Source organism: Micromonospora trifolii, assembly GCF_050516465.1.
GTDB classification, from domain to species: domain Bacteria; phylum Actinomycetota; class Actinomycetes; order Mycobacteriales; family Micromonosporaceae; genus Micromonospora; species Micromonospora trifolii.
The window spans coordinates 4,202,768-4,259,718 of record NZ_CP191526.1 but is presented as its reverse complement, the minus strand read 5'-3'; the positions used below and the strand labels follow the sequence as shown (position 1 = coordinate 4,259,718).

The 56,951-nt window shown below is 72.6% G+C and carries 51 protein-coding genes (2 of these 51 running past the window's edge); 20 read left to right on the top strand and 31 right to left on the bottom strand.

The features are described 5' to 3' along the window. A protein-coding gene (gene lpdA / locus ACQRWP_RS19655) for a dihydrolipoyl dehydrogenase (protein WP_410815730.1) crosses the window boundary here: on the bottom strand, positions 1–838 show its 5' portion. The gene continues 554 nt to the left of window position 1, outside the view; only the first 838 of its 1,392 coding nucleotides appear in the window; it begins with the start codon at positions 836–838; the stop codon falls past the left edge of the window. Positions 839–1,016: 178 nt separating this feature from the next. Here lpdA and ACQRWP_RS19650 point away from each other — a divergent pair, with 178 nt between their 5' ends. Beyond that, a complete protein-coding gene (locus tag ACQRWP_RS19650; protein ID WP_354942500.1) occupies positions 1,017–1,346 on the top strand; it encodes a hypothetical protein in 330 nt (109 codons plus the stop codon). Between the two features lie 48 nt (positions 1,347–1,394). Here ACQRWP_RS19650 and ACQRWP_RS19645 read toward each other — a convergent pair whose 3' ends face one another. Beyond that, positions 1,395–2,969, bottom strand: a complete 1,575-nt coding sequence (locus ACQRWP_RS19645; RefSeq protein WP_430496721.1) for a leucyl aminopeptidase — start codon at positions 2,967–2,969, stop codon at positions 1,395–1,397. Between the two features lie 162 nt (positions 2,970–3,131). Between ACQRWP_RS19645 and gcvT the strand changes: the two genes are divergently transcribed. Continuing rightward, a complete protein-coding gene (gene gcvT, locus ACQRWP_RS19640) occupies positions 3,132–4,262 on the top strand; it encodes a glycine cleavage system aminomethyltransferase GcvT (protein WP_430496719.1) in 1,131 nt (376 codons plus the stop codon). Between the two features lie 134 nt (positions 4,263–4,396). Here the strand turns inward: gcvT and ACQRWP_RS19635 are convergent, their stop codons facing one another. The 4 genes from ACQRWP_RS19635 to ACQRWP_RS19620 form a co-directional block, all read right to left on the bottom strand. After that, on the bottom strand, positions 4,397–5,692 hold the full coding sequence (locus ACQRWP_RS19635) for a DUF2314 domain-containing protein (RefSeq protein WP_430496717.1): 1,296 nt from the start codon (positions 5,690–5,692) through the stop codon (positions 4,397–4,399). Between the two features lie 67 nt (positions 5,693–5,759). Then, complete coding sequence (locus ACQRWP_RS19630; protein ID WP_430496715.1) at positions 5,760–6,533, bottom strand: adenosylcobinamide-GDP ribazoletransferase; 774 nt, start codon at positions 6,531–6,533, stop codon at positions 5,760–5,762. Then, on the bottom strand, positions 6,523–8,466 hold the full coding sequence (gene cobU, locus ACQRWP_RS19625) for a bifunctional adenosylcobinamide kinase/adenosylcobinamide-phosphate guanylyltransferase (protein WP_430496713.1): 1,944 nt from the start codon (positions 8,464–8,466) through the stop codon (positions 6,523–6,525). Before cobU ends, ACQRWP_RS19630 begins: the two co-directional genes overlap by 11 nt. Positions 8,467–8,525: 59 nt before the next feature. Beyond that, entirely contained in the window at positions 8,526–10,307 is a 1,782-nt protein-coding gene (locus ACQRWP_RS19620; RefSeq protein ID WP_430496712.1) for a protein kinase domain-containing protein, read from the bottom strand. 144 nt (positions 10,308–10,451) lie between these two features. On the opposite strand from ACQRWP_RS19620, the gene ACQRWP_RS19615 reads away from it, so the two are divergent. Beyond that, on the top strand, positions 10,452–10,652 hold the full coding sequence (locus ACQRWP_RS19615; protein WP_088949470.1) for a hypothetical protein: 201 nt from the start codon (positions 10,452–10,454) through the stop codon (positions 10,650–10,652). Beyond that, a complete protein-coding gene (locus ACQRWP_RS19610) occupies positions 10,652–11,449 on the top strand; it encodes a site-2 protease family protein (RefSeq protein WP_430496710.1) in 798 nt (265 codons plus the stop codon). The genes ACQRWP_RS19615 and ACQRWP_RS19610 overlap by 1 nt, the downstream gene beginning before the upstream one ends. 63 nt (positions 11,450–11,512) lie before the next feature. Here the strand turns inward: ACQRWP_RS19610 and ACQRWP_RS19605 are convergent, their stop codons facing one another. From ACQRWP_RS19605 to nadA, 6 genes are all read right to left on the bottom strand, one after another. Then, on the bottom strand, positions 11,513–12,511 hold the full coding sequence (locus ACQRWP_RS19605; protein ID WP_238667452.1) for an aldo/keto reductase family protein: 999 nt from the start codon (positions 12,509–12,511) through the stop codon (positions 11,513–11,515). Between the two features lie 44 nt (positions 12,512–12,555). Continuing rightward, entirely contained in the window at positions 12,556–17,499 is a 4,944-nt protein-coding gene (locus tag ACQRWP_RS19600; protein WP_430496708.1) for a WG repeat-containing protein, read from the bottom strand. A 383-nt stretch (positions 17,500–17,882) separates the two neighbouring features. Continuing rightward, positions 17,883–18,443 carry a helix-turn-helix domain-containing protein gene (locus ACQRWP_RS19595; protein WP_430496706.1) on the bottom strand — a complete coding sequence of 187 codons (561 nt, stop codon included), beginning with the start codon at positions 18,441–18,443 and terminating at the stop codon, positions 17,883–17,885. Positions 18,444–18,615: 172 nt separating this feature from the next. Then, positions 18,616–19,209, bottom strand: coding sequence for a DUF3043 domain-containing protein (locus ACQRWP_RS19590; RefSeq protein ID WP_430496704.1), 594 nt, complete (start codon positions 19,207–19,209; stop codon positions 18,616–18,618). Between the two features lie 114 nt (positions 19,210–19,323). Beyond that, positions 19,324–20,691, bottom strand: a complete 1,368-nt coding sequence (murA, locus tag ACQRWP_RS19585; RefSeq protein ID WP_231392814.1) for a UDP-N-acetylglucosamine 1-carboxyvinyltransferase — start codon at positions 20,689–20,691, stop codon at positions 19,324–19,326. Positions 20,692–20,891: 200 nt separating this feature from the next. Beyond that, entirely contained in the window at positions 20,892–22,091 is a 1,200-nt protein-coding gene (nadA, locus tag ACQRWP_RS19580; protein ID WP_430496702.1) for a quinolinate synthase NadA, read from the bottom strand. A 68-nt stretch (positions 22,092–22,159) separates the two neighbouring features. On the opposite strand from nadA, the gene ACQRWP_RS19575 reads away from it, so the two are divergent. From ACQRWP_RS19575 to ACQRWP_RS19565, 3 genes are all read left to right on the top strand, one after another. Then, positions 22,160–23,299: a glycerate kinase family protein gene (locus tag ACQRWP_RS19575; RefSeq protein ID WP_430503230.1), complete on the top strand. Its 1,140-nt coding sequence runs from the start codon at positions 22,160–22,162 to the stop codon at positions 23,297–23,299. A 181-nt stretch (positions 23,300–23,480) separates the two neighbouring features. Then, a complete protein-coding gene (gene erpA / locus ACQRWP_RS19570) occupies positions 23,481–23,849 on the top strand; it encodes an iron-sulfur cluster insertion protein ErpA (protein ID WP_091407494.1) in 369 nt (122 codons plus the stop codon). Between the two features lie 198 nt (positions 23,850–24,047). Continuing rightward, positions 24,048–25,028 (top strand): carbohydrate kinase family protein, encoded by a 981-nt coding sequence (locus ACQRWP_RS19565; protein ID WP_430496700.1) that lies wholly within the window; start codon positions 24,048–24,050, stop codon positions 25,026–25,028. 125 nt (positions 25,029–25,153) lie between these two features. Here ACQRWP_RS19565 and ACQRWP_RS19560 read toward each other — a convergent pair whose 3' ends face one another. Continuing rightward, positions 25,154–25,387 carry a sulfurtransferase TusA family protein gene (locus ACQRWP_RS19560; protein WP_091407500.1) on the bottom strand — a complete coding sequence of 78 codons (234 nt, stop codon included), beginning with the start codon at positions 25,385–25,387 and terminating at the stop codon, positions 25,154–25,156. Next, positions 25,384–26,535, bottom strand: coding sequence for a cysteine desulfurase family protein (locus ACQRWP_RS19555; RefSeq protein WP_430496698.1), 1,152 nt, complete (start codon positions 26,533–26,535; stop codon positions 25,384–25,386). The genes ACQRWP_RS19560 and ACQRWP_RS19555 overlap by 4 nt, the downstream gene beginning before the upstream one ends. Before the next feature lie 230 nt (positions 26,536–26,765). Between ACQRWP_RS19555 and ctaC the strand changes: the two genes are divergently transcribed. Continuing rightward, entirely contained in the window at positions 26,766–27,737 is a 972-nt protein-coding gene (ctaC, locus tag ACQRWP_RS19550) for an aa3-type cytochrome oxidase subunit II (protein ID WP_266304854.1), read from the top strand. A gap of 9 nt (positions 27,738–27,746) precedes the next feature. Continuing rightward, on the top strand, positions 27,747–28,172 hold the full coding sequence (locus ACQRWP_RS19545; protein ID WP_196918976.1) for a cytochrome c oxidase subunit 4: 426 nt from the start codon (positions 27,747–27,749) through the stop codon (positions 28,170–28,172). 131 nt (positions 28,173–28,303) lie between these two features. Here ACQRWP_RS19545 and ACQRWP_RS19540 read toward each other — a convergent pair whose 3' ends face one another. The 4 genes from ACQRWP_RS19540 to ACQRWP_RS19525 all read right to left on the bottom strand — a co-directional run bounded on the left by ACQRWP_RS19540 (position 28,304) and on the right by ACQRWP_RS19525 (position 31,321). Then, positions 28,304–28,504 (bottom strand): hypothetical protein, encoded by a 201-nt coding sequence (locus ACQRWP_RS19540; RefSeq protein WP_430496695.1) that lies wholly within the window; start codon positions 28,502–28,504, stop codon positions 28,304–28,306. A 262-nt stretch (positions 28,505–28,766) separates the two neighbouring features. Further along, the gene (gene trpD / locus ACQRWP_RS19535; RefSeq protein WP_430496693.1) at positions 28,767–29,810 is read right to left on the bottom strand and encodes an anthranilate phosphoribosyltransferase; all 1,044 of its coding nucleotides are present in this window, start codon (positions 29,808–29,810) and stop codon (positions 28,767–28,769) included. A 91-nt stretch (positions 29,811–29,901) separates the two neighbouring features. Next, entirely contained in the window at positions 29,902–30,297 is a 396-nt protein-coding gene (locus tag ACQRWP_RS19530) for a hypothetical protein (RefSeq protein WP_091407513.1), read from the bottom strand. A gap of 103 nt (positions 30,298–30,400) precedes the next feature. Beyond that, positions 30,401–31,321, bottom strand: coding sequence for a cytochrome c oxidase assembly protein (locus ACQRWP_RS19525; RefSeq protein ID WP_372494870.1), 921 nt, complete (start codon positions 31,319–31,321; stop codon positions 30,401–30,403). Between the two features lie 108 nt (positions 31,322–31,429). On the opposite strand from ACQRWP_RS19525, the gene ctaE reads away from it, so the two are divergent. The 5 genes from ctaE to ACQRWP_RS19500 all read left to right on the top strand — a co-directional run bounded on the left by ctaE (position 31,430) and on the right by ACQRWP_RS19500 (position 36,603). Then, positions 31,430–32,029 (top strand): aa3-type cytochrome oxidase subunit III, encoded by a 600-nt coding sequence (ctaE, locus tag ACQRWP_RS19520; protein WP_112582810.1) that lies wholly within the window; start codon positions 31,430–31,432, stop codon positions 32,027–32,029. Positions 32,030–32,099: 70 nt separating this feature from the next. Further along, complete coding sequence (gene qcrC / locus ACQRWP_RS19515; protein WP_430496692.1) at positions 32,100–32,936, top strand: cytochrome bc1 complex diheme cytochrome c subunit; 837 nt, start codon at positions 32,100–32,102, stop codon at positions 32,934–32,936. Between the two features lie 64 nt (positions 32,937–33,000). Next, a complete protein-coding gene (qcrA, locus tag ACQRWP_RS19510) occupies positions 33,001–34,089 on the top strand; it encodes a cytochrome bc1 complex Rieske iron-sulfur subunit (protein ID WP_430496690.1) in 1,089 nt (362 codons plus the stop codon). Beyond that, positions 34,086–35,717 carry a cytochrome bc1 complex cytochrome b subunit gene (gene qcrB / locus ACQRWP_RS19505; protein WP_430496688.1) on the top strand — a complete coding sequence of 544 codons (1,632 nt, stop codon included), beginning with the start codon at positions 34,086–34,088 and terminating at the stop codon, positions 35,715–35,717. Before qcrA ends, qcrB begins: the two co-directional genes overlap by 4 nt. A 193-nt stretch (positions 35,718–35,910) precedes the next feature. Then, positions 35,911–36,603 (top strand): DUF4142 domain-containing protein, encoded by a 693-nt coding sequence (locus tag ACQRWP_RS19500; protein WP_425698702.1) that lies wholly within the window; start codon positions 35,911–35,913, stop codon positions 36,601–36,603. A gap of 105 nt (positions 36,604–36,708) precedes the next feature. Here ACQRWP_RS19500 and ACQRWP_RS19495 read toward each other — a convergent pair whose 3' ends face one another. From ACQRWP_RS19495 to ACQRWP_RS19475, 5 genes are all read right to left on the bottom strand, one after another. Then, a complete protein-coding gene (locus tag ACQRWP_RS19495; RefSeq protein ID WP_074313163.1) occupies positions 36,709–36,996 on the bottom strand; it encodes an Lrp/AsnC family transcriptional regulator in 288 nt (95 codons plus the stop codon). A gap of 79 nt (positions 36,997–37,075) precedes the next feature. After that, a complete protein-coding gene (locus tag ACQRWP_RS19490) occupies positions 37,076–37,945 on the bottom strand; it encodes a nucleotidyltransferase family protein (protein ID WP_430496685.1) in 870 nt (289 codons plus the stop codon). Continuing rightward, positions 37,942–38,484: an NUDIX hydrolase gene (locus ACQRWP_RS19485; RefSeq protein WP_430496683.1), complete on the bottom strand. Its 543-nt coding sequence runs from the start codon at positions 38,482–38,484 to the stop codon at positions 37,942–37,944. Before ACQRWP_RS19485 ends, ACQRWP_RS19490 begins: the two co-directional genes overlap by 4 nt. 53 nt (positions 38,485–38,537) lie before the next feature. After that, entirely contained in the window at positions 38,538–40,331 is a 1,794-nt protein-coding gene (locus tag ACQRWP_RS19480; protein WP_430503229.1) for a RelA/SpoT family protein, read from the bottom strand. A 126-nt stretch (positions 40,332–40,457) separates the two neighbouring features. Further along, entirely contained in the window at positions 40,458–42,212 is a 1,755-nt protein-coding gene (locus ACQRWP_RS19475; protein WP_430496681.1) for a DEDD exonuclease domain-containing protein, read from the bottom strand. 127 nt (positions 42,213–42,339) lie between these two features. On the opposite strand from ACQRWP_RS19475, the gene ACQRWP_RS19470 reads away from it, so the two are divergent. Continuing rightward, entirely contained in the window at positions 42,340–43,791 is a 1,452-nt protein-coding gene (locus ACQRWP_RS19470) for an NYN domain-containing protein (RefSeq protein WP_430496679.1), read from the top strand. Between the two features lie 94 nt (positions 43,792–43,885). Continuing rightward, positions 43,886–44,605 carry a DinB family protein gene (locus ACQRWP_RS19465; protein ID WP_430496677.1) on the top strand — a complete coding sequence of 240 codons (720 nt, stop codon included), beginning with the start codon at positions 43,886–43,888 and terminating at the stop codon, positions 44,603–44,605. A 51-nt stretch (positions 44,606–44,656) separates the two neighbouring features. Here ACQRWP_RS19465 and ACQRWP_RS19460 read toward each other — a convergent pair whose 3' ends face one another. Then, positions 44,657–45,190: a hypothetical protein gene (locus tag ACQRWP_RS19460; protein WP_430496675.1), complete on the bottom strand. Its 534-nt coding sequence runs from the start codon at positions 45,188–45,190 to the stop codon at positions 44,657–44,659. Between the two features lie 221 nt (positions 45,191–45,411). Between ACQRWP_RS19460 and ACQRWP_RS19455 the strand changes: the two genes are divergently transcribed. The 3 genes from ACQRWP_RS19455 to ACQRWP_RS19445 all read left to right on the top strand — a co-directional run bounded on the left by ACQRWP_RS19455 (position 45,412) and on the right by ACQRWP_RS19445 (position 48,113). Then, positions 45,412–45,630, top strand: a complete 219-nt coding sequence (locus tag ACQRWP_RS19455; RefSeq protein WP_196918964.1) for a hypothetical protein — start codon at positions 45,412–45,414, stop codon at positions 45,628–45,630. Positions 45,631–45,732: 102 nt separating this feature from the next. Then, positions 45,733–46,992, top strand: coding sequence for a M48 family metalloprotease (locus ACQRWP_RS19450; protein ID WP_430496672.1), 1,260 nt, complete (start codon positions 45,733–45,735; stop codon positions 46,990–46,992). Further along, positions 46,989–48,113 carry a glycosyltransferase family 4 protein gene (locus ACQRWP_RS19445; RefSeq protein WP_430496671.1) on the top strand — a complete coding sequence of 375 codons (1,125 nt, stop codon included), beginning with the start codon at positions 46,989–46,991 and terminating at the stop codon, positions 48,111–48,113. The genes ACQRWP_RS19450 and ACQRWP_RS19445 overlap by 4 nt, the downstream gene beginning before the upstream one ends. 13 nt (positions 48,114–48,126) lie before the next feature. Here ACQRWP_RS19445 and ACQRWP_RS19440 read toward each other — a convergent pair whose 3' ends face one another. The 7 genes from ACQRWP_RS19440 to ACQRWP_RS19410 form a co-directional block, all read right to left on the bottom strand. Then, a complete protein-coding gene (locus tag ACQRWP_RS19440) occupies positions 48,127–48,789 on the bottom strand; it encodes a lysophospholipid acyltransferase family protein (protein ID WP_430496669.1) in 663 nt (220 codons plus the stop codon). A 20-nt stretch (positions 48,790–48,809) separates the two neighbouring features. Beyond that, positions 48,810–49,394 (bottom strand): TetR/AcrR family transcriptional regulator, encoded by a 585-nt coding sequence (locus tag ACQRWP_RS19435; RefSeq protein WP_430496668.1) that lies wholly within the window; start codon positions 49,392–49,394, stop codon positions 48,810–48,812. 291 nt (positions 49,395–49,685) lie between these two features. After that, positions 49,686–51,344: a putative bifunctional diguanylate cyclase/phosphodiesterase gene (locus ACQRWP_RS19430; protein WP_430503228.1), complete on the bottom strand. Its 1,659-nt coding sequence runs from the start codon at positions 51,342–51,344 to the stop codon at positions 49,686–49,688. A gap of 79 nt (positions 51,345–51,423) precedes the next feature. Beyond that, on the bottom strand, positions 51,424–52,233 hold the full coding sequence (locus ACQRWP_RS19425) for an SAM-dependent methyltransferase (RefSeq protein ID WP_430496666.1): 810 nt from the start codon (positions 52,231–52,233) through the stop codon (positions 51,424–51,426). 189 nt (positions 52,234–52,422) lie between these two features. Next, a complete protein-coding gene (locus ACQRWP_RS19420; RefSeq protein ID WP_030337723.1) occupies positions 52,423–53,091 on the bottom strand; it encodes a response regulator transcription factor in 669 nt (222 codons plus the stop codon). Positions 53,092–53,098: 7 nt separating this feature from the next. Beyond that, positions 53,099–54,790 carry a sensor histidine kinase gene (locus ACQRWP_RS19415; protein ID WP_430496663.1) on the bottom strand — a complete coding sequence of 564 codons (1,692 nt, stop codon included), beginning with the start codon at positions 54,788–54,790 and terminating at the stop codon, positions 53,099–53,101. Between the two features lie 14 nt (positions 54,791–54,804). Next, positions 54,805–56,619 carry an AMP-dependent synthetase/ligase gene (locus ACQRWP_RS19410; protein ID WP_430496661.1) on the bottom strand — a complete coding sequence of 605 codons (1,815 nt, stop codon included), beginning with the start codon at positions 56,617–56,619 and terminating at the stop codon, positions 54,805–54,807. A 118-nt stretch (positions 56,620–56,737) separates the two neighbouring features. Between ACQRWP_RS19410 and ACQRWP_RS19405 the strand changes: the two genes are divergently transcribed. Then, a protein-coding gene (locus ACQRWP_RS19405) for an SRPBCC family protein (RefSeq protein WP_210785075.1) crosses the window boundary here: on the top strand, positions 56,738–56,951 show its 5' portion. It continues 242 nt past the right edge of the window; the window shows 214 of its 456 coding nt (coding positions 1–214); its start codon is at positions 56,738–56,740; the stop codon falls past the right edge of the window.

The following is a 56,951-nucleotide window of genomic DNA, read 5'->3' as shown; positions in this document are numbered from 1 at the left end:
GCTCCTCGTACCCGAGGTTGGCGGTGTTCGGGCCGCGACCGACGGCGACCAGCAGCAGCTCCGCCTCGACGGTCTCGCCGCCCTGGATGGTCAGCTTGACGCCGCTCTCGGTCTTCTCGACCTTCTCGAACGGCTTGCCGACCTTGAAGTTGATCTTCCGCTTGCGGAACGCCCGCTCCAGCGCCTTCGACGACTCCTCGTCCTCGGCGGCGACCAGCCGGGGCAGCGCCTCGACGATCGTCACGTCCACGCCGAAGGACTTCCACACGCTGGCGAACTCGACGCCGATCACGCCGCCACCGAGCACGATCACCGACGACGGCACCCGGTCCATCGTGAGGGCATGGTCGCTGGTGATGATCCGCTCGCCGTCGACCTCAAGGCCGGGCAGGCTCTTCGCGTACGAGCCGGAGGCCAGGACGATGTTGCGGCCGGTGTAGCGCTTGCCCGCCACCTCGACCACGTTCTTGCCGACCAGCTTGCCGGCGCCCTCGACGACGGTGATGTTCTTCGAGCCGCCCACCAGGCCCTGCAGGCCCTTGTACAGGCGGGAGATCACGCCGTCCTTGTACGAGTTGACCCCGGCCATGTCGATGCCGATCAGCTCGGCCTTCACACCGAACTGCTCCGACTCGCGGGCCTGGTCGGCGATCTCGGCCGCGTGCAGCAGCGCCTTCGTCGGGATGCAGCCGTTGTGCAGGCAGGTGCCCCCGAGCTTGCCCTTCTCGACCAGCGCGACCTTCAGGCCCAGCTGGGCGGCGCGCAGCGCAGTCGCGTAGCCGCCGCTGCCACCTCCGAGAATGACAATGTCGAAGGTCGCTTCGTTCGGCTCGCTCACGTCCAACTCCCAGGTCGCGTCGCTGCATCGGGGGTCACGGGGGTGTAACACGGACACACCCCACCTCGGTCATCTTGTCACCACTGAGCACAGGGTGCGTACTGAGGTGCCCAACGACACGTCATCGACACGTACCCTTGGCACCGTTGTCGATGACGCACGGTGGGGGAGAGATCCGGTGGGCTTGTTCCGGCGCCGCAAACAGGCGGCTGTGCCGAGCCATGACCGTGCCGCCGATCGTGGCGATCTGGAGCATCTGGAGAACTTCATCCGGAGTCGGCGCGGCGTCGAGGCGTACATCGAACCCCGGACGACCGTGACGGAGACCACTGTCATCCTGATCGCCGACGACGGGGAGTGGACCCGCCGGCGCATCGACGGCCCGGACGGGGCCCGGCGCTTCGCGTACCGGATGGGCATCCCGGTGTACGACGTCCGGCTGATGGGCTACCCGCAGCGGATGCGCGACTTCAACGAGCGCCGCAAACGACGCCCCGAGCGGTACTGACCTGCGCGAAGGGGCCCCCTTGAGCAGGGGGCCCCTTCGCGTGTCCCGTCAGCCGTTGGTGGCGACGTCCTCGACGAGCTGCACCAGCGTGCGGACCGGTACACCGGTGCCGCCCTTGGTCCAGTAGCCGACCGGCTCGCCCGAGTGGTAGCCCGGCCCGGCGATGTCGATGTGCGCCCAGGCCACGTCGTCGGTCACGAACTCGCGCAGGAACACGCCGCCCTGCAGCATGTGGCCGGCCCGGTCCATCCCGGCGTTGACCTGCGAGATGTCCGCCACATCCGACTCCATGCCCTTACGGACGTCGTCGGGCAGCGGCATCGGCCAGGCCGGCTCGCCGACGGCGTCGCCGACCACCTTCACCCGGTCGCACAGCTCCGGGGTGCCCATCACGCCGGCCATCCGCTTGCCCAGCGCGATCACCTGGCCGCCGGTCAGGGTGGAGGTCTCGAACAGGTAGTCGGTGCCGTCCGCGCAGGCGCGGGCGATGGCGTCGCCCAGGATCATCCGGCCCTCGGCGTCGGTGTTGAGCACCTCGACCCGCTTGCCGTTGAACATGGTGATCACGTCACCCGGCCGGTAGCTGGTGCCCGACGGCATGTTCTCCGCCATCGGCAGGTACGCGCTGACCGCCACCGTCGGCTTCAGCGCGGCGATCGCCAGCATGGCCGCGCCCACCGCGGCGGCGCCCGCCATGTCGGACTTCATCTCCCACATGCCCTGCGCCGGCTTGATCGAGATGCCGCCGGTGTCGAAGGTGATGCCCTTGCCGACCAGCGCGACCCGCTTGCCGTTGCCGCCGCCCTGCGGGGTGTAGGTCAGCTTCACCAGCCGCGGCGGGGCCTCCGAGCCCTGCCCGACCGCGACGATGCCGCCGTACCCGCCGGCGGCCAGCGCCGCCTCGTCGAGCACCTCGACGCCGAGGCCCGCCTCGCGCGCCGCGCTGGCGACCGCCTCGGCGAACGACGGCGGACGCAGCTCGTTCGGCGCGGTGTTCACCCAGTCCCGGCTGAGCCGGACCGCGCCCGCCACCGCCTGCGCCCGGGCGATTTCCGCCTGGGCGCCCGCGTCGCCGGCGTCCGGCACCGCGATGAGCACCTCGGCCACCGGCTCCCGCCGGGTCGGCTGGGGCCGGGTCTTGTACCCGGCGAACCGGTAGCCACCCAGCAGCGCGCCCTCGGCGACCGCGCGCAGCTCCGCCGAGGCGTCCGCGTCGTCCGGCAGCGGCAGCGCCAGCGCGACCTTGGGTGCGCCCGCCAGGGCCCGGATCGCCGCACCGGCGGCCCGGCGCAGCGTCTCCGGGGCCGGGGCGGCACCCGACGGCTCCGGGCCGAGCCCGACCGCGGTGACCAGCGGGGCGGTCACGGTGCCCAGCGTGGCCAGCTTGATGACCTCACCCGGCCCGCCGGTCGCGCCGAGCAGCGCGAGGGTCTCGGTCAGCTTGCCGTCGAATGCGGCCGCGATGCTCTCCGCGCCGCTGGCGAGCAGCAGGGTGCCGGCGAGGCCGCTGGTGGCGCCCTGCTCTCCGGTCTGGCTGTGCACGCCGATCACGATCGCGTCGACGGCGAGCTCGGCCGGGTCGGTGTCGACCAGGCTCAGGTTGGTGGTGCGGGGTGAAGTCACTGAAGCTACTCCGGGCGGGCCGGGCTGGTCGCGGCGTCGCGTACCAGCGGTGAAGGTCTCCGGCGGAACCTACCTGCCGGACGTCATGGCTGTCCCGCCGACAGCGCCAGCGGGCTCCCGCCGATGCTAACCAGCGACGTTGCCCCCGGTAAGTTGCCACCCATGACCGACGTGACCTCCGACGCCGCCGCGACCCGGCTGCGCCGTTCCCCGCTGCACGAGCGGCACACCGCCGCCGGAGCCAAGTTCGCCCCCTTCGGGGGCTGGGAGATGCCACTGGAGTACGCCGGCGGCGGAGTGCTCAAGGAGCACACCGCGGTGCGTACGGCGGTCGGGGTATTCGACGTGTCACACCTGGGCAAGGCCCGGGTGAGCGGCCCCGGCGCGGCCGACTTCGTCAACTCCTGCCTCAGCAACGACCTCGGTCGGATCGGCCCGGGCCGGGCGCAGTACACGCTCTGCTGCGACGACGCCACAGGCGGTGTGGTGGACGACATCATCGCCTACCTCTACGCCGACGACCACGTCTTCCTCATCCCGAACGCGGCGAACACCGCCGAGGTGGTGCGCCGGTTGCGCGCCGCCGCGCCCGCGCAGGTGACCGTCACCGACGAGCACGAGGCGTACGCGGTGCTGGCCGTGCAGGGCCCCCGCTCGGCCGAGTTGCTGGCCGCCCTGGACCTGCCCACCGAACACGGCTACATGAGCTTCTCCGCCGCGAGCCTGGCCGGGGTGGAGCTGACCGTCTGCCGTACCGGCTACACCGGCGAGCTGGGCTACGAGCTGGTGGTGCCGGCGGAGCACGCGGTCGCCGTCTGGGACGAGCTCTTCGCCGTCGGCGCGACGTTCGGGCTGCGAGCCTGCGGGCTGGCCGCCCGGGACACCCTGCGGACCGAGATGGGTTACCCGCTGCACGGGCAGGACCTCTCCCTGGACATCAGCCCGGTGCAGGCCCGCTCCGGCTGGGCGGTCGGCTGGGACAAGCCGGCCTTCTGGGGCCGCGACGCGCTGCTCGCCGAGAAGGCCGCCGGCCCCCGGCGTACGCTGCGCGGCCTGGTGGCCGTCGACCGGGCCATCCCCCGCCCCGGCATGACCCTGCACGTGGGCGACACCCAGGTCGGCACCGTGACCAGCGGCACCTTCTCGCCCACCCGCAAACAGGGCATCGCGCTCGCCCTGCTGAACACCGACGCCAACCTGACCGACGGCGACGAGGTCGAAATCGACATCCGAGGCCGCCGAGCCCCTCTGAAGCTGACGAAGCCCCCCTTCGTAACCCCCTCAGTGAAGTAACCCCACCGCCTGCCCCCACCCCTGCCCCTGCCCCCGCCCCCGGCTCCCCAGCGTTGATCATGAGGTTGACGGGACGCTGGGAGATCAAATCCCCCGCTAACCCCATGATCAACCGGGGCGGGGCGGGGCGGGGGTCAGCGTGAGGGGGTTGGGGGTTCGCCTGAGTCCAGGACTGCTTGGGTCCAGCCGCCTTCTATGACGCCTGTCGCGTCGAGGACGGCCCAGTCGACTACGTCGGACGCCTCCACGACCACGGGGGCGCCGATGCGGACGCTCTGGTCGGTGTTGGCGTCGCTGGCGCTCACGCCGACGATGCGTTCCGGGGTCTCCCACGAGGTGACGCCCGCCCAGACGTACTCCGGGCCGTCGTCTCCGGGTAGGCCGTACTTCACCACCAGCTGCGACTCGGTGGGGAGTTGGCCAGCGACGAACCGGCCCCGCGCGTCGTCCAGCGCGGCCCGGGCGGTGGCGACCGCACGGCTCATCGCGTCACCGGAGCGGGCGTAGCGCACGTCCGGCTGGATCCCGGAGAACAGGGTCGCGCAGGCGGCGGCGTAGTAGCGCCCGTCCGGGCCGGGGTGCCCGGCCGGCGGGCGCAGGCTGAGGAACGAGTCGGCCTCCGGGTCGGTCGCCGGGTCAAGTTCGAGGCGGAGCAGCACCGGGGCGGTGGCGCCGTGCTGCTCCGGGTTGCCGTACGCCACCGCGATGTCGTGGCCGGTGACCGTGGCGAGCACCGGCAGCTGCACGAACGCCGGCACCTCCTCGCCGGTGAGCCCGTCGGTCCAGTCCCGCAGCAGTCGGCGGGCCGCACCGGTCATCACCGCACCCCAGGCGCGGGTGAGGTGGTCGGGCACCCCCTGGGTCTGCAACTCCAGCAGACCGAAGCGGCGCAGCCCCTTGGTGGTGAACCAGAGACCCTCGGTGTCCGAGGAGTACGGCACCAGCACCCAGTCGACAAGTCGGATGCGGCCCTGCTCGTCGGGGAGGGAGCGCAGCGCGGTCGCCGGGTCGAGGAACTGGAGGCCGAAGACGTCCACCACGTCGCTGTCGACGGATTCCGCCACGGCGGCCGCGACCGCCCGGGCGGCCCACTCGTGCGCGGGTGGCCAGCCGGGCCGGTACTCGGCCTGTACGACCACCAGGTGCGTCGCCGCCGCCAGCCGGTCCAGCTGCTCCTTGGTGGCGCCGAACGCGGTGAGCAGGTCCGGTGGCAGCTCGGGGAACTCGGCGATCGGCCGGGTGTCGACGCTCATCAGCGGGCTGTCGAGCATCTGCCGGGCCAGCCCGTGCACCGGCTCGGCCAGCCGGCCGGTCAGGGCCGCCACCGCGGTCTTCGCACTGACCTTCGGTAGCCCCGCCATCGGCACCAGGTAGGTCGCGCTGAGCGACTCCGGCACCGGAACGGGCAGGAAGTCGTCCGTGATGAGCATTGTGGGATCCCCCGGTGGCCGCGCCGGTGTTGTCGAGCCGAACGCTACCCGGCCCGCCGGGCCCGGTTCAGCCGGACAGCACCAGACCCAGGTAGACCAGCGTGGTGACCACCTCGACGGTCGCGCCCAGGACGTCGCCGGTGATCCCGCCGAGCCGGCGTACCACGTGGTTGAGCAGCGGTAGCGCGACGGCGATCGCGGCGACGACGGCCAGCGGCCCCTGCCACGGACGGCCCGGCACCGCGGGCACCGCCAGCAGCACGACGGCGACCGCGCCGGCGGCCACTGCCACCGGGCCGACCGTGCCGGCGACCAGCGCGCCCAGCCCGTCGGGCCGGGCCGCCGGCACTCCTCGCCGACAGGCCACCGTGACACCGAACCGCCCGGCCGCTGTCGCCGCGACCACCGCCGCGAGGCACGCCGGCCAGGACCGACCGGCGAGGTCGGCGAGCGCCGCCGCCTGCACCAGGAGTACGACCACCAGGGCGACCACCCCGAACGGGCCGACGTCCGGCTTCTTCATGATCTCCAGGGCGGCCGCGCCCCGCCGGTACGAGCCGAGCGCGTCCACGGTGTCGGCCAGCCCGTCCAGGTGCAGCCCTCGGGTGAGCAGCGCGGCGGCGCCGACGGTCACGCCGGCCGCCACCAGCGGCGGGGCGAGCGCGCCGGTCAGTAGCAGCACACCGGCCAGCAGGGCGCCGAGCATCGCGCCGACCACCGGGGCGAGGGCCATCGCCGTGCCGGCGACCGGGCGGTCGATGCGCCCGGCCCGCACCGGCAGCGTGGTGAACGTGGTGACCGCCAGCCGGGCTCCCGCGAGCAGCCGTGGCTCAGCCGGCACGCCAGCCCGACGCCGGCTGCTCGTCCGCCCCGGTGCTGGCCGGACCTGGCCCGGCCGGCTCCGGCTCGGCGAAGTCGGGCTCGGTCGAGTCGGGCTCGGTGAGATCCGGGTCGGCGTAGCTCGGGTCGACGTAGCTCGGGTCGGTGGACGCCGGCTCGTCGGCGGCCGGGTCGGTGTCGTCCGTGCCGCCCAGCGACGGGTGCACCGGCAGCGCGGCGGACAGCGCCAGCACCGAGCGCAGCAGCGGCAGCGCGACCAGCGCGTTCGCGCCCTCGCCGAGATCCAGCCGCAGGTCGAGCAGCGGGGTGAGGCCCAGCACGTCGGCGGCGAGCCGCACGGCCGGGTGCCCGCCGTGGTCGGCCAGCAGACACCAGTGCCGGGCCTGCCCGGCCAGGTCACGGCTCACCATGCCGGCGGCCAAGCCGACCGGCCCGTCGAGCAGCACCGGCACCCGGCGGGCGGTGGCGCCGAGCAGCACGCCGGTGGCCACCGCCACGTCGCCGCCGCCCAGCTCGGCCAGGATGTCCTTGGCGCCGCGGGCGGAGCGCCGGGTGCGGTGCAGCGCGTCGCGTACCGCCGCGCAGCGGATCATCCACGCCGCGTCGTCGATCTCACCGGAGTCGGTGATCACCCGGCCCAGCACGGCGGGCGGCTCCGCGCCCGCGGTCGCCGCGAGCACCGCCGCGGCCGCCGCCTCGGTGCCGGCGCCGCACGCGCCGAGCACCAGCAGTTGTACGCCGGCGTCGGCGGCCTGTTCGGCCAACCGCCAGCCGTAGCGCAGCGCGGACTCCACCTGCTCCGGCGCCAGGGCCGGCTGGTCCTCGATCGGCGCGGAGGCCGGAGTGTCCACCACCTGGAGGCTGGCGCCGCTCTCGGCGGCCAGCCGTGCCAACGCGCCCTGGCCGGCGCGGGCCTGTGCGGCGCGGCGCGCCGACTCGCCGGCGACGGTGCCGGCCGCCGCCCCACCGGCGTGGTCGCCGTGCAGCAGCAGCACCCGCACCGAGCCCCAGGCGGCGGGGGTCGAGGTGCCCTGGGTGGCGGCGGCGAAGCCCACCACCCGGTCCAGCACGCCCAGGCCGGCGCCCGGTACGTCCAGCGTGGCCAGCCGGTCCACCGCCTGCGGGCCGGCGTACTCGTCGGGCATCGGCAGCTCCATGCCGGGCTGGATGACCAGCCCGGTGGCCACCATCGGCAGCGCCATGGTCGGTGCGGCCCACGTGTTGCCCGGCTCCGCGGTCGGGGTGGCCGGCGGCGTGTGGGTCAGCACGTCGGGCAGCTGCACCTCGGGGGTCGGCTCGCTGTCGGCCAGGCTCGCCACCACCGCTGCGCTGGCAGCGGTCGTCGGCGCGGTCACGGTGGCGGGAGCGGGCGATTCGGTCGCGCCGGCGACCGACTTGAGCCAGACCGGCTGACCGGCGACGACCAGCACTACCGCGTCGCAGGCGTCGGCGACCGCGCGGTTGGCCGCGCCCAACGCGTCGGTGAACGCCCGGCCCAGCGGGGTGGTCGGCACCAGCGACAGCCCCACCTCGGGGCTCACCAGCACCACCCGGGCGGCACACGTGCGGATCGCCTCGGCCAACTCGGCGATGGTCGCCACGTCGTCGGCGGGCTGGTGGTCCGGGTCGAGCAGCACCGTCACCCAGCCGCCCAGGTCGTCGACGAGCAACATCTCGTTGGGCTCGGCGGACTCGAGCACGTCGGCCAGCCGGCGCGGGTCCTCGGTGGTCTCCTCGGTGGTCCAGCTGCCCGGCCGTCGGGCGCGGTGCGCTGCCAGCCGGGTCGCCCACTCGGTGTCCTCCGGGTCGCCCTCGGGCGCGGTGGCGATGTAGCGGACCACCGGCGCGTCGGTGACCAGGGACTCGGCGAACTCGGACTTGCCGGACCGGATACCGCCGAGCACCAGGACCGTGTTCCACCCGTCTACGGACATGCCCGTACCTTAAGGCCGCCCAGGGTTGCGGTGCCTGCCGGCCCGGTGCTCCCCGTCGTTCAGTCGCAGTGTTCGAACCCGCTGCCGTAACTGACCCCGCCGGTGGAGCCGCCCCACTTGACGCAGGTCCCGGCGGCGCTGGCCCGGACCGGCCCGGCGTAGTAGTCGAAGGACCCGCTGTCGGTGCTGCGCGCCCGCCCCTGCACCTCCAGGTACGCCGAAACCGCCGACTTCGCGCCGACCGAGGTGTCCTTGAGGGTGACCACGCAGTTGGTGCCGGTGCCCGCGTGGAACAGCAGGAACACCCGGCCCTTGCGCTGACCGTCACCACCGGTCAGCGTCGCCGAGTCGATCACCTGGTAGCCGCTGCCGCACGCCTGTGCCGCCGTGTACGGGTTGGGCCGGCTCGACGGGGTGCGGCTGGGCGTCGGTCGGCTGCTGGCCGTGCCGGTCGGCGTGCCGCCCGGTGCCCCGGTGCGGGCGGGGTCGCTGCTGGTCGTCGCGTCGGTGGGGGACCCGGTCGGGTCGGCCGTCGCGGTGCGGCTGGCGCCCGGCGTCGCGCTGGGCCGGGGCCCGGTGGTGGTCGCGTCTCCGGGTGGCAGCGGAGCTTCGGCGACCGACGCCGACTCGCCGGCCAGCGCGGGTGGCCGGTCCGCCGCATCCGGGTCGACTCCGGGTCGCAGCGCGACCACGGCCACCACGGCCACCGCGACGAGGACGACCGCGCCGGCCCCGACCAGCAGTGCACGGCGTCGGCTCGACGGCCCGCTTCCGAGCGCGTCCTCCCGGGTCGGCTTCGGCTCGGTCGTCGGTTCGGTAGCGACGCTCGCCGGTGGGCGCGGCGCGGCGGGCCCTGCATGCGACACCGGCGCGGCGGGCGACGTCGCCGCGACCCTCGGCGCGGAAGCCGGGCCGGCTGGCGGCGCGGGGGCAGCGGCGGGAGCCGCGAGGCCCGGGGTGGGAGCGGCCAGCGCCCACGGTGGGCGGGCCGAGACCGGAATGCTCGCCAGGGTCGCGTCGCGCGCATCGGCGGCGGCAGCGGCCAACTCAGCGGCGCTGCCGAACCGGTCCTCCGGACGCTTGGCCAGCGCGCGGGCCACCACGGCGGCAACCGCCGGTGGGGTGTCCGCCGGCAGCGCCGCCGGGTCCTCCTGGGCATGCCGCAGCGCCACCGCGAGGGGGTTGTCACCGTGGAAGGGCGGCTGCCCGGCAAGGCAGAAGTACGCCACCGCGCCGAGCGCGTAGATGTCGGTGGCAGCCGAGACCCGCTGCCCGGTGGCCTGCTCGGGAGACATGTACGAGGCGGTGCCGAGCACCATGTTCGCGGCGGTGAGCCCGGCCATGTTGCGGGACCGGGCGATGCCGAAGTCGACGAGCACCACAGTGCCGTCGGCCTTGACCAGCAGGTTGCCCGGCTTCACGTCCCGGTGCACGATGCCGGCGAGGTGGGCGGTGTGCAGCGCGTCGGCGGCCTGGGCCAGCACCGACATGGTGGTGGCCGGATCCAGCCGCCCCACCGCGCGCACCCGGGCGGACAACGGCTCGCCCTCGACGTACTCCATCACCAGGTAGTCGACCTGGCTGCCATCGTCGAGCGCGGCCTGCCCCACGTCGTGCACCGGGACCACGCCGGGGTGCCGCAGCGCTGCCAGCATCCGCGCCTCGGCCCGGAACCGGGCGGTGAACTCCGGATCGGCCACCAGCGACGGCAGCAGCACCTTCACGGCGACCTCGCGTTCCAGCAGCACGTCCGTGCCGCGCCAGACCGCGCCCATCCCACCCGTCGCCACCCGCTCGCCCAGCCGGTACCGGTCGCCGAGCAGCACTCCCCGTGTCAGCACCGAGCCACCGTACCGGCCGGCGTCGATCGGATTGATCCACCCCGTGGGTCCCGCCGGGGCGAGCGAGCGGCCGTTGCGCGCCGGGCCGACTACGCTGGCGAGGGTTCGTCCCACGGGGACTTCAGCGGCGAGGGGAGACGCGGCATGGCGTGGAGCTGGCGGTACGAGGGCACGGACGGCCAGACGGTCGAGGGACCGGCGGAGTCGTTCGGCAGCCAGGCCGACGCCGAATCCTGGATCGGTCAGACCTGGCGGGAGCTCGCGGCGTCCGGCGTCACCTCGGTCGCGCTCATGGAGGACGACCGGGTGGACTACCGGATGAGCCTGCTGCCCACGGCCGAGTGATGGCCTACGACCGCCCGGGCGGCGACGGGCTGGTCCTCGGCGTACCCAAGGCGGCGTTCCGGCCCAGCCCGGTCTTCCTCGGCCTGGTCGCGCTCTTCGCGGTCAGCGGGGTGCTGACCTGGAACGGGTACGGCAGCGTCCGGTTCAACGTGTTCCTCTTCGTGGTGTCCGGCTGGCTGGTGTCGCTCTGCCTGCACGAGTACGCCCACGCGGTGGTGGCCTACCGGGCCGGCGACCGGGACATCGCCCATCGCGGCTACCTGACGCTCAACCCGTTGAAGTACACCCACCCGTTGCTGTCGATCGTGCTGCCGGTGGTGGTGGTGCTGCTCGGCGGCATCGGCCTGCCGGGTGGCGCGGTCTGGGTGGACCGGCACTCCATCCCGGGTCGACTGCGGCACACCCTGGTCAGCCTCGCCGGCCCGGCGACCAACGTGCTGTTCACGCTGGTGTTGGTGGCGGCGGTGCGGCTCGGCACCCAGTCGGATGGGCCGGTGGAGTTCTGGGCCGGGGTGGCGCTGCTCGCCTTCCTCCAGCTCACCGCCAGTGTGCTGAACCTGCTGCCGGTGCCCGGCCTGGACGGCGGCAACATGATCCAGCCGTGGCTCAGCCCGCAGTGGCGCAAGATGTACGACCTGTTCGCGCCGTACGGCTTCATCCTGCTCTTCGCGTTGCTGTGGAACCCGCGCATCGGCGGCTGGTTCTTCGACGCGGTCTTCGCGGTCGGGGATCTGCTCGGTCTGCCGTCGTGGCTCTACGCCACCGGCCTGGAGCTGATCCGCTTCTGGCAGAGCTGACCTGAGCTAGGCTGACCGGCCCGGTCGGCGTGCAACATCCGCGCCGGCCGGGCCGGAACGGCGTCAGGGACGCTGCGCGGGGGACTCGGTCTTCGCCGGGTCCCGCTCGACGATCGGCCCGACGATGTCGTCGATCGCCTTGAGCAGGTCGGCGTCGAGCTTCACCCCGGCCGCCTTCACGTTGTCGTGCACCTGCTCGGGGCGGGACGCGCCGATGATCGCCGACGAGACGTTCGGGTTCTGCAGCACCCACGCCACGGCGAGCTGGGCCATGCTGAGCCCGGCCTGCTCGGCGAGGGGCTTGAGCTGCTGAACCCGGGTCAGCACGTCGTCGTTCATGAACCGGGAGATGAAGCCCGCACCCGACTTTTCGTCGGTGGCGCGGGAACCGGCCGGCGGCGGCTGGCCCGGCAGGTACTTGCCGGAGAGCACGCCCTGCGCCATCGGCGACCAGACGATCTGCCCGATGCCCAGCTCCTCGCTCGCCGGCACGACCTCGGTCTCGATGACCCGCCACAGCAGCGAGTACTGCGGCTGGTTGGAGACCAGCGGGATGTGCAGCTCCCGGGCGAGCGGGTGGGCGGCGCGCAGCTGGGCGGCGGTCCACTCGGAGACGCCGATGTAGTGCGCCTTGCCGGAGTGGACGACGTCGGCGAACGCCTCCATCGTCTCTTCCAGCGGGGTGCTGCTGTCGTAGCGGTGAGCCTGGTAGAGGTCCACGTAGTCGGTGCGCAGTCGGCGCAGCGAGCCGTTGATCGACTCCATGATGTGCTTGCGGGACAGGCCACGGTCGTTGCGGCCGGGCCCGGTCGGCCAGTAGACCTTGGTGAAGATCTCCAGGCCCTCACGGCGCTCGTTCTGCAACGCCCGGCCGAGCACGTCCTCGGCCCGGGTGCCGGCGTACACGTCGGCGGTGTCGAAGGTGGTGATCCCCGCGTCGAGAGCGGCCCGGACGCAGGCGAACGCGGCGTCCTCCTCGACCTGCGAACCGTGGGTGATCCAGTTGCCGTACGAGATCTCGCTGACCATCAGGCCGGAACGGCCCAGGTGTCGGAATTCCATGTACCGACCCTAGCTCTAGTGGATCAACGGTGACGACCGGTGACTCAGAGCACCGGGTTGGCGTCGGTGAGTAGCCGGTCGATCTCCTCCAGCACCTCGGCGCGATCGCGGTGCACCGGGTCGATGAGCGGCACGCCGCGCCGGTCCAGCGCGCCCCACCGCCCGTTGTCGCTCTCGACCAGGAACGCCACCGGGTGGATGACCAGCATCGGGTGCGCCGGCGGCACCAGCACCGTGCCGGTGCGGTCCACCACGCCCCGCCGACCCGCCACGTCGACCACGGCGAGCCCTTCGTCGGTGAAACCGTCGATCTGCTGGCCGTCGGCCAACTCGGTGACGAAGCCGTGGTAGCGGGTGGGCACGATGACCCGACCGGTCCGGTCGACCGCCCCCCACCCCTCCCGCCGCACCGCAGCCAGCCCACGCCGGAACGGTCGTACCTCGGCGAAGTTGGGCGCGACCTGCACCGCGCCGGTCGCGTCGATCGCCGTCCAACCGCCCTCGCCGACCACCCAGGCCAGGCCGTCGCTGAACGGATGCGCGGCCCGGAAGGACGGCGGGATCACCGTCGTACCGAGCAGGTTGATCAGCGACCAGCGGTCGTTGTCCGGCCGGCGGACCCACGCCAACCCGTCGTGGAAGGGCTGCGCCTCGGCGTACCGGGCGGGGATGACCACGTCGCCGTCCTGGCTGGTGTAACCCCACAGCGGCCCGTCCCGGTCCGGCAACGGGGGTCGGTCCCGGTCGAGCACCTCGTCCCGACCCCGGGGGTACGGCCCGAAGCCATCCGCCTCGGCCCGGACGGTGACCGCGTCCAGGGCCACCCGGACCCGGTCGAGCAGTTCGGCGTCGCCCGCGCCGCGCAGGTCCAGCGCCTTCTCGAAGTGCTCGCAGGCCTCCATGAGCCGCCCCTGGTCGTAACACGACCGCCCGGCGTGCTCGTGCAGCGCGGCCCGCAACCGGTCGGGCAACTCGACCGAGTTGGCCTGGGCGAAGAGTTGGTCGGCCTCGGCGAAGTCGCCGCGCCAGCGCAGCACGTGGGCCAGCCGGGCCTGGGCCAGCGCGGTCCGACGCAGCTCGCCGGTGGCCTCGGCGTAGGTGAGGGCGAGCCGACCGTCGGCCAGCGCGTCGTCCAGGTCGCCGAGAATCCGCGAGGCCACCGCCCGCAGGCTGAGCAGCCGGGCCCGGGCACGGTTGTCGACCGCCGAGCCCAACTTCTCGGTCAGCCGCCGCCGGATGGCCCGCAGGTCGTCCGGCTCCGTCAGCTCCTCGCGCAGGGTGACCGGGTCCAACCGCCACCGGTACGCGGCCAGCACCTGCTCCGGGTCGCCCGGATCGGCCAGTGAGGCGCGGGTCACCACCGGCCGTGCGTCGTCGGGTGGCGCGGACACCGGCTCGTTGTCCCCGTCCGAGCCGCTCCTCGGGCCGGGTACGGCCGAGGCGGGTGGCCCGGACGTCGGCACCACCGACGCCGGCGGCCCGGAGACGGGCGCCGCGGCGGGCGGTGGTGTCGAGGCCGGTGGCGCGGAGACGGGCGCTGCTGCGGGCGCTGGCGGTGCGGAGACTGACGCTTCGGAGTACGGCTGCGCCGAGGCGGGTGGTGCGGAGACGGGCGCTCCGGAGTACGGCTGCTCTGAGGCGGGTGGTGCGGACACCGGAGCTGCGGTCGGCGCTGGCGGCGCGGAGACGGGCGCTGCTGCGGACGCCGGCGGTGCGGAGACGGGCGCTGTCGCGGACGCTGGTGGCGCGGAGACGGGTGCTGCGGGCAGGGCCGATACCGGCGGCGCCGGGGGAGCGGAGACCGGCGTGACCGAGGCGGGCGGTGCCGAGAACGGCGGTGCAGAGACCGGCGGTGCCGAGACGGGCGGGCTCGCGTCGTCCGCAGACGTTGCGGACAGCGCAGCCTCGCCCGGCCACTCGTCGGCTCGCGAGTCATCCGCCGGGCTGGTGCTCGGATCGTCGATCTGGTCCGCCGGCTCGTCGGGTGGCGCGAGTTCGTCCCTCGGGTCGTGCTCGACCGGATCGGTGTCGTCGTGGCGAGAGGCGGTGAAGGGCTGCCGGTCGCCCTCGACTTCGAGGTCGGCTTCGGCCGGCTGGTGGGGGATAGCGACGACAGGTGCGCCGGATACGGGCTGGTCGCCGTCGAGCGTTCCCGTGTCGAGAGCGGGCTGCGGGTCGTCGTCCAGGTCGTCCGCCCAGAGCCGGGGAGCACCGGAGACGGGATGGGCGGGCGGCGCGGAGACCGGGCCGAAGGCGTCGTCTGGTGTCGGCCCGCTGGCGTGCTCGTCGGCCACGTCGACGTGGGTGTCGGCCACCGGCGTCGACGTCTGTGCGTCCGGTGCGACCGGTTTCGCGAAGAGGTCGGGGTCGCCGGCCGTCGACTCGTCGTCGACCGGGTCGGACGATCGCTCGTCCGTCGTCGGCTCGCCCTGGTCGGATTCGGCGGGTTGAGCGGGGCTGAACCACGCTTCCGGCCCGCGGGTGCCCGGAACGTCGTCCGGCTCGTGAACGGCCGCCTCCGGCTCTTCCGAGGGCGGCGGGGGTACGTAGCGGCGCGGCGTACCGGGGGCCGGCGGGAGCGTCGGCGCGACCTCTGCCGCTGGCGGCCGCGAGGCCGCCGGAGCTGGAACCGCGCGGGTCGGGTCGGCCGGCGTCGGGTCGGGTCGGGTCGCCGGTGGCGGCGGTGCCTGCCAGGTGGGTGGCGGGGCCACCGACGGGCGGGCGTCCGCCGTCGGGGCCGGTCGCTCCGGCGAGTACGGGCGCTGCGGCGCGGCCGGTCGATCCGGCGCGGCCGGTCGGTCGGCGGGGTGCGGCCGCTCCGCGGGGGACGAGCGGTCCGGGGAGACCGGGCGGCGGTCGGTCGCTGGGGTGCTGGACAGCGGGTCGCCGACCCGACGGCGGTCCGGGCCCGGCTCCTCGCCGCGCCGCTGGTCCGCCGGACGGTCCCTGGTGTCCGGGCCGGGGTAACGCGGCGGCGGGGCCGGATGCGCCCCGGATGTCGGTGGCGGTTCGGCCAGCGGCCGGCGTCCCGATGCTGGCGCTGTATCCGAGCGTTCGTCGGCGGCGGGCGGGTCCACCGGCGCGGGCAGGTACTCCAGCCGCAGGCGCGCGGCGGGTGGCCCCGAGACGGGCCGGTCGGAGGCGGGGGAGACCGGGGCGGCCGACACCGGTCGGTCCCAACCGGGCGCGGCGGGGGAGACGGGTGCGGCCGACACCGGTCGGTCCCAGCCTCGGGCGGCGGAGGAGTCGGGTGCCGGCGACGCCGGCCGTTCCGGGGAGGCCGGGGCGCCTGATACCGGTCGGTCCCAGCCGCGGCTGGCGGGCGAGTCGGGTGCCGCTGACACCGGCCGTTCCGGGGAGGCCGGGGAGACCGGGGCGGCTGACACCGGTCGGTCCCAACCGGGGGAGACGGGTGCCGGCGACACCGGTCGCTCCGGGGAGACCGGCATGGCACGGCCGGACGCGGGTGGCGCCGTCGCGGCCGGGCGTGCCGGTCGCTCGTCGTACCGTGCCGGAGTGGCCGCCGGGCGCTCGTCGGGCCGCGACGGCGTGGCCGCCGGCCGGTCGGGCCGGGCGGCCGGCCGCGGCGCGATGCCCGGCTCGGCGCTGCGGTACGGGTCCGCGGTGCGGTGCGGGTCTGGGCTGCGGTGCGGGTCGGTGCTGCGGTGCGGGTCCGCAGTGCGGTGTGGGTCGGTGCGGTGGCCGGGCTCCCGGGTGCGGTCCGGGGTGCGGTCCTGGCGCACCGGACCCGGTACTGGCCAGGGCAGGCTGCCGTCCGGCCGTTGGCCCGGCTGCGGCCGGGGCTCGCGGTACGCGTCCTCGCGGTACGCGTCCTCGCGGTACGCGTCCTCGCGGTACGCGTCCTCACGGGGCGCGTCCTCGCGGTACCCGTTGTCGCGGTACGTGTCCGGGCGGGCCTGCTCGCGGGGTCGCCGGTCCGGGTACGCCTCGGCGCGGGCCGCCGCCTCACGGGGCTGCTGCCGGTGCGGGTCGGTGTCGGGCCGTCGCCGGTCGTCGTCGAGGCGGGGCTGATCGGGCAGGTCCGGCTCGGGGCGACGTCGTCGTCCACCGTTGGGTGAGGGCGCAGTACCGATCCCCTCGTCCGCGCGGTAGCGCGGTTCCGGGCGGCGCGGGTCGTCGGCGGCCCGGTCCGGGTACCCGTCGGCGCGGTATCGCGTGCGGCCGTCCACGGGTGCCCACGGGTCGACCCCGTCGGCGATGCGGCCGTCGTGGTCGCGGGTGGGTCGGACGCCGTACCCGTCGCCGGGGTGCCGTTCGTAACCAGCTGCCGGTCGTTCCGGTGTGCCGCGCCGACGTGGTGTGTCGTCCGGCTCGGGCACCCAGCCGGGGTCGGGCCGGGGCGCGGGGGAGACCGGCGGAGAGCCGCGGTAACCCCGATCCCGCTCGGTGGGCTCCTGCCGGGGGCGGCGGCTGTCGTACCGCTCGGGGGTGGGCTGGTCCCGGTGCCAGGCGGCTTCCCGCGCGGGCTCCCGCTCGTCGGCGGGGCGTCGGTCGGACCAGGCGGTACGTCGGTCCGACTCAGGCGAGCGGCGTTCGTCGCGGCGGGGCGGCTCGGGCAGCGGACGACGGTACGGCTCGTGGTCGTACTGGCGGGAGTCGGCGTTGTCGGGCCGGCCGTAGGCGGAGGTGTCCGCCGAGCGCTCGTCGCCGCGGAGTCGGCCGTAGGCCGCCGATGCCTCGCCCGGCTCGTCGTCCACCCAGGAGCGGCCGTGAGGCGCCTGTTCCGCCGGTGGTTCGTCGGACCAGGACCGGCCGAGGTAGGTGCCGTCCGGGCGGGTGGGCGCGAGTGGCGGCACCTCGGCGCGGCCGGACACCGTCGCGCGGCCGCGCGGTGGCGGCTGGTGCGGCATGCCGATGTCGCCGGGGTAGCGCTGGCCGGGGAACTGGGGGTGCCACTCGGAGGTCGGCTCGCCCACCCAGGACGGTTCGTTCGGGTCTGGCCACCGGTCGGTGTAGCGGCCGTTCATCCGTCGAGCCCGTCGCCACACCCGGCCGCTGGGCCGATTCTCGCCGGGGGTGAGGTGTCCGCAGCCGTCGTCGGGTGACCGCTGGGCGTCCGGTCGCCGCCTGCCACGCCCCGGTGGCCGGCTCGCGTCCGCTCGCTCACGCGTTGTCACCTCGTTGCAAATTGTCGCGCTGGGGCCGCACGTGCCGGTCAGATCGCCGCTCCGGCAGGCCGTGGCTGCGGATGGAGGGTAACGGCGTGGGCTCGCTCACCGCCACTGTGGTGCCGCCCACCGGCGCAAACGTTATCCCATTGGTTTCGGACATTTGGTCCTATAAGCGAATCTGAACTCCGACCCTACCGCACGCGAGGACCCCCCGGCTGCGGCGGGATCGCCGTCCTCGTTCAGGGATGCTCCATGATGAGGACGGCGAACGTACCGGGAGCGAGCGCCTCGTAACGGTGCGGGGCGTCGCCGGGGAATGTGGCGTAGTCGCCGGGGTCGAGTTCGACGGGCGCCGCTGCGGGCCCCACCCGCAGCCGGCCGGCAGCGACCACCACGTGCTCGATGCTGCGCGGGGTGTGTCCGTGCCCGGCTCGGACCGCGCCGGGTTCCAGCCTGATCAGGTAGACGTCCCGTCGCAGGTGCGCGGCACCGGCGCTGAGCAGCGTTCCGCTGAAGTCGGCCTGCTCGGAGCGAACCTGCGGCCCGTCCCCGGCCCGGATGACCCGTACGCCCTCGTCGACGGGCTCCACCAGCCGGCTGAACGGCACACCGAGCGCGACTCCCAGCGCCCAGAGCGTCTCCACACTCGGGTTGCCGGTGCCCGACTCGAGTTGGGAGAGGGTGGACTTGGCCACCCCCGCCCGGCGGGCCAGCTCGGTCAGCGAGATGCCGACCCGTTCCCGCTCCCGGCGCAGGGCGGCGGCGATGGTGGCCAGCGGGGCAGCCGGTTCCGAAGGCATGCCTTCGCTCCATTGGGTCGAACGTTCGGTCTGGCGAACAACGGCAACCCGTTCAGCATGATGAACGCACGACAAGATCCGCGCAGTTACGGCGAAACTGCTACCTCGGGGATGTCTGAGGCAGCAGTTTCGCTGATGTCGCGCGAATCTTGGAGGTGCGGGAGCCCGGGGGTCAGACCTTGTCGCCCAGCTTGACCTGGGGCGCCGGAGCGCGCATCCGCCGGAAGGTGATCGACCGCATGACCGCGTAGAGGAAGAGTGAGCCCATTCGCTGGTCGCTCTTCGGGAAGCGCTCCCGGACCAGCTTGCTGATCTTGCGGCAGATCAGCACCGAGTCGACGACCACACCCAGCGCCAGCGCGCCCCAGAGCACGTTGGAGATCAGCCGGACCAGCGGCGGCATGGCCGCGTTCGACCCGACCAGCACGATCAGCGCGCCGCCGAAGAACCAGGTGCCGACGGTACGCCGGGAGTCGACCACGTTGCGGGCCAGCAGCCGCTCCGGGCCACGGTCGCGGGGGCCACCCTCGCGGCGGAACTCCGACGCCGCCTCGGCGCGCAGTTGACGGCGGCGCTCCCGCTCCTCCTCCTTGGTGAGGGGGCGAGTGGGGCCGGCCGGGCGACGGCCGACGGTTGGCCGCTTGGGCGTCTCCCGACCCTTGGCCGGGGTGTAGCCCCGGGAACGCTCAGCGGTCTCCTCGGGGGTCACCGAGGTGACGGCCTCGTCGACGAGGTCGGTGGACTTGCGGCGAAAGAGCGACGGCACGCGGCAAGGGTAGCCAACGGTCCGCACTCGGTGCACATCGCGGTACAGCGGCCGACGGCTCCAGGTCGCAGTGCGACCTGGAGCCGTCGTAGCCGAACGATGGGGTGACCGAGGTTACGGACGCTCGGCGTGCGCGCCCAGGTCGGCGAGCTTCGCCTCGAAGTCCTCGTAACCCCGGTTGATCAGGTCCACGCCGTACACCCGGGAGGTGCCCTCGGCCGCGAGCGCCGCGATGAGGTGGCTGAACCCGGCCCGCAGGTCCGGGATGACCAGGTCGGCGGCGTGCAGCTTGCTCGGCCCGGCGATCACCGCGGAGTGCTTGAAGTTACGCCGGCCGAAGCGGCACGGGGTGCCGCCGAGGCAGTCCCGGTAGACCTGGATGTTGGCGCCCATCGAGTTGAGGGCCTCGGTGTAGCCCAGTCGCTGCTCGTAGACCGTCTCGTGGACGATCGACAGGCCGCGGGCCTGGGTCAGCGCCACGACCAGCGGCTGCTGCCAGTCGGTCATGAAGCCGGGGTGCACGTCGGTCTCCAACGCGACCGCGTTCAGCTCGCCACCCGGGTGCCAGAAGCGGATGCCGCCCTCCTGGCCGGGGTCGCCCAGCTTCGGCGCGCGGGCGTCGGTGACCTCGTACTCGCCGCCGACCGAGCGGAAGATGTTCAGGAAGGTCATCATGTCGGCCTGCTGCGCGCCCAGCACCTCGACGTGACCACGGGTCGCCAGGGCGGCGGCCGCCCAGCTCGCCGCCTCGATCCGGTCCGGGATCGGCCGGTGGGTGTAGCCGTGCAGCTTGGGCACGCCCTGAATCTCGATCACCCGGTCGGTGTGGACCTTGATGATCGCGCCCATCTTCTGCAGGATGCAGATCAGGTCGATGATCTCCGGCTCCACCGCGGCGTTGCGCAGCTCGGTGACGCCCTCGGCCATCACGGCGGTCAGCAGCACCTGCTCGGTGGCGCCGACGCTCGGGTACGGCAGGGCGAACTTGGTGCCGTGCAGCCCGTTCGGCGCGGACAGGTGCAAACCCTCGGGCCGCTTGTCGACAGTGGCGCCGAACTCGCGCAGCGCCTGGAGGTGGAAGTCGATCGGGCGCGGGCCGATGTGGCAGCCGCCCAGATCCGGGATGAACGCGTGCCCGAGGCGGTGCAGCAGCGGGCCGCAGAACAGGATCGGGATCCGGCTGGAACCGGCGTGCACGTTGATCTGGTCGGTGCTGGCGCTCTCCACGTTCGCCGGGTCGAAGACGAGCTCGCCGTCCTCGGTGCCGTCGGTGACCTTGACGCCGTGCAGGCCGAGCAGACCTCGCACCACCTCGACATCGCGGATCTTGGGCACGTCGAACAGTCGGCTCGGGCTGTCGCCGAGCAGCGCGGCGACCATCGCCTTCGATACCAGGTTCTTCGCGCCGCGCACGCGGATCCGCCCTTCGAGCGGAGTGCCTCCGTGCACAACCAGGACGTCGTCGGTCAACGCAACCTCCAGCGCGTCGGTGCTGCCGTGTTGATGGTGGGGCGCCTGAACGTCGTCGCTACCCCGGATGCGGCCATGTCGAAACGGCCCGCGTGTGTCGTCGCTTGGGCAGCATAGCCCTCGGTGACGAAAAAGGACTCGGTCACATCGGCGTGTGTGGCATTAATCGGTGATCCGGCACTTTTGCGTACCAAGAGCGCTACGGATCGTGATCAGGACACCGCCGGCGGCGGAGTGTCCGCGCCGGGCAGCGCGAGCATCTGATCCAGCGCCACCCGGGCGTGGTGCGCGGTGTCGGCGTCCACCGTGATCTGGTTGACGACCCGGCCCGCGACCAGCTCCTCCAGGGCCCAGACCAGGTGCGGCAGATCGATCCGGTTCATCGTCGAGCAGTAGCAGACGGCCTTGTCCAGGAACATGATCTGCTTGTCCGGGTGCGCCAGCGCGAGCCGGCGGACCAGGTTCAGCTCGGTGCCGAGCGCCCACGCCGAGCCGGCCGGAGCCGCCTCGATCGTCTTGATGATGTATTCGGTGGACCCGACGTAGTCGGAGGCCGTGACCACCTCGTGCCGGCACTCCGGGTGGACCAGGACGTTGACCCCGGGCACCCGCTCCCGTACGTCGTTGACGCTGTCCAGCGTGAACCGGCCGTGCACCGAGCAGTGCCCCCGCCACAGGATCATCTTGGCGTCGCGCAACTGCTGCGGGGTGAGCCCGCCACCGGGCTTGTGCGGGTCGTAGAGCACGCAGTCGTCCAGCGACAGGCCCATCTCCAGCACCGCGGTGTTGCGGCCCAGGTGCTGATCCGGCAGGAAGAGCACCTTCGACCCCTGCTCGAAGGCCCAGTCCAGGGCGCGCTTGGCGTTGGACGAGGTGCAGACCACGCCGCCGTTGCGGCCCACGAAGCCCTTGATGTCGGCCGAGGAGTTCATGTACGTCACAGGCACGGTGTCGCCGGCGATGCCCAGCTCGGTCAGGGTGTCCCAGGTCGCCTCGACCTGGCCCAGCACCGCCATGTCCGCCATCGAGCAGCCCGCCGCGAGGTCCGGCAGGATCACCCGCTGGGTGTCGGTGGTGAGGATGTCGGCGCTCTCGGCCATGAAGTGCACGCCGCAGAAGACGATGTACTCCGCGTCCGGGCGGGCCGCGGCCTCCCGGGCCAGCTTGAACGAGTCGCCCGTCACGTCGGCGAACTGGATCACCTCGTCGCGCTGGTAGTGGTGCCCCAGCACGAAGACCTTGCTGCCCAGCTTCGCCTTCGCGGCGGTGGCACGGGCCACCAGATCCGGATCGCTGGGCGCCGGCAGGTCGCCCGGACACTCGACGCCGCGCTCGGTGTCGGGGTCGCTGCCCCGGCCGAGCAGCAGCAGAGCCGTCGCCGTGTTGGAGGGTTCCACCCAGGTCGAAGTCACGTAGCCCATGGTCCCACAGCGCGAGCGCGACGCAGCTTCGCTCGGTGTGGGCTGCCACACTGCTCGGCATGCGCGTGCTGCTCTGCCCGGACAAGTTCGCCGGCACCCTGTCCGCACCGGAGGTCGCCGCCGCCGTCGCCGCCGGTTGGCGCACCGTCACCGACGGAGACGATCTGCTGATCCGGCCCCTCGCCGACGGCGGTCCGGGCTTCGTGGAGGTGCTCGCCGAAGCCCTCGGCGGCCGGCGGGTGCCGGTCTCGACGGTCGACCCGCTGGGCCGGCCGGCGGCCGGTGAGATCCTGCTCACCGCCGACGGCGCGACCGCCTATCTGGAGAGCGCGCAGGCGTGCGGCCTGCACCTGCTCTCCGCAGCCGAGCGCGACCCGAAGAACACCACCTCGTACGGGTTGGGTCTGTTGGTGGCCGCCGCGGTGGAGAGCGGTGCCCGCACTGTGGTGATCGGGCTGGGCGGCTCCGGCACCAACGACGGGGGCGCCGGAATGCTCGCCGCGCTGGGCGTGACCCCCCTCGACCAGGGCGGCGCCGCGCTGCCGTACGGCGGGGCGGCGCTCGCCGCGGTCGACGCGCTGGACGGCGCGCCCCGGCTGCGCGGCGTCCGGCTGGTCGCGGCCACCGACGTGGACAACCCCCTGCTCGGCCTGCACGGCGCGAGCAACGTGTTCGGCCCGCAGAAGGGCGCCGACCGCGCTGACGTTTTGCTGCTCGACGCGGCCCTGGAGCGTTTCGCGGCGGTGCTGGAACGGGACCTGGCCGGCTGCCCGGCGGGGCTCGGCGCGCTGCCCGGGGGCGGGGCCGCCGGTGGCATCGGCGCGGCGCTCCTCGCCCTGGGCGGCGACTGCGAGTCGGGGATCGGCCTGGTCACCCGGGCCACCCGTCTCGATGCCGCGCTGGACACCGCCGACCTGGTGATCACCGGTGAGGGGTCGTTCGACCACCAGTCGCTGCGCGGCAAGGTCGTGGCCGGGGTGGCCGGCGCCGCCCGCGACCGGGGAGTGCCCTGCGTGGTGGTGGCCGGGCAGGTGAGCACCGGCCGGCGGGAGGCCGCCTCGGCCGGGGTGACCGACGCGTACAGCCTGGTTGAGCACTTCGGCGGTGAGGAGGGCGGCGGGCTCGACGCGGCGCTGAGCCGGCCCGCCGAGGGGCTGTGCGAGTTGGGCGCCCGGCTGGCCCGGCAGTGGAGCCGCTGAGCGTCCCGACCGCCCGTGCGCCCGCCCCGACCGAGGGCCGACCTGCGGCGGGGGTCACGCCACGCGGGTGAGCCCGGCCAAGGCGGCGTACGATCGGTTGAGGACCACAACCGGGAATCACTGGACGGCGCGCGACGTTGGCCAGTGCGTCCGGACCCAAACCGCGCAGGGAGACTTCCACGTGACCACGCCAGCGCAGACCGAGTCGACCGAGGCCAAGGCCCCTACTTCCGTCGTCCTCACCGACGTCGCGGCGCAGAAGGTCAAGGCCCTGATCGAGCAGGAGGGCCGCGACGACCTGCGGCTCCGCGTCGCCGTGCAGCCGGGCGGCTGCTCCGGCCTGCGGTACCAGCTCTTCTTCGACGAGCGTTCGCTCGACGGTGACGTCGTGACCGACTTCGGTGGCGTCGAGGTCGTCGTCGACCGGATGAGCGCCCCGTACCTCTCCGGCGCGACGATCGACTTCGCCGACCGGATCGACGCCCAGGGCTTCACCATCGACAACCCCAACGCGGGCAGCTCCTGCGCCTGCGGTGACTCGTTCAACTGAGTCACACCCCACACCATCGACGATGGGGCCGTTCCTCGGGACGGCCCCATCGCCGTACCGGTCGGCGGTCGCATCGGCCTGGGAGCGATCCCGAAGGGGGCCGTGGCGGGCTGGTTGCCGTTGTCCGACCGAGCGGTGACCATCGGGTTGCCGTCCCGGTAGGCTGACCGCGCCCTGCTCCCGACCCCGAGGGTTGACATGAAGATCGCCGTCACCGGCTCGATCGCCACCGATCACCTGATGAGCTTCCCCGGTCGCTTCGCCGACCAGCTCATCGCCGATCAACTGCACAAGGTGTCCCTCTCCTTCCTGGTGGACGACCTGGTGCTCCGCCGCGGCGGCGTGGCGGCGAACATCTCCTTCGGGATGGGTCAGCTCGGGCTGCGCCCGGTGCTGCTCGGCGCGGTCGGCGCCGATTTCGCCGACTACCGCTCCTGGCTGGAGCGCCACGGTGTGGACTGCGACTCGGTGCACATCAGCGAGATTGCGCACACCGCCCGCTTCGTCTGCACCACAGACACCGACATGTGCCAGATCGCGTCGTTCTACGCCGGTGCGATGAGCGAGGCCCGCAACATCGAGCTGGCTCCGGTCGCCGACCGGCTCGGCGGTCTGGACCTGGTGCTGGTCGGCGCGAACGACCCCGAGGCCATGCTGCGCCACTCGGCCGAGTGCCGCACCCGCGGGTACGCCTTCGCCGCCGACCCGTCCCAGCAGCTCGCCCGGATGCCCGGTGAGGACGTGGTGGCGCTGATCGAGGGCGCCGAGTACCTGATGACCAACGACTACGAGAAGTCGCTGCTGCAGAGCAAGGCGCAGCTCAGCGACGACCAACTGCTGGACCTGGTCAAGGTGCGGGTCACCACGCTGGGCAAGCACGGTGTGGAGATCGCCGGGCGCGACATCGACCCGATCCACGTACCGATCGCGCGGGAGATCCGGGCGGTCGACCCGACCGGCGTCGGCGACGGCTTCCGGGCCGGCTTCTTCACCGCGCTCTCCTGGGGCCTCGGCCTGGAGCGCGCCGCCCAGGTCGGCTCGCTGCTGGCCACGCTGGTCCTGGAGACCGTCGGCACCCAGGAGTACGACGTTCGCCGCGACCTGTTCGTCAAGCGGCTCGCCGAGTCCTACGGCGACACCGCAGCGGAAGAAGTCCGCCCCCACCTCCTCCCGGCGTAGCCCCCACCCCACCCACCCCGGCGATCTTGCACTTTCTGTCGCTTTATCGCGGCTTCTGCACCCATTTGTCCACGCAGAAATTGCAAGATCGCGGGGGTGGTTGGGGAGTGGCGGGCGGGGTTTGGTTAGTGGGTGCGGCGGACGTCGTAGGCGGGACCGTCGGGGCCGTTGACCGAGCCTAGGAACTCCTGGCCGCGCATCCGGCACCAGGCGGGAATGTCGACCGCCGCCGCCGGGTCGTCGGCCAGCACCCGGACCACAGTGCCGACCGGCACCTCAGGCATCCGTCGCGCCGCCGCGATCACCGGCAGCGGGCAGCGTTGCCCCCGGCAGTCGATCACCTCGTCCGGCATCGTCACAGCCCCACCACCCCGGCCTCGGCGCGCAGCCCGGCGACGATCCCCGGCAGTTCGGTCAGGAACCGCTCCACGTCCGCCTCCGTCGTCTCCCGGTGCAGGCTGACCCGCACGTTGCCGTGCGAGAGCACCCCCATCGCCTCCAGCACGTGCGACGGGCGCAACGTGGACGAGGTGCAGGACGAGCCGGACGACACGGCGAAGCCCCGCCGGTCCAGGGCGTGCAGCAGCGCCTCCCCGTCGACGTACAGGCAGGAGAAGGTGACCAGGTGGGGGAGCCGGAGCACCGGGTCGCCGACCACCTCCACGTCGGGCACCTCCGCCGCGACCCGCTCCCGGACCCGGTCCACCAGGGCGGCCAGCCGGGTCGCCTCGGTCGCCGCGTCGGCCGCCGCCGCCCGCAGGCTCGCCGCCGCCGCCACGACCGCGGGCAGGTTCACCACACCGGGGGTACGTCCGCTCTCCCGCTCGTCGGCCGGCCAGGGTGACTCCCAGCGAGTGCCCTTCCGGACCGCCAGCACCCCCACTCCGGGTGGTCCGCCCCACTTGTGGGCGCTCGCCGTGAGCACCGACCAGCCGGCCGGCAGGGGCACCCGGCCCACCGACTGCGCCGCGTCCACGTACAGCGGCACACCCACGTCGGCGCACGCCGCCGCCGCCTCGGCGACCGGCTGCACCGTCCCCACCTCGTGACTGGCGGTAATCAACGCGGCCAGCGCGACCCCCGGGGCCCGAACGGCGGTCGACCACGCCGTCAGGTCCAGCCGGCCCAACCGGTCGACCGGCACCGCGGTGGCGGTCCCACCCGCGTCGACGTGCCGCTCCGCCGCATGCAGCACCGCCGAATGCTCGATCGCCGAGTGCACCAGCGTCGACCCGACCCGGCGCCGCCCCGCCAGCCCCCCGAGCACCGCGCCGTGGGCTGCGGACGTACCACTGGGGGTGAAGGAGACCTCATCGGCGCGGACGCCGAGCGTCAGCGCGGTGGCCTCGCGGGCGGCGTCGAGCAGTTGCCGGGCCCGGCGGGCCTGCGTGTACAGCTTGCCCGGGTCGGCCCAGCCGTCCTCGAGCGCGGCCAGCAGCGCCTGCCGCGCGACCGGATGCATCGGCGCGGCGGTCGCCGCGTCCAGGTAGACCGGGGATGCGCTCACAGACCTGCCTTCGTTCGCGACTGCGGGGCTCGCAACCCCGGCTCACTCCTCGCGCTCACAGATCATTACGGTATCGCGGCGGTATGCCTAGGATCCCCCCGATGGGGGTCGGACAGTGACCCCACCACGGCCGAGTCCGTCATGGTCGAGTAATCTGCGACCGTCGGTGACGCCTTTGCCGCCGGTGCTGACGAAGGACGCACCGCGGCGCGCTAGGGAGGCAGGACCAGGTGGTCGCAAGGAGTTCGGAGGTACGGCCGTCGGCCGTACGGCACAGCGCTTCCCCAGGGGTTGGTGGACGCCGGGGGCGTGGTGCTGGTCGCCTGGCCGGGCTCGGTCTCGGTGGCGTGGCGTTGCTGGTTCTGCTCACGGGCTGTGACGTGGGTCAGACGTTCCACGGCTTCGGCTGGCCGCAGGGCGGCATCTCGCCGGAGTCCAAGCGGATGTACGACCTGTGGATCGCCTCCTGCATCGCCGCGCTCGCGGTCGGCGTCTTCGTGTGGGGCCTGATCTTCTGGTGCGTCGTGCGCTACCGCAAGCGTGGCAACGCGCTGCCAGTGCAGACCCGCTACAACATGCCGATGGAGTTCCTCTACACCATCGCGCCGATCCTGATCGTCTCCGTGCTCTTCTACTACACGGCGATCGTGCAGACCGACGTCGACAAGTTGTCGAAGAACCCGGACGTCACGGTCGAGGTCGTCGCGTTCAAGTGGAACTGGCAGTTCAACTACCGCGACGGTCAGGGCACGGAAGCCCGCACCACCGCGTCGACGCTCGGCACCAGTGAGGTCATCCCGGTGCTGGTGCTGCCAACCAACCGGTCCATCCGGTTCGAGGAGACCAGCCGCGACGTCATCCACTCGTTCTGGGTGCCGGAGCTGCTCTTCAAGCGGGACGTCATGCCGGGCAAGATCCGCAACGTGTTCGAGGTCTCAAGCCTCGACGCCGAGGGTGCCTACGTCGGGCGCTGCGCCGAACTGTGCGGCAGCTACCACGCGTTCATGAACTTCGAGCTGCGGGTGGTCTCGCCGGAGAAGTACGACCAGTTCCTCGCGGCCAAGCAGAGCGGCAAGTCCACCCAGGATGCGCTGTCCGCGATCGGTGAGCAGCCGTACGCGACGACCACGCAGCCGTTCGACACGCGGCGGACTCAGGACAACTTCAACCCGGACGACGTTCCGGCCCGCACGGGAAGCTGAGGCAGCCGCATGAAGACCGAGTGGCGTATCTTCCTGATCATCGCCGGGTTCCTCTTCGGTGCCACCATCCTCTACGGCGCCTGGACGCACGGGGAGTCGGGCGGCGTCGAGTGGGTCGGCACCGTCGCCCTGCTGCTGTCGTTCCTGCTCTGCTCGATGTGCGGTGGCTTCTTCTGGTTCGTCTCCCGCCGCATCGACCTGCGCCCGGAGGACCGCCCGGACGCTGAGATCGCCGACGGCGCTGGTGAGGTCGGCTTCTTCAGCCCGGGCAGCTACTGGCCGTTCGGTCTGGCGCTGGCCGCCGCGATCGCCGCGCTCGGCATGGTGTTCTGGCAGTACTGGCTGATCGGCGCCGGCCTGCTGGCTGTTGTCTTCTCCGCCTGTGGGCTCCTGTTCGAGTACTACAGCGGCACCCGGCGTACCGCCGAGCACTGACCCACCCGGTCGCCGTCGCGACCGACCCGGCACGAACGAAGGCCCGTTCCCCGAGTGGGGGAGCGGGCCTTCGGTCATGCGCCACCCCGCCTCGGGTGGCGCGGCGGTCAGGGGTGCGGGCGGTGCTGCGGTCAGGCGGCGCGGCGGGCGGGCTGGCGGCGGCGGGCGACCAGTCGGGTGACCGGGAAGGCGAACGCGCTGACCACCACGGCGGCGCCGCAGTCGGTGCAGATCAGCTCTGGACAGTCGATGCCGTGGCCGTCGACGCAGGGCGGCGCCTCGAACAGCGCCACGCCCTCACAGACGTCGCAGTAGAGCTCGCGGTGCGACACGGGCGTCTCCTCTCGGATACCAGGCGGACCGCCCCCGGATGCGACAACGGCGCACCGACGGCAGCAGAGAACTACTCAGCTGTAGTTTCCCAGACGGGTCCGACAAATCTCCGCGCACCGTCGCCCACTCGTCGGCAGCCGTCTAGGCCGTGATCCACTCGACTTCATTGAAGTCGGGGTATCCGGGCTGGCCGGACACCGCGGATTCAAGGAACCCGAGTCGATCAAGCCCGTACGTCGCCGCCGGCGGGTGGCACCGAGGTCAGGCGGTAGCGGTCTCGATCCAGCGGTCCAGGGTCGCGGCGGCCGCCCCGGAGTCGATCGACTCGGCCGCGCGGGCCAGGCCGGCGCGCAGCGCCTCGGTCAGGTCGCCGTCCAGCGGGCCCTGGGTGGCCAGCGCCGCCGCCGCGTTGACCAGCACCGCGTCCCGGACCGGGCCCGTCTCGCCGGCCAGCAGGTGACGGGCCACGCCCGCGTTGTAGGCGGCGTCACCGCCCCGCAGGTCCGCCAGGGTGGCCCTGGGTACCCCCAGGTCCGTCGCGTCCAGCACAGCCTCGCGTACGGTGCCGCCCTGCGCCGCCCAGATGCGGGTCGGCGCGGCGGTGGTGAACTCGTCCAGCCCGTCCTCGCCGCGCATGACGATCGCCGAGTCGCCACGGCCCGCGAACACGCTGGCCATCACCGGGGCCATCCGCAGGTCGAAGCAGCCGACAGCACCGGCCCGTGGGCGGGCCGGGTTGGTCAGCGGGCCGAGGAAGTTGAAGAAGGTGGGCACGCCCACCTCGCGGCGGACCGGACCGGCGTGCCGCATCCCGGGGTGGAAGCGGGCCGCGAAGCAGAACCCGATGCCGGCCTCCTCGACACAGCGGGCGACCTGCTCCGGGCCGAGATCCAGCGGGATGCCGAGGAACTCCAACAGGTCGGCGGTGCCGCACAGGGAGGAGGCGGCCCGGTTGCCGTGCTTGACGACGCGGACGCCCGCGCCGGCGACCACCAGCGCCGTCATCGTGGAGATGTTGACCGTGTGGGCGAGGTCACCGCCGGTGCCGACCACGTCGAGCGCGGTTTGGCGCAGCTCCTCGGGGAGCGTCACCGGGACCGCGCGACCCAGCATCGCCTCCACCAGGCCGGCCAGCTCCGCGGGGGTCTCCCCCTTGGCCCGCAGCGCCACGGCGAAGGCGGCGATCTGCGCCGCGCTCGCCGAGCCGGTCATGATCTCGTCCATCGCCCAGGCGGTGTCGGCGGTGGAGAGTTCGTCACCGCGCAGCAGCGCGTTGAGCAGGTGCGGCCAGGTCCGATCGCCCATGGCGGGCCTCCCGAGCATGCGAAGTGCGGGTGGGCTGGAACCGGCGCCGAGGAGATCCGGCGCCGTGGGGGTGCCGGAGGAGCGTGGGACGTCAGGCGGGTGCGTGCGTCCGCAGCAGCTCGGCCACCGTGCCGCCGGTGGTCACCGGGTCGAGCGGGTGCACCAGCGTCGCGTCGACCTCGGCGTACGCGGCGAGCCATCGGTCGGCGGCGCGGGCGATCACCAGGCAGGTCGGGGGAGCGTCATCCCGGTCGTCCTTGACCTGCCGGGCGATGCCGATGCCGCCGCCCGGGCTCGCCTCACCGTCGAGCAGCAGCAGGTCGATCTCGTAGTCGTCGACCAGCCGGATGGTCTCCGCGTAGGTCGACGCCTCGACGAACTCGATCTGCAAACCGGGAGCTGGCCGGGTGCCGACAGCCATCCGCATCCGATCACGGACCTGCGGGTCGTCGCTGTAGAGCAACACGGTGCAAAGACGATCGGTCATGCCGGAACTCCCACCTCGTAGCTGCCCGCAGATCGTACCGGTCGGCGTGACGTAGCCGACATCCCGCCCGGTGTCGCGCGTCGGCGCGTACCGTCCGGGCAGCTCAGGCGGGTGCGGCGTCGGCGGCGCGTTCGCGGGCCTCCTGGCGGTCCAGTTCGCGGTCCACCCGGCGGGCCTCCCGCTCGGACTGCTTGACCCACTGCACCACCAGCACCGCGAGCATGGTCACACTGACGAACTCGCCACCGGCCCAGAGGATGCCGCCGGCGACCACCTGGTCCTGCCACGGGTCGACCCAACCGAGGTTGAGCGACGGGTACCAGTCGCCGCCGAAGAGCGTGCTGCTCTGCATGATGGTGAGGCCGAGCACGGTGTGGAACGGCACGGAGAGCAGCATCAGCAGCGCGCGGGCCGGGTACGGCCAGCGGCCGGGCAGCGGGTCGAGGCCGAGCAGCGGCCAGAAGAACACGCAGCCGGTCATGATGAAGTGCGCGTGCACCAGCTCGTGCGCCCAGGCGTGTTCGAGGGTGTAGCGGTACAGATCACTGAAGTACAGCACGAACGGGTTGACCACGAAGATGGCGAACGCCACCAGCGGGAAGCTGTAGACCCGGGCGACGCGGCTGTGCACGATCGCGAGCAGGCGCTTGCGTGGCCCGACCGGCAGGGTCCGCAGGGCCAGGGTCATCGGCGCGCCCAGCGCCAGGAAGATCGGCGCCACCATGGAGAGCACCATGTGCTGGATCATGTGCACGGACAGCAGCGCGGTGTCGTACGCGTGCAGCCCGCTGACAGTGACGAGCGCGATGCCGCCCAGGCCGGGGCCGAGGAAGAACACGGTACGGGCGATCGGCCAGCGGTCGCCGCGCAGGCGCAGCCGGTACACCCCGTAGAGGTACAGGCCGGCGGCGAGCACCAGGCCGAGGGCCAGCCAGCTGTCCAGCCGGGTCTCGGTCAGCACCGCGCCGACGGTGAACGGCGGCGGGGCCGAGGTGGCGGCGAAGATCGGATCGACGTGCAGCACGCTTTTCAGGCTAGGCCAGGCGAACCGGACCCTGACGCTCGGGCCACGGAAGGCGCAGGTTTGCCACCCCGCTGATCGGCGGCCCCGGTCAGGGGCAATAATGACGGCGTGACTGCGGCCCCAGCCATTGACAAGAGCCGGATCCACTCTCTGACCCGACCAAACATGGTCAGCGTCGGGACGATCGTGTGGCTCTCCAGCGAACTCATGTTCTTCGCGGCGCTGTTCGCGATGTACTTCTCCATCCGCGCGGCTGCGCCGGAGCAGTGGGAGAAGCACACCGAAGCGCTGAACATCCCGTACGCGACCACCTTCACGGTGATCCTGGTGCTGTCCTCGGTGACGTGCCAGCTCGGCGTCTTCGCGGCGGAGAAGGGTGACGTGCACGCGCTACGGCGCTGGTTCACCGTCACCTTCGTGATGGGCCTGATCTTCGTCCTCGGCCAGCTGAACGAGTACCGGCACCTGGTCGCCGACGGCATCAAGATCAACGAAGACGGGTACGGGTCGGTGTTCTACCTGACCACCGGCTTCCACGGCCTGCACGTGACCGGTGGTCTGATCGCCTTCATCATCTTCATGGTCCGTACGACCATGGGCCGGTTCACTCCGGCGCAGGCGACGTCGGCGATCGTCGTGTCGTACTACTGGCACTTCGTCGACGTCGTGTGGATCGGGCTGTACGCCATGATCTACTGGCTCCAGTGATCTTGCGCGTCACATTCCGCGCTGCTGCTCCGTCCCCTGAGACAGGTCCAACCGGTTAAGGACACCGCTCATGACTTCTGACAACGACCGCCGACGCGGTCTGCTCGCGCGGTTGCGTGAGCGGCCCGCCGCGCGCAGCAGGGGCCGCCGCCGGCTGGGCGCCGCGGTCCGGCTGATCGCCGCGCTGATGCTCGCCGGCGGCGCATACACCGTCTTCGCCCCGGGCGCGCAGGCGCAGGACAACCCGCAGCTGACCGGCGCCGCCGCCGAGGGCAAGGCGCTGTTCGACGTGAGCTGCGTGACCTGCCACGGCCGCAACGCCCAGGGCGTCGAGGGCCGCGGGCCGAGCCTGATCGGCGTCGGCGCGGCATCGGTCGAGTTCCAGGTCAGCTCCGGGCGGATGCCGCTGGCCCGCCAGGAGGCCCAGGCGCACCGTAAGCCCCCGGTCTTCAACGACGAGCAGACCCGTCAGCTGGCCCAGTACATCCAGGAGTTGGGCGGCGGCCCGGTCGTGCCCGACGGCGACGACCTCCGTGAGGACGGCAACATCGCGTCCGGCGGTGAGCTGTTCCGGATCAACTGCTCGCAGTGCCACGCCTTCGGTGGCGGCGGCGGTGCGCTCTCGTCGGGCAAGTTCGCCCCGAGCCTGCACCCCGCTACCGACCGCCAGATCTACGCGGCGATGTTGAGCGGCCCGCAGAACATGCCGGTGTTCGGCGACAACCAGCTCCGGCCGGAGCAGAAGGCCGACATCATCGCCTACATCCAGGAGACGCTGAAGCACGACCAGGACCCGGGTGGGCTCAACCTCGGGCGGTACGGCCCGTCCACCGAGGGCCTGGCGATCTTCCTGGTTGGCATCGTGGCGCTCGTCTTCGCTAGCCTGTGGATTGCGGGTAAGTCGTGATCGAGCAGGCCATCCGATTCAGTGCTGTGGTGCCGCTCGGCGCCACCCGTAGCGAGGTGACGGCATGAGCACCCACCCCGAGCACCAGGCCTCACAGGGCCCGGAGCCGCTCGACGTCAACGACCCCAAGCTGACCCGGTTCGACATCGTTCGTGAGGGCGCACGCCGCGACGACATCGAGATCGTCCACTACGAGCCGCAGGTGCTGCCCGGCACCAAGGCGGAGCGTCGGCTGACCCGGGTGGTCGCCGGCTTCTTCCTGCTCACCGGCCTGGCCGCGACCGCGTTCATGGTCATCTACATCGCGTGGCCGTGGAAGTACGAGGCGGGCCGGGGCGGCGACAAGTTCTACACCCCGCTGCTCGGCTTCACCCTCGGCGTGGCGCTGCTCGCCGTCGGCTTCGGCATCCTGACCTGGGGCAAGAAGTTGCTGCCCAAGGAGGTCTCGATCCAGGACCGGCACGAGGGCCAGGTGGACTCCGAAGGCCGCACGATCACCGGCCAGACCATGCTCTACATGGCGGACGAGCTGGGCGTGAAGCGTCGCCCCCTGCTCGGCATCTCGCTGCTGGCCGGTCTCGCGCCGGTCGCCGCGGTCGCCGCGGCGCCGCTGGTCGGCGGCCTGATCTCGCAGCCGCACAAGAACAACCAGATGTTCACCACCGGGTTCGCCACGGCCGAGGGCGGCGAGCGGATCCGCCTGGTCCGCGAGGACGGCCGTCCGGTCCGTCCGGAGGACATCAGCACCGGTGGCCAGATCACCGTGTTCCCCGGCATCGACCACGGTGTGAGCAACAAGCACGCCGACTCGCCGACGCTGCTGATCCATCTCCGTGACTCGGACGCGCAGGAATCGCGCCGGGCCAACGAGAAGATCGGCCACGGCGACTACATGTGGGGCAACTACGCGGCGTTCTCCAAGATCTGCACGCACGCGGGATGCCCGGCCAGCCTGTACGAGCAGCAGACCAACCGGCTGCTCTGCCCGTGCCACCAGTCCCAGTTCCTGATCACCGACAACGCCCGGCCAGTCTTCGGCCCCGCCAGCCGGCGGCTGCCGCAGCTGCCGATCGAGGTGGACTCCGAGGGCTTCTTCGTGGCGAAGTCCGACTACACCGAGACCGTCGGGCCTGATTTCTGGGAGCGGCCATGAAGCGTCGAAAGTTTGACCTTGCGGCGACGCCGGGCAAGGCCGCGGTGGGAGTGGACGACCGCTTCGCGGTGGCCACCCCGCTGCGCAAGCTACTGAACAAGGTCTTCCCGGACCACTGGTCCTTCCTGCTCGGCGAGATCGCGCTGTTCTCGTTCGTCGTGCTGTTGCTGACCGGCGTGTTCCTCACCTTCTTCTTCGAGCCGGCGATGACCGAGGTGGTCTACGACGGCAGCTACGCGCCGTTGCAGGGCACCCCGATGTCCGCCGCGTACGCCTCCAGCCTGGACATCTCGTTCGACGTCCGCGGCGGTCTGGTGATGCGGCAGATGCACCACTGGGCGGCGCTGCTGTTCATGGCCGCGATCGTCGTGCACATGCTCCGGGTCTTCTTCACCGGCGCCTTCCGCAAGCCGCGCGAAACCAACTGGATCATCGGTTCGCTGCTGTTCTGGGTCGGCTTCCTGGCCGGCTTCACCGGTTACTCGCTGCCGGACGACGGCCTGTCCGGCACCGGCCTGCGGATCGCCTCGGCGATCATGCTGTCCATCCCGGTGATCGGCTCCTGGGTCACCTCGTCGATCTTCGGCGGCGAGTTCCCGGGCACGATCATCATCAGCCGGTTCTTCATCGCCCACGTGCTGCTCATCCCAGGTCTGCTGGTCGCGCTCATCAGCGTCCACCTGGGTCTGGTCTTCAAGCAGAAGCACACCCAGTGGCCCGGCCCCGGCCGGACCAACAACAACGTGGTCGGCGAGCGGATGTTCCCCCGGTACGCGCTGAAGCAGGGCGGCTTCTTCATGGTCGTCTTCGGCGTCATCGCGCTGATGGGCGGTCTGTTCCAGATCAACCCGATCTGGTTGTTCGGCCCGTACGAGGCGTGGGTGGTCTCGGCCGCCAGCCAGCCCGACTGGTACGTCATGTTCCTCGACGGGTCGACCCGACTCATGCCGGCCTGGGAAATCAACATCCCGCTCGGCGACGGGTACGTCATCCCGCCGCTGTTCTGGCCGACAGTCGTGCTGCCCGGCATCCTGGTGGGCCTGTCGACGATGTACCCGTTCCTGGAAGCCCGGCACCTCAAGGACCGCAAGAGCCACAACCTGCTCGAGCGTCCCAGGGACGCACCGGCCCGGACCGCCGTCGGCGCCATGGCCGTCTCGTTCTACATCGTGCTGACGCTCTCCGGCGCCAACGACGTGATCGCGGACAAGTTCCAGATCAGCTTGAACGCGATGACCTGGGCGGGCCGGATCGGCCTGCTGGTGGTCCCGCCGCTGGCGTACTACGTCACCTACCGGCTCTGCCTGGGTCTGCAGCAGCACGACCGGGAGGTGCTCGCGCACGGCGTGGAGACCGGCATCATCCGGCGCATGCCGGACGGCCGGTTCGTCGAGGTGCACCAGCCGCTCAGCGCGTCCAACGGGCACGCGGACGGCCACGGCCAGCTCGACTACGTCGGTTGGGTCGTGCCCAAGAAGATGAACCGGCTGGGGGCCCTCGGCCCGGCCATCCGGGGCTTCTTCTACCCGATCGAGAAGCCGGTCGAGGCACCGGTCTCGCCGGGGCACCCGCCGGTCGAGGCCCGACCCGAGCGCGAGGAGATCGGCAGCGGCGAGAGCCGCCGCTGACCGCCCAATCGCACCGTTACGGGGCGCCCGCCGGATTCCGGCGGGCGCCCCGTCGTATTCACACCCCGCGACCCATCCGACCAGGAGTCGGACGGCCCTGATGGGACCGGTCGACCCCGCGCGACGGGCGATCGCAGGAATAACCCCGGTGAGCCGGGTATCCGTGCGGTCCAACGTCTCAAGGGGGGGAAGCATGTTGGGTATCAAACGCCTCGGCCTGTTGGCCGCGCTGGTACTGGTCGGTGTCGCGCCGGCTGCGGCCGCGCAGGCCGCGGCACAGCCGTCAACGCAGGACACCCAGTACCTGCAGGCGGTACACCAGGTCAACCTGTTCGAGATCACCGCTGGTGACCTGGCTCAGCAGAAGGGTCAGGACCAGGGGGTCAAGGACCTGGGCGCGATGCTGAAGACCGACCACACCCAGCTGGACCAGACGGTGCAGCAGACCGCGTCGCAGCTCGGGGTGGAACTGCCGAACGAGCCCAGCGCCGATCAGCAGGCGGTCATCGACAAGCTGAACAACGCCAGCGGTGCGGAGTTCGACCGGCTCTGGGTGACCAGTGAGCTGGCCGGCCACGTCCAGTCCATCCAGGCCACCCAGACGGAGATCTCGCAGGGCTCCGAGCAGTCGGTGGTCCAGTTGGCGCAGACGGCGCTTCCGACGCTGCAGACGCACTACGACGAGTTGGTGGCGCTCGCCAACAAGCTCGGCATCCCGGTTCCGCAGACCAGCGCCAGCGGTACGCCCAGCCCGGGCGGCACCGGCACTGAGTCGCCGGCTCCGGGCGGCACTGTCACCGAGTCGCCGGCTCCGGGCGGCACCGGCACCGAGTCGCCGGCTCCGGGCGGCGGCAGCACCGAGGTACCGGCTCCCAGCGAGAGCTGACGTAGCCACAGCAGACGGCCGGTCCACCCAACGGGGTGGGCCGGCCGCCCTGTGCGCGCTACGCGCCGTTGTGCGGCCGGCGCGGGCCCCGCAACGGCGGGCGGGTCAGTCGGCGCTGGCCAGGCCGATCGCGAACGCCTCCTCCAGGTCGTGCTGGGAGTACGCCCGGAAGGCGATGTGCGACTCGGTGTTGAGCACTCCCGGGACCTTGGAGATGCTGCCCGCGATGACCTGGGCGATCTGGTCGAACTCGCGGACCCGGACGATGGCGATGAGGTCGACGTGCCCGGCCACCGAGTAGACCTCGCTGACACCGGGAAGGTTGGCCAGATTCTCCGCCACCTCGGGGATCGCATCGGTGGCGCAGTCGATCAGCACGATCGCGGTGATCACGGGGCATTTCTCCGTTCGTCGGCGTCGTCGCCCATGCTAGATGTTCCGACCCGAGACCGGAGGCGGGAGCCGTCGGGGCTCAGCCCTGGGCGGGGCAGGGCACGGTCAGGTCGCTCCCGGCCCGGATCACGTTCCGCAGCCGCTCGCCGGCCCGTACGGTCGCGCCCGGCCACACCACGGTGCGGGACACGTCGCCGTCCACTCGCGCGCCCGCGCCGACGACCGATTCCACGCAGTGGCCGGTCACCGTCGCGGACTCCTCGACGAGAACGCCGCCGGCCGCGGCGTGCAGGTTGGCCGCGAGGTAGTCGGCCGGGGTGCCGGTGTCGAAGAAGGTGCCCGGGTAGGGCACCACGGCCAGGGCGCCCGCCGCCTCGGCCGGACGCCACACGGCGCGCACCAGGTCCGAGAAGACGACCGGCAGGTCCCGGACCAGCCGCCAGGGCAGCAGCGAGAAGCCGGTGAAGCAGTGCCCGGTGAAGGTGCCCGGCGCCGCCGGGTCCGCGGCGGGCTGGCCGAGCAGGCGTACGGTGTGCCCGTCCCAGCCGTCGAGCAGGGCGACCACGTCCAGGCCCGGGGGAGCAGCCGGGTCGGCGAGGTACGCGTCGGCGTTGCCGACCAGGACCGGCCGCCCGTCGATCCAGTCCCGCAGGTTGGCCACCCCGCCCGCGGTGCCCAGCGGGTCGCCCGGCTCCACCGACAGGTGTGCACGGTCGCCGACGTGCGCCACCACCTGGTCGCCGAGGTAGCAGGCGTTCACCGCGACCCGGTCGGGACCGGTCAGGCCCAGGCCGGCCAGCCGCGCCAACGCCCGATCCAGCAGGGGCACGTTGCCCACCGGGCAGAGCGCCTTGGGCACCCGTTCGGTGAGCGGGCGCAGCCGCGTGCCCTCGCCGGCGGCCAGCACCACAGCGCACAGCTCCGGCGGCACGCCGGCCGCGACGGTCACGGGGTGTCGTCGGGCACCGGCGGCGGGAACTGCCCGGCCAGCGGCCCGATGTCGTAGTAGGCGAGCAGTCGGGCCGTCGGCCAGGTCAGCTTGGGCAGGTCGTCCAGGGGGTGCCAGGCGGCCTCGAAGACCTCCGCGCCGTCGACGGTCAGCTCGGTGCTGGACGCCGGCACCTCGGCCTCGAAGACCATGTCCACCCAGCCCTTGGCGTGCACGATCGCGTTCGGCACCGCCGGGCGCAGCCGGGATGGTGGGAGCCGGACACCGGACTCCTCGAACAGCTCACGGGCCGCGCCCACCACCGGGGCCTCGCCCCGGTCGAGCAGGCCGGCGGGGAGTGACCAACCCTTGCCGGGCGGCTGGCGCAGCATGAGCAACCGACCCGCGCCCGTCGCCTCGGTGTCCCGCACCAGGGTCACCGCGCCGACGATGTACTTGGGCACGGCCAGCCGGACCAGGCGCCGACGCACCGGCAGCGGCAGTCGGTAGAAGGCCTGGTAGAAGAGGGCCCGACCGGTGGCGCGGGAGCGGGGGATCATGACTCCAGGCTAGTGGTCACGAATGTCCTTCGGACGCGCTGGGGCCCGCCGGGTCACTGTCGATGGTCGACCAGGTCGATGAGCTGGCGAACCACGGTGTCCGGTTCGATCACCCGGTCGAAGACCGCGACCAGCAGGGTCTCCAGGTCGGGGTAGCCCAACTCCTCGGAGAGGCGCAGCAGCGGCAGATCACTGGCGAGGCCCCGGTTGTGCTGGCGCAGGGCGAGCCCGATGGTGGCCCGACCGAGGCGCACCTTGTCGCTGATCGTGATGCCCGGCTCGGTGTGCTCGGCGAACCACCTGTTGATCTGCATCTGCGCGTGCGGCGACTTGACGAAGGTCAGCCACTCCCGCCGGGGGCCGCGCGGCGCCACACCGGCCTCGAAGCCGTTGTCGCCGTCGTTCTCGGTGAAGATCTCCACCACGTCGCCCTCGTCCAGCTCCGAACTGAGCGGGGCCAGCCGACCGTTGATGCGTGCGGCGAGGCAGTGGTCGCCCCGGTCGTTGCCCAGCTCGTACGCGAGGTCGACAGGCGAGGCGCCGGCCGGCAGCACGACCTGCCGTCCGTCGGCGAAGACCTGGATCTGCCCCTCGGCCAGGTCGCAGCGCAGCGACTCGTAGAACTGTGCCGGGTCGGCGGCGTCCGGCTCCCAGTCGAGCACCCGGCGCAGCCAGTCCAACTGCTCGGCACGGGCCGCGGCGGTGCTGCTGCCGGAGTGGGGGAAACGGAAGTCGGCGGCGATGCCGTACTCGGCCGAGCGGTGCATCTCCTCGGTGCGGATCAGCACCTCCACCGTGCGGTCCTGGGGGCCGCAGACGCTGGTGTGCAGCGAACGGTAGAGGTTGTTCTTCGGTGAGGCGATGAAGTCCTTGAAGCGGCCGGGCACCGGTCGCCAGGTGCCGTGGATCGCGCCCAGCGCGGCGTAACAGTCGGTGGCCGGGCCGTCGACCACCACCACGATGCGGGGCAGGTCGTACGGGGCGGTGTGGCCGCCGGCGATGGTGTCCTTCCAGATCGAGTAGAGGTGCCGGGGACGGGGGCTCACCTCGGCGTCGACCCGGCTGCGGCGCAGCGCCACCCTGGTCCGGGTGACCACCGAGTCGAGGTACGAATCCCAGCCCGGCCGATCGTGCACGTGCCGGGCCAGCCGGGCGTGCTCGTCGGGCTCGAGGTGCAGCAGCACCACGTCGTCCAGCTCGCGTTTGAGGGTCTGGATGCCCAGCCGGTCACAGAGCGGGACCAGCACCTCCTGGGTCTTGCGGGCGATCCGTTCCCGCGACGACGCCGAGCGCACCCCGAGCGTCCGCATGTTGTGCAGCCGGTCGGCCAGCTTGATGATCAGCACCCGGACGTCCTTGGCGGCCGCGACGATCATCTTGCGGACCGTCTCCGCCTCGGCGGCCTTGCCGTAGAACGCCTTGTCGAACTTGGTCACCCCGTCGACCAGGTGGGCCACCTCGCCGCCGAAGTCCTCGGAGAGCGCCTGGAGGGTGTAGCGGGTGTCCTCCACGGTGTCGTGCAGCAGCGCCGCGACCAGAGTGGTGGTATCCATCCCCAGCTCGGCACAGATCTGCGCCACCGCGAGGGGATGGGTGATGTACGGTTCCCCGCTCTTGCGGAACTGCCCGCGGTGCATGTTCTCCGCGATCGTGTAGGCACGGCGCAGCACCGCGGGGTCGGTGCCGGCGTGGATGCCCCGGTGGGTGCGGACCAGTTGGGTGACCGGGTCTGAGTCGGTGGTTGGCCAGCTGAGCAGCGACCGCAGCCGGCGGGCGAGCGGCAGCTCACCCGGCTGTGTCGGCAGGGCGCCCCCCAGGGCGGCGCCGTGTCCGGCGTCGACGTCCACGAGGGACACCTCCTCACCCCGGCTCCGCATCGCCGGGACCCGGCGGGGGAGCAGGCCCACGAATCGGGCAGGACTGCACTTCTCTAACAGACTAAGCGAGTCGACGTAGTCCGATCGGTCAGTTGGTCATGAGCGTTCGGTCGAGAGTTGGTGGGACGCGCCGCCCTCGGCCTTCGCCAGCAGGTCACGGAACCGGGCCGCGCCACTCGCCGGAGAGGACCAACCGGAGGACATCTCGACGAGTCGGGTCTCCGGTCGCTCCAACCAGGACAGGATCCGCTCGGACTCCTCGGCGGTGGCGGCCGGCACCGGGCCGTGCCCGCCCGACACCGTCTCGGCGGTGGCCCGGATCGTGGTCAAGGTGGGCCGCGGGTGCACGCCCGGCGGGGACACCCCCGCGCCGGCCAGCCGGCCGTGCCGGACCAGCGCCAACTCCCAGCCGCCCCGGGCGGCCGGCCGGGCCGCGGCCAACTCGACGATCCCGGTCAGCGCGGCCAGCCGCTGCATCCGCACGGTGGCCCGCAGCACGGCGGCCAGCCGGGACCGCACCACGGCGGCCTCCTCGTAGCGCTGGTCACGGGAGAGCACGTCGATCCGCGCGAGCAGGGCGTCCACCACCGGCTGGGGGTCGCTGGCCGTCGCGGTACGGAAGGGCGCGGCGGCTCTGTCGTCGTACTCCTCGGGGGTGATCTTGTGTTCGCAGGGCGCCGGGCAGCGACCCAGCTCGGCCAGCGCGCAGGCCGGCGTGACGGTACGCAGCGAGAGCCGGTGCGTGCACTGGCGCAGCGGCACCGCGTCGTGGAAACCGGCGGCGGCCAGCTCGGCGGCCCGCCGGGAGGTGAACGGCCCGAGGTACGCGGTGTCGGTGGGGGAGAGGTCACGGACGATCGACAGCCGAGGGTACGGACCGTCGGTCAGCTTGAGCCAGACCATCCGTTCCGGGTATTTGGACCGGCGGTTGTACGGCGGGGCGTGCGCGGCGATCAACCGCAGCTCACGGACCTCCGCCTCCAACGAGTGGGCGCACTCGACCGCCTCGACCCGCTCGGCCGCGCCCAGCATCTCGGAGATCCGGGCACGCTTCTCGCCGGCGGTGAAGTAGCTGCGCACCCGGGTGGCGATGTCGACGGAGGTGCCCACGTAGAGCGGCCGGTCGTCGGCGGCTCGGAAGATGTAGACCCCCGGGACCTTGGGCAACCCCTCGGCCAGGTGCCGTTTGCGGCGCTGGGTCGGGGTGACCGCGCGGGCGAACTCGATGGCGTCGCCGACCGTGTCCACCCGGTGCCCGCCCAGCCGGCCGATCAGGCCGTGCAGCACGTCGACGGTGGCCTTCGCGTCGTCCAACGCCCGGTGGGTGGGCTGGGTGGCGGTGCGGAAGTAGGCGGCCAGGGTGCCCAGCTTGCGGTTGGGCACCTCGTCGCGGGTCAGCACCCGGCGGGCGAGCGCCGCCGTGTCCAGGACCCGGGGGTTGGGCCAGCGGTAGCCGTGCTTGGCGCAGGCGGCCTTGAGGAAGCCCACGTCGTACGGGGCGTTGTGGGCCACCAGCACCGCGTCGTCGATGAACTCCAGGAAGCTCGGCAGCACCTGCTCGATCGGTGGCGCCGGCACCAGCATGGCCTGGGTGATGCCGGTCAGCACGGTGATGAACGGCGGAATCGGCTGGCCCGGGTTGACCAGGGTCGCCAGCACCCCCAACTGCTCGCCACCGCGCACCTTGACCGCGCCGATCTCGGTGATGCCGCCGCCGTCCGGCGCGCCGCCGGTGGTCTCCAGGTCGACCACCACGAAGGTGGTCGCGTAGAGCGGCAGCGCCGGGTCCACCCCGCCCACCGCCGGGTCGAGACCGGCCAGTGACTCCTGGACGTACTCCGCCTGTGCCATCGGCGGCACGCTAGCGCCACGGTCCGACACTCCCGTCGCAGCCGTCCCATCCGTCACCATGGGGCTAGGATGAGAGATCGGCTCACTCACCGGGCGGTGGGCCCGGTCGCGGTGGGAGACTTGCCACATGCCCCTCACCGAGCCGTACGACGACCACCTCCCGCAGGAGGATCCGGTCGCGCTCGACGGGGCCCTGGGCAACCCGGACGACAACGTAGTCAGCGAGACATCTGGCCCATCGGGCCCGACGACGGGCGACGGCCCCGCCGCCGAGCCGGAGCCGACCCTGCCCGAGCCGGTCCGGCAGCGGATCGTGACGCTGACCGCGGCGGTGCTGCCCACCCTCCCCACCGACGAGGTCCCGGTGCCGTTGCGCCGGGTGGCCAAGTTCGCCCCCAATCGACGCGCCCGGCTCGGCGCGCCGGTCATCGCCGCTCAGCTCGCCGCCGACCCGCTGTTCCGGCAGCGGGTCACCGCGCGGGTCCTGGCCGACGCCGGTGACCTCGGCGCGGCAGTGGTCGAGGGCACCGCGCCGGCCGCCGCCGACCCGGTCGAGGTGGCTGCGCTGGCCTACCTGGCCCGGCCCCGTGGTTGGCGGGAGCTGATCGACGCCAGCGGCGCGGCCGTGCGCGCCGAGGCGGACAGCGCGGTCGTCGCCGAGTTGGTCCGCGAGGCCGAGCAGCGGGCCACCCGGGCCGAGCACGACCGCGCGGTGGCCCGGGTCGAGGCCGAGAAGCTCCGCGACGAGCTGGCCCGCGTCCGCGAGGAGCTGGGCCAGCTCCGCGAGGAGTCCCGACAGGTGGCCCGCACCCTGCGGGAGACCCAGGCCCGCGAGCGGAAGGCCACCGAGCTGCTGGCCACCGAGCGCGGCCGGGCCGCCCGCGCCAGCGCCGACGTGGACGCCGAGCTCCGTCGCGCCCGGGCCCGGCTGGCCGAGGCCGAGGCCGCCGCCGGGGTGGCCCGGGCCAGCGCCAAGGAGGCGCGTTCGGTCGACGACGCCCGGCTCTGGCTGCTCCTGGAGACCATCGGCCAGGCCGCCGTCGGGCTGCGCCGGGAGCTGGCGCTCGACCCGGTGGACAAGCTCCCCGCCGACTTCGTCGCCGACGCCTTCGCCGAGCAGCCGGGCACCGCCCCGGCCGGCCCCGCCGCCCGCGCCCGCGACACCGACGACCCGGCCCGGCTCGACCAACTGCTCGCCCTGCCTCGGGCGCACCTCGTGGTGGACGGCTACAACGTCACCAAGCGTGGCTTCGGCGAGATGTCCCTGGAGCAGCAGCGCAAACGCCTGATCACCGGGCTGGGCGGGATCGCCGCGCAGACCGGCGACGAGGTCACAGTGGTCTTCGACGGCGCCGAGCGGATGCACGGGCTGCCGCCCGCGCCGCGCGGCGTACGGGTGCTCTTCTCCCGCAAGGGTGAGACCGCCGACGAGCTGATCCGGCGACTGGTGCGCGCCGAGCCGGCGGGCCGGCCGGTGGTCGTCGTCTCATCGGACCGCGAGGTCGCCGACGGGGTACGCCGGCACGGGGCGTACCCGCTGGGCGCGGACTCGCTGCTGCGGCGGCTCGCCCGCTCCTGACGGACACGTCGTTCTGCCGCACCGCGTCTTGGCCTATCCGGTTGTCGTACCCGAGCGTTAGCGTCGCTGCTGTCGCTGACGGGAGGGAGTCGCCATGGCACAGGACGACGTCAAGGTCTTTGTCGACCGGGACCTGCGGGGTGCCCGGTTCAACAGGTCGACGCTGGCCGGTGCGGTGATGCGCGGCGTCGATGTGGATGCTCTGGACATCGATGCGCCGTGGCTGTCCGAGGGCACGTTCCTGATCAACGGCGTCGATGTGGTGCCGCTGGTCGAGGCCGAACTCAACCGACGATTTCCCGGGCGCGACCTCCGACAGGCCAAGAATCCGGACGACCTCCGCGTGGCGTGGGCGGCACTCGAACGGGCCTGGGCGGCGGCGGTCGACCGGACCGTGTCCATGCCCGAGGGTGCTGTCGACGTCTCGATCGACGGGGAGTGGTCGTTCGCGCAGACACTGCGCCACCTCGCGTTCGCCGTCGACACCTGGCTGGGCAAGGCGATCCTGCGCCTGCCGCAACCCTTCCACCCGCTCGGGCAACCACACGCCGAGTACGAGACGGAGGGCTTCGACATGTCGATCTTCGCCGTCGAGCGGCCGACGTTCGCCGCGACCCTGGAGCTGCGGGCCGAGCGGCAGGCGATGGTGCGCGACTTTCTCGCAGCCGTCACGCCGGACCTGCTCGCCGAGACACGACCGGCCGCCTGGTGGCCCGAGAAGCAGGTGACCGTCCTGCACTGCCTTCACGTGATCTTCGACGAGGAGTGGCAGCACCTCCGCTTCGCCCTGCGTGACCTCGACGCGCAGGGCTGAGATCTCGCCCCGACGGCCGCTCGGCCGCTCGGGCGCTCGGACCGCCGCCAGTCAGCTGGTCGGTAGTCGCCGGGCCAGCTCACGACGCAGTGCGTCGGGGCCCGGCGTCATCCAGGTGAGCCGGACGACCAGCTCGTAGGGGCCGCGTCCGGGAGTCGACCACTGCCCGGGTCGCATGGGGGGCCGAGTCTGCTCCGGGTCGAGTGGCCTGACCACCAGCCGTGGATCCAGGCGGCCTCGGACCTGAGCGCTGGCCATGTTGACCCAGTCGATGCTGAGCCCGGTCCCGTTCGGTCCGCTCAGGTGCAGCGTCTCGTCGGTCAACCGCAGCGGCAGACGAGGCTGACGGCGCAGCTGCCAGTTGGTGGTCAGCGCGACGACGACGCCGATCATGCCGAATCGCAGCAGCACCTGCCACCACACCTCGTCGAACACCATTGTGTAGAAGGCGAGGAGAGCCGCGGCGCCCAGCACAACGAGGACCATGGCGAGGCGGTGTCGGCGCGGGGAGTACCGGAAGTCCACGACGGACGAAGCATCGAGGTCGGCCACCGTCGCCCAGTGCCCGGGTGGCCGGTCGGCCAAACGACGCCCCTCCTTCGCTTGATCGACACGCGTTCCTTGATGTCGGGGGTTCCGGCCGGGTGGGATACCCCGATATCGCTGATCTGGAGTGGATCTAGCCCTGAAACGGGCGGTCGGACGGGGTTCCTGTCGTACCCGGTGGTTAGTGTCGATGTCACCGACGGTGCTCGGCCGGCGACGACAAGATCGCCCCGGGCGCCGCGAGCCGATCAGGAGGCGTGATGCTCATCGACTGCGACGGGTGCGCGAAGCGGGCCGACGGCTGTTCCGGCTGCCCGCTGACCGCCCTGTTCGACGAGACGTCCCCGGCGGCCGGGTTGGTCGCCGCCGAGGTCGAGGCCATCGAGGTGTTCGCCCGGGCCGGCTTCGACGTGGAGGTGCTGGCCGCGCCCGCGCGCCCGGAGGCGGCTCGCCGTCGTGCCACCCGCCGCGTCGCCTGAGCGCGACACCGCGCCCGGAAGCGGGCTTCTCGCGGGCCATAGGATGAGCGGTCACGGCGGGAGGAGCGGCGCGATGAACGGGGAACAACGGGTGGTGACGCGGTGACCCCGCGCGGCTGGGCGCTGCTGACCCTGGCCGGGCTGACCATCGCGCTGGTCGTGCTGGCCGCGCTGCTCATCCCGTGGCACCGCCCGCCGGCACCCCGGGCCGACCAACTCGCCGCGCTGGGTGACCTGCCGGCCGAGCAGGTGGCCAAGGGTCGAGAGTTCCGGGCCGCGCTGCGCCCCGGCAGCTATGCCGCGCTCGCCGTGGGGCTGCTGATCGCGCTCGCGCTCGGGCTGACCCCGCTGGGCAGTCGCCTGGTCGAGCTGGTGGGCAGGCCGTTCGGTGGGCACTGGGCCGCGCAGGCGGTGCTCGGCGGGCTGGCGGTGGTGCTCGTCGCCGACCTGGTGACGCTTCCGTTCGCCGCCTGGCGGCAGAGCGTGCTCACCCGCTACGGGTTGAGCACCAACGGCTGGAGCGGCTGGGCGATCGACCTGCTCAAGTCGTACGCGGTCAGCGCGGTGATCGGCGCGGTGGCGCTGTTCGGCTTCTACGCGGTCATCCGGCTCGCGCCGCGCTGGTGGTGGGCGTTCGGCGCGGCCGGCGCCGCGGTGCTGGTGGTGCTCCTGTCGTTCGTGCTGCCGGTGCTGGTGGAGCCGGTGTTCAACCGGTTCACCCCGATGGAGCAGAGCCCGTTGCGCACCGAGCTGATGAGCATGGCCGCCCGCGACGGGGTGCCGGTGCGCGACGTGCTGGTCGCCGATGCCTCCCGGCGTACCAGGGCGGTCAACGCGTACGTCTCCGGTCTCGGGCCGACCCGACGGGTGGTCGTCTACGACACGCTGCTGCGCGAGGCGACCCCGGCCGAGGTGACCGCCGTCGTGGCGCACGAGTTGGGGCACGCGAAGGACTCCGATGTGGCGGCCGGCACGCTGACCGGGGCGCTGGGCGCCGCGGCGGCCGTGGTGGCGCTCTACCTGCTCGGCTCGTGGGGGCCACTGCTGCGGTTGGCCGGTGTCGACTCGGTGGCCCAACCGCGCGCGTTCCCGCTGCTGGTCGCCCTGGTCGCGGTGGCCGGGCTGGTTGCCGCTCCGGTGCAGGCGCTGATGTCCCGACGGGTGGAGGCGCGGGCTGACGCACACGCGCTCGCGCTCACCAACGACCCGGAGTCCTTCGAGTCGATGCAGCGCCGGCTCGGCTCGGTCAACCTCGGTGACCCCGACCCGCCCCGCTGGGAATACCTCTATTCGGCCTCACATCCGTCCACCGTGGAGCGGATGGCCGCCGCCCGCGCGTACGCCCGGGAGGTCGGCCGATGAGCCGTACCCTGCTGATCACCAATGACTTTCCGCCCCGCCCGGGTGGCATCCAGTCGTTCGTGCACAACCTCGCGGTCCGTCAACCGGCCGGCTCGGTCGTCGTCTACGCGTCGAGCTGGCGCGGGGCCGCGAAGTTCGACGCCGACCAGCCGTTCGAGGTGATCCGGGAGCGCACCCGGGTGTTGTTGCCCACCCCGTTGATCGCCCGCCGGGCGGCCCGGTTGGCGCGCGCGTACGACTGCGACACGGTGTGGTTCGGCGCGGCGGCCCCGTTGGGTCTGCTCGCGGCTGGCCTGCGGCGTCGGGCCGGCATCCGTCGGGTGGTGGCGCAGACCCACGGCCACGAGGTCGGTTGGGCGGCGGTGCCGGCCGCCCGGCCGGCGCTGCGGCGTATCGGTCGGGGTGTGGACGTGACCACCTATCTCGGCGAGTACACACGTAGTCGGTTGGCCCGGGTGCTGGACGGGGTGACCGAGCTGCGCCGCCTCGCGCCCGGGGTCGACGTGGACACCTACCACCCGAGCGTGGACGGCGAACAGGTCCGGGCCCGGCTCGGGTTGACCGACCGTCCGGTGGTCGTCTGTGTGTCCCGGCTGGTGCCGCGCAAGGGCCAGGACACCCTGATCCGGGCCCTACCGGAGATCCGCCGCCGGGTGCCCGACGCGGCGCTGCTGATCGTCGGTGGCGGGCCGTACCGGGCGACCCTGCAGAAGCTGGCCCGCCAGACCGGTGTGGAACGGGATGTGGTGTTCACCGGCACGGTGCCGTCGGTCGAGTTGCCGGCGCACTACGCGGCCGGCGACGTCTACGCGATGCCGTGCCGCACCCGCAACCGTGGCCTCGACGTCGAAGGGCTGGGCATCGTCTACCTGGAGGCATCCGCGACCGGCCTGCCGGTGGTGGCCGGTGACTCCGGGGGCGCACCGGACGCGGTCCGGGAGGGGGAGACCGGCTACGTCGTGCGCGGCCGGGACGTCGCCCAACTCGCCGACCGGGTCGCCCGGCTGCTCGCCGACCGGGACCTGGCCCGTCAGCTGGGCGCGGCCGGCCGGGCGTGGGTGGAACGGGAGTGGCGCTGGGAGGCGCAGGCGGAACGCATGGCGGCACTGCTCGCCGGCTGATCGCCGCCCGCGTTCAGCTCTCCCGGGTGGGCGCGTAGCGCGGCACGTACTCCTGGCCCGTTAGCTGCTGGATCGCTGCCATCACCTCGTCGGTGACCGTCCGGATGTCACGCGGCCCGTCGATCCGGTCGGCGACCGGGATCGGCGGGCCGAACCGCAGGGTGACCGGGTGTCGACGGGGCAGCCGCGCGTCGACCGGCAGCACCTCGGCGGTGCCGAGCACGCCGACCGGGATGATCGGCACCTCGGCGTCGCGGGCCAGCCGGGTCATCCCGACCCGGCCCCGGTAGAGCCGCCCGTCCGGGGAGCGGGTGCCCTCCGGGTAGACGGCGACCAGGCCGCCGGCGCGCAGCACCGGTATGGCGGCGTCGAGGGCGCGCAGGGCTGCCCGGCCGTCGGCGCGGTCGACCGGGATGGCGCCCATGCCGGCGACGATCCGCCGGTTGAGCCAGCCGCCCGGACCCCGCCCGTTGAAGTACTCGACCTTCGCCCAGAAGGTGACGTGTCGGGGCGTCGAGGCGACGAGAAACAACTCGTCGGCGACGGACAGGTGATTGCCGGCGAGGATCGCACCGCCGTGTCGGGGCAGATGCTCCAGCCCTTCCACCCGGGGTCGCCAGCCAAACCGCAGCGCGGTGCGGACGGTCAGCTTGGTGACGTCGTACAGCAGGGGCACGTGTCCTCCGGGGTCGAGTTTCAGGCGGGCGCGGGGCCGAGGTGGGCCTCCAACGCGGCGCGCAGCAGGGCGTCGTCGTCGGTGGCGCCGGTGGCCAGCGGCAGGCTGCCCCAGGCCCAGAGCTGGGCGATGCCGTGCAGGTTCGCCCAGAGCGCGCCGGCCAGCACCGCCGCGGGCGCGTCGTTGGGCCGGCGTGCCTGCGCCACCAGGTCGGCCAGCACGGCGAACAGCGGCAGGCTCGTCTCGCGCAGCCGAAGCCGGCCGCTGTCCAACAGGTCGTGGCGGAACATCAGCTCGAACATGCCGTGGTGGGCCGCCGCGAAGTCCAGGTACGTCCGGGCCAGCGCGGTCAATCGGGTACGCGGGTCCGGATCGACGTCCCGCAACGTTCGCTCGACCTGTGCGGTGAGGTCGGCGAAGCCCTCCCGGGCGATGGCGGAGAGCAGGTCGACGTGGGTGGGGAAGTAGCGGCGCGGTGCGCCGTGCGAGACCCCGGCACGACGGGCGATCTCCCGCAACGACACCGCCGACTGGCCCTCGCGCAGCACCAGTTCCACTCCGGTGGCCACCAGCCGCGCCCGCAGCCCGGTCTCGTCCGCGTCCATAGACACTGTCTACCAGTTGCCGTAGACGCTGTCTACCGCCGGTGCGGCATCTCTCCTGGCACAGCCTGCCGCTCGCCGACCGCGACGCCGTTCGTCGGCGCGTTCCGCTCGTCCACGACGTCGGTGGGATCGTCGGCTCAGCCGCCGATCAGTGGATAGTGGGATGCCAGGCATCATCGCTGCCTCGTGTGGTCCACTCCGGTTCCTTGAAGTCGGGGTGTCCTGGAGCTAGGGATACCCCGACTTCATGAAAGACGAGTGGATCGTGCTCGTCTGCCCCGGCGGGGAGGTTCAGCGGATGCGGGCCAGGATGCGGTCGGCGGGGGCCGGGCGGCCGAAGTGCCAGCCCTGGGCGGCGTCGCAGCCGATCGCGCGTAGCCGCTCGGCCTGCCCGGCGGTCTCCACCCCTTCGGCGGTGACGGTCAGGTCCAGCGCGTGCGCCAGCGAGACCAGCGAGGCGAGGATCCGCTCGTCGGTGCGGCCGACGGAGGGCGACCGCAGGCCGGCCACGAACTCCCCGGCCACCTTCAGTTCGGTCACCGGCAGGTCCCGCAGGTACGCCAGGTTGCTGTAGCCGGTGCCGAAGTCGTCGATGGCGATGCGTACCCCGAGGTCGGCAAGGACCCGCAGGGCGCGGACCGGCTCCTCGGCGGTGCTCATCATCGTGCTCTCGGTGATCTCCAGTTGGAGCCGCTCCGGTGGCAGGCCGGTCTGCCGCAGCAGCGCGCGGACCTCCTGCACCAACCCGGGCCGGTGCACCTGTCGTACCGCCAGGTTGACGCTGACGAACGGCGCGGCGGCACCCCCGGCCGACCACGCCTCGGCCTCGCGGCACGCCTCGGCCAGCACCCAACCGCCCAACTGGACGATCAGGCCGGTCTCCTCGGCCAACCCGATGAAGCTGTCCGGGCGAAGCACCCCCAACTCGGGGTGCCGCCAGCGGACCAGCGCCTCCACGCCGACCAGGCTGCCGTCGCGCAGTGAGGTCAGCGGCTGGTAGTCGAGGTAGAACTCGCCCCGCTCCAACGCCGCAGGAATGGCCGCGGAGAGCGCGTAGCGGGCCAGTTCACGTTGGTTGCGCTCGGCGTCGTAGAGCGCCCAGCGCGCCCCACCGGCGGACTTCGCCCAGTGCAGGGTGCTGTCGGCGGCCCGCATCAGGTCCGTGGGGTTGGCCCCGGCCACCTGGCGCTCGACGATGCCGATGCTCGCCGAGATCTGCAACTCGTGCCCGTCGACCAGCGCCGGTGTGCGTACCGTGGCGAGCGCGGTCTCGGCCACCGCCACCATGTCGTCGGTGCCGGCGGTGCGTTCCACCAGGATGACGAACTCGTCGCCGCCGAGCCGGGCCACCAGGTGCTCGCCCATGGCCTTGCGCAGCCGCTCGGCAACCGTGGCCAGCAGCAGGTCACCGATCTGGTGCCCCAGGGTGTCGTTGACCACCTTGAAGCGGTCCAGGTCCAGGAAGCACACCCCGACCCGCTGCGCGCCCCGGCCCGGCTCGTTGAGCGCGGCGGCGAGCCGCTCGGTGAACAGCGTCCGGTTGGGCAGGCCGGTGAGCGGGTCGTGGGTGGCCTGATGCCGGAACCGGGCCTCGCTGGCCCGCAGCGCCCGCTCGGCCTGGGTGCGGGCCCGCATGGCGGCGCGGCGGATCGACTCCTGCTCGTCGAGCGTCCGGTCGCGCAGCGCGCGGGCGTAACCGGTCGCCACGGCCGCCAGCAGCCGGGCCATCCGGTCCTCGACGTCCTCGGCCACCAACCCCAGGTCGCGCACCAGGCGGAGCTGGATGACCTCGACGGTACGACCAAGCCCCTCGGCGGAGGCGATGTGCGCGGCGACCAACTCGGCGCCGACCCGGTGCCCGGCACGCAGGTCGAACGGCTCGGTGAGCAACGCCCCGGCCAGTTGGCCGGTGAGCCGGTCCAGCAGGGACTCCAACTGGGCCTGGGTCATCGGTAGGTAGCTGGTGCCGGAGACCGCCTTAGCCCAGGCCCGGGCAAACGTCCCCGGGTAGGGGGTCGCCCCGGGCGACTCAGTCACCGAGGCGCCCGACGCCGCCCATGAAGACCGCGCGCTCGGCGTCCTCCGCGCTCTCCGGGGTGTCGGGTCGCCACTGGGGCACCCAGACCACGCCGGGGTCGAGCAGCTCGAACCCGTCGAAGAGCGCGGTCAGCTCGGCGCGGCTGCGCACCCACAGCGGGTTGTCGGTGCGCCGGTAGACCCGCTCCGCCTCGGCGCGTTCGTCCTCGCTGCGCCCGTCGTCGCTGGCCTGTGACAGCACCAGGAAGCTGCCGGGCGCCAACGCGTCCCGCAGCGTCCGCAGCAGCTCCGCCGGCCGGTCGTCGTCGGGGACGAAGTGCAGGACGGCCACCACCATCACGGCCACCGGTTGGCTCAGGTCGAGCAGCTTGCGGACGTCCGGATGGGCCAGGATCGCCTCCGGGTTGCGCAGGTCCTCCTGCACGACCGCGGCCTGCTCGTTGCCGGCGAGGATCTCGCGGCTGTGCGCCACCGCCACCGGGTCGACGTCCACATAGACCACTCGCGACTGTGGGTCGAGCTGCTGGGCGATCTCGTGCACGTTGCCGACGGTCGGGATGCCCGAACCGATGTCCAGGAACTGCCGGATCCCGGCGTCGGCGAGGTGGTGCACGGCCCGGCGCAGGAACGCCCGGTTGGCCTGGGCCATCAACGGCGCCTCGGGCACCGCGGCGACCATCGCCTGCGCCGCGGCTCGGTCGGCGGCGAAGTTGTGCGAGCCGCCGAGGTAGTAGTCGTACATCCGCGCGACGCTCGGGCGCTCGATGTCGATGGTGTCGGGTGCCCAGTCCGGCCGCTGCATGCGTTTCACCCCTCGAATCCGCGACGCGAGCATCGTCGCCCGCGCGGGTATTGTGCACCCGCCACGCACGCCAGACCATAGCGCGCCGAAGGTTACCCGCCGACGTCGGTCGATGCGCGACGGTCCGCGCCGGCCGAAGCTGGCGCGGACCGTCGGTCGCGTCGTCCCGCTCGACGAGCGGGAGGCAGGTCAGAACTTCGGCGCGTCCGGTGCCTCGAGCAGGCCGAGCCGGAGTGCGGTCATCAGGGCCTGAGCCCGGTTGGCCGCGCCGAGCTTCTCGTAGAGCTTCGAGATGTGCGTCTTCGCCGTGGACTCGCTGACGAACAGCTGCTTGGCGATGCCCGCCACGCTCATCCCGTCCGCGAGCAGCCGCAGCACCTGCCCCTCCCGGGGAGACAACTGCGGACCGGACGGGGCGAGCCGGCGCTTCATCGCCTCGGCCAGGTCGGCCGCGGTGAACGCGCTGGGGGAGGAGGCGGCGTGCCGTGCGGCGGCCACCACCTCGTCGGCCGGGGCGGTCTTCGGCACGAAGGCGCTCGCGCCGGCCTCCAGGGCCCCGAAGAGCTGGTCGTCGCCGGCGTACATGGTCAGCACCACGATGCCCATTGACGCGCTGGACTTGCGCAGCGCGCGGGTGGCCTCCAGGCCGCTGCCGTCGGGCAGCCGCAGATCCATGATCACCACGTCCGGCTGCAAGGCGCCGGCCTGGCGTACCCCCTCCGCCGCCGTGGCCGCCTCACCGACGACCTCGAACTGGCGGTCGCGCTCGAAGGCGTGCCGCAAACCCTTTCGAATCAGGTCATGATCGTCGACAAGGAGGACCTTGGTACGGGTGGCCGGTATCGGACTTGTGGTCATCCTCGGGTTACTCCCCTTCTGGTGCTGCGCTGCCGCGCACGTTATCGCGCCGGGCCGAGGTGCCGAGAACCACCGCCACAGTCGTGCCGCTGGGTTGCCGCGGCCTGATCTCCAACCGGCCCCGGATACGTTCCGCCCTCTCGGCCATGATCGCAAGACCGTACCGCCCGTCCGGGCGCTGGTCAGCCATCCCCTGACCGTCATCCGACACTTCAATTTGCGCGTACGGGGGGTCGATCTCACACGTGACCCACAAATTCGACGCCCCGGCGTGCTTGCGCGCGTTGGTCACCGCCTCCTGCGCGATGCGCAGCAACTCGGCCTCGGTGGCGGCCGGCAGGCGGGCGGTGGACTCGTCCAGCGAGAGGTGCACCCGCAGCCCGCCGGACGCGCCGACGGTGCGCGCGTACTCGGCGATCGCCGCGGCCAACCCACCCTGCCGGTCCACCTCACTGCGCAGCTCGAAGAGGCTCAGCCGCAGCTCCTGGATCACCCGGGTCACCTCGCCGCGCAGCGTACGCAGGGCCTCGGCGGTCTCGTCGGCGTCGTCGAAGACGGTGGCCAGGGCGTTGTCGATGCCGTAGCCGACCATCACCAGCTCCTGGGCCACCCCGTCGTGGATCTCCCGGGCCAGCCGCTGCCGCTCCTCGTTGGTGGCCAGCGAGCGCACCTCGTCGAAGAGCAGCGCCGCCTCCAGCCGCAGCGCGGCCGGGCGGGTCAGCGCGGTCACCCGGGACACCACCGGCGGCGGGTACGCGTGCGCGGCGTCGGCCTCCAGCACCACCAGCCCCACCGTGCGCACCCCGGCGACCAGCGGAATGATCAGCGCGGACACGTCGCCGCCGCGGTGCGAACGGGACTGCGAGCGGGCGGCAGTGGTGGCCTGCTGGGTGGCCCAGGCGTCGGCGATCGCCGAGTCCGCGTCCAGCGTCGTCTCCCAGTCCACCCGGTCGACGCCGGCCTGGGCGAGCACTACGAGCCGGCCTCCGCCGCTGGCCGAGAGCACCGCGCCCCGGTCCGCGCGGGCCACCGTGCGCAGCTCCTCCAGCAGGTGCTCGGAGATGCCGCCCGGGTCCAGGGTCGCCCCGGGCAGCTGCCGGGCCACCGTGCGCAGCTGGGTCAGCAGCCGGGTGGCCTCGGCGTACGGCTGGGGTTTGCCCTCACCGCGAACCGCCATCACCCGGTGCAGCGTGCCGGCGGCGTAGAGCCCCAGCGCGGCCAGGATCAGCCACTGCGCGCAGACCGCGAGGTAACCGAGTTGGCCGAGCTGGGGCCCACCGTCGACCTGGGTCAGCGCGCCGCTGAGCAGCAGGGTGGCGGCGGTGACCACGAGCAGCGCGGCGCCCTCCGGGAAGCGGCGGCGCAGCGCGGTGACTGTCACCGGCACCGCCAGGTAGGGCAGTACCGCCGACGCGCCCAGGCCGTCGACAGTGCCGCCGATGGACGCCACCGCGGCGACGTGACTCGCGGCCAGCCCCAGCACCACCACCTCGGCCACCCGGCCCAGCGGGCCGACCAGCCGGTGCTGCGGTGCCAGCAGCGACGGCAGCCCGGCCACCGCCAGCAGCGCGATCCACCACAGCTGGGTGACGTCGCGGGTGGCGAACAGGGTCAGGATGGCGACCAGCGCCAGCATCACCAGGCGGGCGGCCGCGGCGAGGGGATGCGGGTGCGGTGCGGTGGCTGTGGATGCGGGCACGTGACGGATGGTAGTCAGCCTCGGTAGATATCGGCGATCTCCGCCGCGTACGTCTTGTGGACAACCTGGCGCTTGACCTTGAGCGACGGGGTCAGCTCGCCGGTCGCCTCGGTGAAGTCATGGGGCAGGACCCGGAACACCTTGATCGCTTCGGCCTTTGACACGGCCTGGTTCGCGGTGTCGATCGCGGTCTGGATCTCCTTGCGGAGGCCCTCGTGCTCGCGCAGCTGCTCGATGGTGGTGTCGAGGGACATCCCGGCGTTCTCCAGCCAGGTCGGCAGCGCCTCCTCGTCGACGGTGACCAGCGCCGCGATGAACGGCTTCCGGTCACCGACCACGACACACTGGCTGATCAGCGGGTGCGCCCGGACCAGGTCCTCCAGCACCGCCGGGGCGACGTTCTTGCCGCCGGCGGTGACGATCAGCTCCTTCTTGCGGCCGGTGATGCTCAGGTAGCCGTCGGAGTCGAGCTGGCCCAGGTCGCCGGTGCGGAACCAGCCGTCGGCGCTGATCGTCTCGGCGGTCGCGGTCTCGTTGCGCCAGTAACCCTGAAAGACCAGCTCGCCGGAGATCAGGATCTCGCCGTCGTCCTCGATCCGCACGGTCACGCCGGGCAGCGGACGGCCGACGCTGCCCATCCGGGTGCCGCTGGGCAGGTTCGCGGCGGCGGCGGGCGAGGTCTCGGTGAGGCCGTAGCCCTCCAGGACCGTCACGCCGATGCCCCGGAAGAAGTGGCCCAGCCGGGCGCCGAGTGGCGCCCCGCCGGAGATCGCGTCCCGGCACCGTCCGCCGAGCGCGGCGCGCAGCTTGCGGTAGACCAGCCGGTCGAAGACCACGTGCTGGGCGCGCAGCGCCAGGCCCGGTCCGCCGGGGGTCTCCAGCGCCTCGCTGTACGCGATGGCGACCTGCTCGGCACGGGCGAAGATGCCGCCCTTGCCGTCCGCTTCGGCCTTCTGCTTGGCGGCGTTGTAGACCTTCTCGAACACCCGGGGTACGGAGAGCACGAAGGTCGGCCGGAACGCTTGCAGCTCGGCGACCAGGTTCTTGGTGTCGGCGCAGTGCGCCATGGTGGCCCGCGCCTGCACGACGCCGATCTGGATGAGTCGGGCGAAGGCGTGCGCCAGCGGGAGGAAGAGCAGGGTGGTCGCGCCGGCGTTGAACAGGTTCGGCAGCACCGGCACCGCGTTGGCGATGTCGGCGTACATGTTGCGGTGGGTGAGCACGCAGCCCTTGGGTCGGCCGGTGGTGCCGCTGGTGTAGATGATCGTGGCCAGGTCGCCGGCGCGGACGGCCTTGCGCCGCCGCTCGACCTCGACCAGCTCGACAGTGGCGCCGGTGGTGACCAGCTCGTCGACCCCGCCGAGGTCGATCTGCCAGACCTGGCCCAGCTCGGGCAGCCGGTGCCGGACACCGGCGATCAGGGCGGCGTGCGCCTCGCTCTCCACCACGACGGCGACCGCGTTGGAGTCCTCGAGGATCCACGCGGCCTGCTCGGCGCTGGACGTCTCGTAGATCGGCACGGTCACCGCGCCGACGGCCCAGATGGCGTAGTCCAGCAGCGTCCACTCGTAGCGGGTGCGGCTCATCAGCCCGACCCGGACACCGGGCTCGATGCCGGCGGCGATCAGCCCGCGGGCCACCGCGGCCACCTCGTCGCGGAACTGGAGGCAGGTCACCTCGGTCCACTCGGTGACGGTGCCGTCGGCGCTCCCGGTAGGGCGGGCGAACTGGACGGTGTCGGGCGCGACTTCGGCGTTGTCCCAGACCGGATCGGTGAGGTTGGCCGCGTCGCCAACGGTGACGATCGGCGGGACGGAGAACTCGCGCACCTGCACTCCTTCGTGCTCGCACTGGATGGTCCGGCCGCCGCCGTGGCGTCGGCATGTGACGAAACCTACCCGGCGGGCGGTCGGGGTGAGACAACCAGGAGGCGGGTAGCCTCCCCCCATGGCGGACTCCTCCACCCAGTCGATCATCATCGGCGCCGCACCGGATCGGGTGACGGCGGTCATCTGCGACTTCGCGCGCTACCCCGAGTGGACCGACGCGGTGCGTCGCGCCGAGGTCGTCGAGGAGTACGAGGACGGCTACGCCAGTCAGGTGCGTTTCACCATCGACGCCGGGGTGATGGCCGACGAGTACGTGCTCGCCTACGAGTACG

Coding starts and splice junctions, on each gene's coding strand:
- ACQRWP_RS19545 (WP_196918976.1), top strand. CDS start 27,747: ATGAAGACCGAGTGGCGTATCTTCCTGATCATCGCCGGGTTCCTCTTC.
- ACQRWP_RS19605 (WP_238667452.1), bottom strand. CDS start 12,511: ATGGAATTCCGACACCTGGGCCGTTCCGGCCTGATGGTCAGCGAGATC.
- cobU (WP_430496713.1), bottom strand. CDS start 8,466: ATGTCCGTAGACGGGTGGAACACGGTCCTGGTGCTCGGCGGTATCCGG.
- ACQRWP_RS19600 (WP_430496708.1), bottom strand. CDS start 17,499: ATGAACGGCCGCTACACCGACCGGTGGCCAGACCCGAACGAACCGTCC.
- ACQRWP_RS19465 (WP_430496677.1), top strand. CDS start 43,886: ATGGCACAGGACGACGTCAAGGTCTTTGTCGACCGGGACCTGCGGGGT.
- ACQRWP_RS19430 (WP_430503228.1), bottom strand. CDS start 51,344: ATGACCCAGGCCCAGTTGGAGTCCCTGCTGGACCGGCTCACCGGCCAA.
- ACQRWP_RS19595 (WP_430496706.1), bottom strand. CDS start 18,443: ATGCCTTCGGAACCGGCTGCCCCGCTGGCCACCATCGCCGCCGCCCTG.
- ACQRWP_RS19420 (WP_030337723.1), bottom strand. CDS start 53,091: ATGACCACAAGTCCGATACCGGCCACCCGTACCAAGGTCCTCCTTGTC.
- qcrB (WP_430496688.1), top strand. CDS start 34,086: ATGAAGCGTCGAAAGTTTGACCTTGCGGCGACGCCGGGCAAGGCCGCG.
- ACQRWP_RS19610 (WP_430496710.1), top strand. CDS start 10,652: ATGGCCTACGACCGCCCGGGCGGCGACGGGCTGGTCCTCGGCGTACCC.
- ACQRWP_RS19445 (WP_430496671.1), top strand. CDS start 46,989: ATGAGCCGTACCCTGCTGATCACCAATGACTTTCCGCCCCGCCCGGGT.
- gcvT (WP_430496719.1), top strand. CDS start 3,132: ATGACCGACGTGACCTCCGACGCCGCCGCGACCCGGCTGCGCCGTTCC.
- ACQRWP_RS19615 (WP_088949470.1), top strand. CDS start 10,452: ATGGCGTGGAGCTGGCGGTACGAGGGCACGGACGGCCAGACGGTCGAG.
- ACQRWP_RS19425 (WP_430496666.1), bottom strand. CDS start 52,233: ATGCAGCGGCCGGACTGGGCACCCGACACCATCGACATCGAGCGCCCG.
- ACQRWP_RS19485 (WP_430496683.1), bottom strand. CDS start 38,484: ATGATCCCCCGCTCCCGCGCCACCGGTCGGGCCCTCTTCTACCAGGCC.
- ACQRWP_RS19575 (WP_430503230.1), top strand. CDS start 22,160: ATGCGCGTGCTGCTCTGCCCGGACAAGTTCGCCGGCACCCTGTCCGCA.
- ACQRWP_RS19635 (WP_430496717.1), bottom strand. CDS start 5,692: ATGCTCATCACGGACGACTTCCTGCCCGTTCCGGTGCCGGAGTCGCTC.
- qcrA (WP_430496690.1), top strand. CDS start 33,001: ATGAGCACCCACCCCGAGCACCAGGCCTCACAGGGCCCGGAGCCGCTC.
- ACQRWP_RS19470 (WP_430496679.1), top strand. CDS start 42,340: ATGCCCCTCACCGAGCCGTACGACGACCACCTCCCGCAGGAGGATCCG.
- ACQRWP_RS19530 (WP_091407513.1), bottom strand. CDS start 30,297: ATGACCGATCGTCTTTGCACCGTGTTGCTCTACAGCGACGACCCGCAG.
- ACQRWP_RS19565 (WP_430496700.1), top strand. CDS start 24,048: ATGAAGATCGCCGTCACCGGCTCGATCGCCACCGATCACCTGATGAGC.
- ACQRWP_RS19475 (WP_430496681.1), bottom strand. CDS start 42,212: ATGGCACAGGCGGAGTACGTCCAGGAGTCACTGGCCGGTCTCGACCCG.
- ACQRWP_RS19455 (WP_196918964.1), top strand. CDS start 45,412: ATGCTCATCGACTGCGACGGGTGCGCGAAGCGGGCCGACGGCTGTTCC.
- qcrC (WP_430496692.1), top strand. CDS start 32,100: ATGACTTCTGACAACGACCGCCGACGCGGTCTGCTCGCGCGGTTGCGT.
- ACQRWP_RS19435 (WP_430496668.1), bottom strand. CDS start 49,394: ATGGACGCGGACGAGACCGGGCTGCGGGCGCGGCTGGTGGCCACCGGA.
- trpD (WP_430496693.1), bottom strand. CDS start 29,810: ATGGGCGATCGGACCTGGCCGCACCTGCTCAACGCGCTGCTGCGCGGT.
- ACQRWP_RS19500 (WP_425698702.1), top strand. CDS start 35,911: ATGTTGGGTATCAAACGCCTCGGCCTGTTGGCCGCGCTGGTACTGGTC.